The sequence below is a fragment of the Novosphingobium sp. genome, assembly GCF_036733805.1.
Classification (GTDB): domain Bacteria; phylum Pseudomonadota; class Alphaproteobacteria; order Sphingomonadales; family Sphingomonadaceae; genus Novosphingobium.
Genome location: NZ_DAIMZT010000018.1, coordinates 1 through 50,092 on the forward strand (window position 1 = coordinate 1; position 50,092 = coordinate 50,092).

Here is a 50,092-nt window from a genome sequence, read left to right on the forward strand (position 1 = left end):
CCGTGCGGGATCAGCGGCCACATCTTGTCGAGATCGGCGCCCAACAGCTCGCTTTCCATGGTGCGGCGGCGCGCGTTCATCCAGTTCACGTTGCCGCGAACCGTGTTGATCTCGCCATTATGGGCCATGAAGCGATAGGGATGCGCCAGCTTCCAGCTCGGGAAGGTATTCGTCGAGAAACGCTGATGCACAAGGCCAAGCGCGGAGACGAACTCAGGATTGCGCAAATCGTCGTAGAACGAGCCGACTTGCGTTGCCAACAGCAGGCCCTTGTAAACGATCGTGCGGCTGGAGAAGCTTGGCATGTAAAGCTCGGTCAGGCCGGGCAGATTATGCTTTTTCGCCAGCGTTTCGAGCGGATTCTGCGTCTGCTTGCGGATCGCCAGCAGCTTGCGCTCGAACGCGTCCTGATCGGCACAGTTTTCACCGCGCGCGACGAAGCACTGGCGGATCACCGGCATCGACGCGATGACGGCCTTGCCCAGACCGTCCAACGTGGTCGGCACGTCGCGCCAGCCGATCAGCTTCTGACCTTCCTTGGCGATGAACTTCTCAAAGGTCGCAACGACGAAATTGCGGGCGGCCTCGTCCTGCGGCAGAAAGCACATGGCCACAGCATAATCGCCGGCCTGCGGCAGCTTGACGCCAGCGCTCTGCGCCCAAGTGCGGAACAGCTGATCGGGAAGCTGCGTCAGAATGCCTGCGCCATCGCCCAGCAGCGGGTCCGCGCCCACCGCGCCGCGATGGTCGATATTTTTCAGGATTTCCAGCGCCTGGGTAATGATTGCGTGCGTTTTTTGGCCTTTAATATGGGCAACAAAGCCCACACCGCAGGAATCGTGTTCGTTGCGCGCATCGTAAAGGCCCTGGGGCTTAGGAAATCCCATCGATAAAACCTATCCTGTCATTTACCGGGATCTACCGGGCGCGCTCGACGACATGCGCGAATCGCGCATCGTCCCCACGCGGCATAGTGACCCCAAGGTCCCCATGACGATTGCGTGGCCGTTTTGCAACCGCCAACGCTGATTGCGCGCACGGTTGCACACGCGCGCGCCCGGAAAACGGGCATTTTATTATCAGAAAGTCGGGCTGGAAGATCCGGATGAGCGCGGGTAAGAGCGCGTTTGAAGCACGAAAGCCCTCAGGCTGCGCCGCTCATGCGTTGCAGCGTTGCAAGAGCCTCGCGCAATGCCTTCTCGGCCGCTTCCGGATCGGGTTTGCCTGAACGTCCTGCGCCCGGTGCATCGAATGGACGGTCAGAGGAAGGACGTGACATGGGCATCGCTGGCCCCGGCTCGTTCACTGACATCTCGTGCGCAGGCTTCTGGCGGTCCGTGCGCGAGAGATCGAGCAGCGACGAGTAGCCCCGTTCAAGCTCGCCAGCTTCGCGCTCATCCTCGTCGCTGTCCGCTGCTTCTGCGGCAATCGCACGATCTGCCAGACCCGCCATTTTTCCGCCGATGTGCCGCGGCGGAATGTAACCGGGCAGCGCATCTTCGCCTTCGCCTTCGAAAGCGGCAGGATCGACGGGGCGGAGCGCAGCCGGAACACGCGGCGGCACGAAGGACGCATCGTCTTGGCGGACAGGGGCCGGGTCCGGGTGGCGCACGGCGTTGAAGCGCGGCATCGCGAAAGGCGGCGGCGCGGCGTCAATGGCTTGCTTGCCGCTTTCGCCGTCCGGCTCGGGGGCGCTTTCGGTTTCGGGCTCGATCGGGATAGTGAGGGTGGGCGTGGTCCGAGCTGCTTCCCGGCGTCGCTCCATCGCGAGCGCCAGGCGTTCGAGAAGTTCAATCGGCGAAAGTTCTTCGAGCGTGGCTCCGGCGATGCGGGCAGCGGCGCTGGGCCGGTCGCGTTCCGGCGCGTTGTCGCCCTCGGCTACCGGAATGAATGACGTCATATCTGCAGAAGCCGGAGCATCGTCCCGGCCCGTCTCCTTCGCCGAGGACAGGTCATTGATGGCGGAAGAAGGCGCAGTTCCGCGGGCATAGGCTTCAAACAGGCGGTTGTCCAAATGCTCAGGAGCCGAGCTGTTTGCGGGTTCGCCCGTTTCCACGAAATCGGCAAGATCGAACTCTGCGACGTTCAGAATCTGCGGTTCGCGAGGCGCGTCTTCTTCCGACACCGTGGTCTCTTCGGCGGGTGCAAGGGAGCGGCGGCGGCCCGCGGGCGGCCGATCGCGGCGGGATGCTTTTCCGCTCTCGGCGCTGGTTCCGAAAACAGTGTCGGGCTGTTCGTCCGACTGCTGGGAGGTTTCCAGGCCATCGCGCGAACGGCGCGCCAGGCGCAGCGCAACAAGCAGGCCGACAATTCCGCCAAGGCCCATCATGCCGGCAGTGACGAGAATCCGGGCCGTAGAACCGAGCGGCGGTGCGGCCATAGGAATGATCCTGGCGATATTGAGTGCCGTTACGGCCCGTTCGAGCAACAGCGCGGGAAGGGCCAGGCCGGCCAGGCCGACGAGTGCGCCGAACCAGAGCGCGACAATGACCGGAAACAAGGGATGGCGGCTGATCGGCTGGTCTCCGCCCGATATGCTGCGTTTGTGCTCGGACACTTTGTTACCCCAGTTTTTGCCCTGCCAAGCCGCGGCCCGGCAATCACGCCGCGGCGTTCAGCCCCTTTTGTACCGTCATTGGTGACAGCATTTGGTAAACGTCCTGATAACGCCGGGCGTTCAAGGCCCAGTCGTGATGGGTTTCGACCTGTTCGCGGCCCGCGCGGCGATATCCGTCCCACAAGTCGCGCCTTTCGAGCAGACCGGCCAGCGCGACGGCGCAGGCGGTGGCATCATCGGGCGCGAAGAGCGTACCTGTCTTGCCGTTTTCGATCAACTCGCGATGCCCGCCGACATCGCTGGCGGCGACGAGCTTGCCCTGCGCCAGGGCCTCCAGCGGTTTGAGCGGCGTGACGAGATCAGTCAGCCGGCTGCGCTTGCGCGGATAGGCCATGACGTCGCAGAGCGCGTAATAGCGATCCACTTCATGATGCGGCACCCGCCCTATGAAGCGGATGGCGTTCGCGACTGGAGAGGCGTCGGCCTGCCTGCGAAGTGCTGCGTCCATCGGGCCTCCGCCGACCAGCAACAGACGGGCATCCGGTCGCCGAGCCGTCAGGGCGGGCATGGCCGCGATCAGCAGGTCCAATCCTTCGTAGTCGTAAAAGCTGCCGATGAACCCGATGACCGGGCAGGATTGTCCGTCAATCTCGAAGCCCAGGGCGCGGGCCAAGGCAGCGTCGCGTTCCAGCGGCTGCCCGAACAGCGACAGGTCCACGCCATTCGGCATCACGGTGATTTTCTCCTCCGGCGTGCCGCGCGCGACAAGATCCTGCCGCAGACCGTCGCAGATCGTAACCACGGCATCGGCTTCACGCACGACGTGGCTCTCCAACTTGCGTGTGAGCCGGTATTTCAGCGAGCCTTCGTTGCCGGTCCCATTGCCGACGGCGGCGTCTTCCCAGAAAGCGCGGATCTCGTAGACTAGAGGAATGCCATATCGACGTGCCACGCGTTGCGCAGCCTGGCCGCACAGCGCGGGCGAATGCGCGTGCAACAGGTCGGGCCGCCAATCGTTCACGACGCGATCGATCGCTTGCGTGAACAATGCGATCTCCCGCCATTCCCGCCAGCCGGCAGGTCCATTGGCAGCGCCCGCGGTGCGGTGGAACAGCAGGCCGTCTGCTTCTTCCGCGGCAGGACCGTCATCTGTATGCCTGAGGCCGGTGACTCCGCGCACTTCATACCCCAGCGCCTGCTGCGCCTTCAGGATGGCGCGGGTGCGAAATGTATATCCACTATGGATTGGCAGCGAGTGGTCGAGGATGTGGAGAACGCGTGTCATGACCCGAAAAGCCTAGCGGGGAAGGCTTAACGCGGCGTCAACTCGGGACTGCTATCGCGCTGGGCATGGTCGATATTCTTGCCCTCGCCGTCAGTCACGGGCTGCTTGCGCTGACCGTATGGCGCTTGCTGTCGCGGGACGATCTCTACGATGATCTCGGCACGTCGGCGCCCAAGACCCGCCGCGGCGTCTCGCGGGGGAACGAGGGCGAGCGCAATGCTTGACTTGGGCTTCACCGGCTTTTTCCTGTTCCTGCTACTGGCCGGGTTCCGGCGCCCGTTCCTGTGGATGCTGCTTTACCTCTACGTCGATATCGTCCAGCCACAGGTCATCTCCTGGGGCGTTCTCTCGCATGTGCCCGTCTCGCTGATTGCCTTCGCGGCGGCGTTCCTCGGCTGGCTGATATTCGATCGCAAAGAGGATTCGCGCTTCACCTTCCGGCAGGGATTGCTGCTGCTGCTGCTGCTTTATTGCGGCTATACAACGCTGACCGCTGCTTATCCGTTGGATGCACCGGAAAAGTGGTCCTGGGTGTGGAAAGCGCTGCTTTTCGCGATTTTCATGCCGCTCACCTTGCGCACGCGGCTGCGGATAGAGGCGGTGGCGCTGGTCATGGTGCTGGCGGCCAGCGCGCTCATCATCGATGGCGGCATCAAGACGCTGGGCGGCGGTGGCGGCTACGGCGCATTGCGCATCTTCGTGGACAACAACACCGGCCTTTTCGAAGGGTCCATCATTTCCGCCGTCGCCATCGCGATCATTCCCATCGTGCTGTGGCTGGCCCGGCATGGCACCGTGTTTCCGACCGACTGGCGCGTCTGGACCTTCGCGGCCGCGCTGATCTTTGCCTGCGCGCTGATTCCGGTCGGCACGCAGGCGCGCACCGGCCTTGTCTGTCTGGCCATCCTTTGCGCCCTTTATCTAAGGACGGCCAGGCATCGGTTCCTGATCGCCGGAGCCATGGCGCTCTCGCTACTGATCGTGGTGCCGTTTCTGCCGCAGTCGTTCATGGCTCGCATGGGCACGATCCAGAATCACCAGGCCGACCAGTCCGCCAGCACGCGCGTGGCCATGTGGAAGTGGACTTGGGAATACGCCAAGCAGCACCCCTTCGGCGGCGGTTTCTATGCCTACGAAGGCGCCAAGGTAAAATACGATACTTACGTGGCTCAGACGGTCGGCAGCACCACGATCGTCACTTCCAACCCGGTCGAAGAACAAGGACGCGCTTATCATTCGAGTTATTTCGAGATGCTGGGCGAGCAGGGCTACCCCGGTTTGGCGCTATGGCTGATGTTGCAGATTTCCGGCCTTGCCCAGATGGAGATGATCCGGCGCCGGTGGAAGGATCGCAAGAGGCCGGAGGATGAATGGGCGGCGCCGCTCGCCAATGCGCTGCAATTGGCTCAGGTCGTATACCTGATCGGCTCGCTGTTTGTCGGGATCGCCTTCCAGCCCTTCATTCTGATGTTGATCGGCCTGCAGTGCGGATTGTGGAGCTACCTCAAGCGGATCGATCAGCGAGAGAAGGGCTCGGGCTTGGCCGATCGGCCGCGGCGCTCCCGGATCATGGCGCCCGTCGCCCCAGCTTGAGGGGTAGCGCCGCCGCCGATTGCCGTTCCTTAACCTTCCTCCTTTCCGGACGTTTTAGAATTAGCCGATGCGGCGGGTCACGGATATGCCCGGAAACTTGTGAGTGGAATTCGACGTTTACGGCAAATTAACCTTTAACCTTCATCGGTCATATGGTTAATTCACGGCAATATGCGCGGGCGAGGGTACCGTCCGCGGATATGGGGTAAAGGGGAACACCCATGCGAGTGCTGTTGATCGAGGATGAACCGACTACGGCCCGTGCCATCGAGCTTATGCTCACGGCAGAGGGCTTCAATGTGTATTCGACGGATCTGGGCGAAGAGGGCCTCGATCTGGGCAAGCTCTACGATTACGACATCATTCTTCTCGACCTCAACCTGCCGGATATGCACGGCTATGACGTCTTGAAGAAGCTGCGCGTGGCCAAGGTGCAAACGCCGGTGCTGATCCTTTCGGGCATTTCGGAAATGGACAGCAAGGTCCGCTCGTTCGGCTTCGGCGCTGACGACTACGTGACCAAGCCGTTCCACCGAGAGGAGCTGATCGCCCGCATTCACGCGGTCGTGCGCCGATCCAAGGGCCATTCGCAGTCGGTCATCCGCACCGGCAAGCTGATCGTCAATCTTGATGCCAAGACGGTCGAGGTCGATGGCGCGCGCGTGCACTTGACCGGCAAGGAATACGCGATGCTTGAGCTGCTTTCGCTGCGCAAGGGTACTACGCTGACCAAGGAAATGTTCCTCAACCACCTTTATGGCGGCATGGACGAACCCGAATTGAAGATCATCGACGTCTTCATCTGCAAACTGCGCAAGAAGCTGGCTCACGCCTGCGGGGGCGCTAACTACATCGAGACCGTCTGGGGTCGCGGCTATGTGCTGCGCGATCCGGATGAAGCGGCTGAAGCAGCCTGACCGCCGCTTTGAAATTTCAGGGGCACTCCAAGCGGCTCGCTCTTCGGGGCGGGCCGTTTTTCCGTTTCCGCGCCCATTGACCCATCATGGCATCGCTGCCAGTGCGCCGTGTCATGACCGCTTATAAATCCGGCGATCCCACCACGCTCAATCGCCTCTATGGCCGCGCCAAGGGCAAGCCTCTGCGAGCCGGCCAGCAGGCGCTGGTCGATCATTTGTTGCCGCAGATCGCGGTGCCGGTGGAAGGACCGATCACGGCCGAGCGGCTGTTCGGCCAGGCATGCCCGCTGCATTTCGAGATCGGCTTCGGCGGCGGTGAGCATATGGCGCAGCGGGCCGACATGCTGCCCGATCACGGCTTCGTGGGCTGCGAGCCTTTCATGAACGGGGTCGCGCAGGCGCTGGTGCATGTGAGCGGCGACAACGGGGCGCATCCTCCGATCGGCAATGTAAGGATCCATCACGGAGATGCGCTTGAGGTCCTGGCGCGGGTTCCTGATGGCGCCCTTTCATTCCTTTACCTGCTGCACCCCGATCCCTGGCCCAAGGCACGTCATGCCAAACGGCGTATGATGAACGACGGTCCGTTGGAGATGTTCGCGGCCAAATTGAAAGTCGGCGGTGAATTTCGCTTCGGCACTGACCACCCGGTCTACCTTCGCCATGCGCTGATGGTCATGCAACGCCATACCGAGCAGTTCGACTGGCTTTGCGACAGCCCGGCCGATTTCCAGAAACGTCCCGGCGGCTGGCCGGAAACGCGCTATGAAGCAAAGGCCCGCAAGCTTGGGCACGAGGTCTGGTACTTCCGATACCGGCGTAAATGACCGCGGGCCCCGGCACGAGGGGCCGTTGCGCGCGCAGACCCGATGGCTGGAATTTCAAAAAGGCGCAGGAGTCCTGGCGAAGATCAGCGCCAAGGAGCAGCCGCAGACGATCGCCATTCGCAGCAGGTCCGCTTGCGCAAAGCTTGCGGCGCGGTGAGCGAGAGAGGCGACACGGTCCATATAGGCAGACGATGCGCCGGATTGGTTGCGAAAGGGTTAAAACGCGCAATGCCCTGTTTGACGATTAGTCGTCTATCATTTGTGCGACCTTGGGCTAATTTCGAAGCGAACGCATCTGCCGACTCGGCAATTATGGCAAACCAGAATAGGTAATTTGCTTCCGGCCAGACAAGACCGGACCAAGGCAAGCGGGAGTCACGCAAAAAAACGGCCCCGTTGATGCCCGCGCCGCCGGCACGGGCATGGGCACGTGAACGAGGGAGAGCGAGATGGACGGTAAGCAGTGCGTGCAATCCGGGGCCGGGCCGTGTCGGCTTTTAAATGGCTTTATCCGGAGGCACCGGCGGGCGAGGTTTGGGATATGTCGCTCCCTTGCCGGGGCATCATGGGCGGAAAGGCGCGCGCGTCGCGGCTCTCGCCAGTTGTCCTCCCAGCGCAGTCGGAAGGCATAGCTCATGACAGCACAAGCACGCGCAGGGCGGACGGCGCTATGGTATCACGGCTGGAGCATCGTGGCTGTGGCGGTGCTGACGCAGACGGCCGGCAATGGCCTGACGCTAAATGCCGTTTCCATGTTTCTTCACGACTGGGAGTCGGATCTGCATGCGCCGATCAGCCAATTGCTGGTCGCGCTGTTGCCGTTCTCCGTCGTGGTGTCGATATCTTCGCCTTTCATAGGCGCATTGGCCGACAAATACCCGGCACGGTTGCTCATGTCGGTCGGGGTGGCGGGGATGGCGAGCCTATACCTGCTGATAAGCGCGGCGAACGCCGTTTGGCAGCTCTGGGTGCTTTACGGGACCCTGTTTCCCCTTTCGCTGGGCCTGTGCGCGCTGGCTACCGTCAATGCGGTCGTTTCGCGGTGGTTCGTGCGGCGCATCGGCCTCGCGCTGGGCGTTGCCGCGCTGGGCTCTGCGCTGAGCGGAGTGATCCTGCCTCCCGTCATTGCCTGGGCCATGCCGACGTTGGGCTGGCGCGGGGTATGGGGCATTGGCGGCTTGATAATCGCATTCGCGATCTTGCCGCTGGTCCTGTGGATCGTCCGCGACAGGCCGACGGAGCGCGAGGGTTTGCATTACATGAACGTGGCCGGCGAACCGGGTGGCCGCGAACCGGATGATGGCGCCGACGCCGCAACCGAGTTGCGCTGGACGGACATCCTGGGGCGACGGAACTTCTGGCTGCTGGTGTTCTGTTACACGCCTATTCTGGGCCTGTACGCCGCGGTTCAGCAGAATATGGCGCCCCTCGCCGCCACTCGCGGTTTCGGACCGGGCGCGGCGGGGGTCCTGCTCGCTGTCTTCAGCATCTCGCAGGTGTTCGCCACGCTTCTGCTGGGGCTGGCGTCGGACCGTTTCGGCAATCGTCTGCCCCTAGCGAGCCTTTCCGTGCTGACAACGACCGGCGCGGTTTTTCTGTCTTTCGGCACCGGCCTTCCGGCGTTGTTAGCCGGCGCAGCTCTCGTGGGTTTTACCGGAGGCATCTGGACATTGATGCCGACGGCTATCGCGGCGGAATTTGGCGGCGGCGGAGTGGGGCGGGCATTCGGAATGCTGATGTTTTTCCTCCCCATCAGCGCGCCGGCTCCCTCGCTCGTTGCGGCGGTTCAGGAAGCAACCGGAAGTTATGCGCCTGCTCTCATGGGTTTGAGCCTGATTTGCCTCACCGGGGGCGCCGCGGTTCTGTTCATGCGTGAACGGCGCGATACCGCGGGAGACATCATGTGCGCCGCAGAAGCGACTGCTGCATGATCGGTTGAACGCGCTGCCTTTTCCCACCAGATCGGAGTTCGAAATGAATCGGCCTACTTTGGTTTTGAGTCGTTTCCTTGGCCTGTTGCGGCCGCATCTTGCCGACGACTATCTCGTGGTGGACATAGGCGATGGCGCCGCTGCGCAAGCTCGCGCGATCGTGATGATGGGCAATGAACCGCTTCCGCCGGGCTTATTCGAAGTCTGCCCGCATCTGGGCCTCATCGCTTGCTTCACCGCCGGGTATGAACAGATCGACGTGAACATGGCGCGGGCGCGGGGTGTGCTTGTAAGCCATGCGCCCGCGATCAACCACGACGATGTCGCCGATCACGCGCTGGGCCTCCTCATAGCGGCCCGGCGGCTAATCGTGGCCGGAGACCGGCAGGTGCGGCGCGAAGGCTGGCGCACGGCGGAAACGTTCCGTCCCTCCCATTCGCTGACGGGGGCGAAAGTCGGGATTGTCGGGTTGGGGGAAATCGGCCGCGCGCTTGCGCAACGCTGCGCCGCGCTCAAGATGGAAGTCCGGTGGTGGGCGCCGCGTCCTCGCGAGGCCGAATGGCCCCGAGCGGCGACTTTGCAAGAGCTTGCCGCCTGGTCCGACGTGCTGGCCATTTGTGCGCGGGCGGATGACAGCAATCGTCGGCTGATATCGCAGGAAATCATCGAGGCTGTCGGTCCCGAGGGGCTCCTCGTCAACGTCTCGCGCGGGCAGATTGTGGATGAGGACGCCTTAATAGATTTGTTGCGCACCGGGCGGCTTGGCGGCGCCGGGCTTGATGTCTTTGATCCGGAGCCGACAACGGCGCAACGCTGGGCAGGCATAGAAAACGCCATACTGACGCCTCACACTGCCGGCGCCACGATTGAATCTATCGAGGCGCTGGCCGATCTGCTGCGCCGCAATCTTGGGCGTTTCTTTGCCGGCGAGCCGCTGGCAACGCCGGTGCCCGAGATGACCCACATCGGTCGAGGAGCGCTCTAAAGACTGCGTTTGCATCCGGTCCCGGAATTTGGCGCGTCGCCTGTCGAACTTCCCCTTTTTGCTGTATTGACGGCGTTTCTCGCCGACCTGAACACGGGGGCAATGCGCCCGACCTGGAACGGACCGTGCCCGTCGAAGAGTGCTGAAGGCTGCCCCCTTCATGCTTCCTGGTTATGACTTTGGGCAAATTAGGAAATAGATCGCCCGTGCTCGGAGCCGTATGGTCAAGGCCGGATCGGGTCGAGATGGCGCGGTTGCGTGAGCCGTGACCGCTCTGCCGAATTTCGGACGAAATAATGACGTCTTTCGCCACGCGAATGAAGTGAAGTCCGTTGGAGGGCGGGAACATGGGGCGAGCTGCACTTGCGGTGGCTAATGGTGAGATCGGCGCAGGGGCCGAGTTCGCCTCTCTTCCGAGGCGTCGGCGGCACGTTCCGATTGTCTCGACGTGAAGAGCATTTTCCAGATCAGAAAGATAAAGAATGGCAGGATACAATTCCGAGGCTGGCGACACCATGGTGAGCGACCGGGACGATGTGACCGTGCGCGATGCGGTTATCGACCTTATGCGGCGCTTGGGCATGACATCGGTCTTTGCCAACCCCGGTTCGACCGAGCTTCCGATGTTCCGGGATTTCCCGCAGGACTTCCGCTACGTCCTCGGTCTTCAGGAAGCCACCGTCGTGGGCATGGCGGATGGCTTTGCCCAGGCCACTCGCAATGCGTCTTTCGTGAACCTGCATTCGGCGGCGGGCGTCGGCAACGCCATGGGCAACATTTTCACGGCCTATCGAAACCGCACGCCGATCGTGCTTACGGCCGGTCAGCAGGCGCGGTCGGTCCTGCCTTTCGATCCCTATCTCGCCTCTACTCAGGCGACCGAACTGCCAAAGCCTTACGTCAAGTGGAGCATTGAACCTGCGCGCGCCGAAGATGTCCCGCAAGCGATCGCGCGGGCTTATTACATCGCGATGATGCCCCCGCGCGGGCCGGTTCTGGTATCCATTCCCGTGGACGACTGGGACCGGCCGGCAAAGCTGATCGCGCCGCGTTTGGTCAGCACGCAAGTGCGGCCGCAACCGTCCCTTATCGACGCGATCGGCACAGCGCTGGACGCAAGCGAGCGTCCGGCCATCATCGTCGGTGGCGCGGTGGATCGGGACGGCGCCTGGGATCAGGTGGTTGCGCTGGCTGAAAGGCACAACGCGCGCGTGTGGGTCGCGCCCATGTCGGGTCGCTGCAGCTTCCCTGAGGACCATCGGTTGTTCGCCGGCTTTCTGCCCGCGATGCGTGAAAAGATCGTCGCGCTGCTGGACGGTCATGACATGTTGCTCGCCCTGGGCGCGCCGGTTTTCACGTACCATGTGGAGGGCGCCGGTCCACATGTTCCCGAAGGGGCGTCAGTCTTCCAGATCATCGACGATCCTGACACTGCCAGTTGGACCCCGGTGGGAACGACGGCGGTGGGCAGTATCAGGCTGGGCGTGGAAGATCTGTTGGCCAGGCCGGCCCGATCATCGCGGCCCGCGCCGGCAGCGCGGCCTGCGCAAGTCCCGGTCGAGCCGTCTTCGCCGATGACCGCGGCTTTCGCCTTGCAAACCCTTGCCGAAGTGCGCAGTCCCGAAGACATTATTGTTGAGGAAGCGCCCAGTACGCGCCCCGTGATACAGCGCTATCTGCCCATCACCCGCAGCGAAACCTTCTTCACCATGGACAGCGGCGGCCTGGGCTATGGCATGCCTGCCGCGGTGGGCGTCGCGCTCGCCAAGCCTTCGGCGCGCGTTATCGGATTGATCGGGGACGGATCCAGCCTTTATTCCATCCAGGCATTGTGGACCGCCGCACAGCTTAAACTGCCCATCACTTTCGTGATCCTCAACAACCGCCGCTACGCGGCGTTGCAGGAGTTCGCGCCGGTTTTCGGATTTTCGCCGGAGGACGTGGTGCAGGGCACCGATCTGCCCGGCCTCGATTTCGTGGCGCTTGCGACAGGGATGGGTTGCGCGGCGTGTCGCGTCTCCGACGCCGGTGCTTTGAAAGAGGTTCTGGCCAAGGCGCTGGCCAGCAATGCGACCAATCTCGTGGAAATAGCAATCGCCTGAATAGAAAGCCTTTTGGAGACGGACCGATGAAGATCTCGATGCTGATAAATGGCGAGCAGGTTCAAGCCCGCGATGGAGGCACTTTTGAGCGCCGCAACCCGCTGGATGGCAGTGTTGCCACCGTCGCGCCCGCCGCGACGGTCGAGGATGCGCTGGCGGCGGTGAAAGCGGCGTCGGATGCGTTTGGCCCGTGGTCGCGCATGAGCCCCGGCGAACGTCGCGCGCTGTTGCTCAGCGCCTCGCGCGCGCTGGAGGCCAAGGCGGAAGCTTTTACGGCGGCCATGGCGCTGGAAACGGGAGCGCCCGCGAACTGGGCCGGCTTCAACGTCCATCTGGCGGCGGGCATGTTTCTGGAGGCTGCGTCCCTCACCACGCAGATCAACGGGGAAGTCATCCCTTCCGACACGCCAGGCAACCTGGCCATGGCGGTGCGCCAGCCGGCGGGCGTCGTGCTGGGCATCGCGCCGTGGAACGCGCCTGTGATCCTGGCGGTGCGCGCGATCGCGACGCCGCTTGCCTGCGGCAATACCGTGATATTGAAGGGAAGCGAGATTTGCCCGGCGACGCATGGCTTGATTATCGAAGCGCTGCAGGAGGCGGGGCTGCCCAAGGGCGTCGTCAACTTCGTTACCAATGCTCCGGCTGACGCGGCGCGTGTGGTGGAAGCGATGGTCGCGCATCCGGCGGTCAGGCGCGTCAACTTCACTGGGTCCACGCATGTGGGCAAGCTGATTGCCGCGACTTGCGCCAAATATCTGAAGCCGGTCGTGCTGGAACTGGGCGGCAAGGCGCCTTTCGTCGTCCTGGATGATGCCGATGTGGATGCGGCAGTGGATGCCGCCATTTTCGGAGCCTTCGCCAATTCGGGCCAGATCTGCATGTCGACCGAACGCTTCGTGATCGACGAGAAGGTCGCGGATGAGTTCGTGGCCAAACTCGGCGCCCGTGCGGCTTCCCTTCCCGTGGGCGATCCGCGCCAGGGGCCGGTGGTTCTTGGCTCGGTCGTGGATATGTCCACGGTTGAGCGCTGCAATGCTTTTATCGACGATGCCTTGGCGAAAGGCGCCAAGTTGGTGATCGGCGGCAAGGCCACGGACACGCTGATGCAGGCCACCTTGCTTGACCACGTCACGCCGGACATGCGCATCTTCCATGAAGAGGCGTTCGGCCCGGTGAAGGGCATCGTGCGTGTGAACGGCGTCGATGCTGCGGTGGCCTGCGCCAACGACAATGAATATGGCCTCGCCGCCGCAATATTCAGCCGCGACGTCGCGCGCGCCCTGGAAGTGGCCGGGCGCATTGACTCCGGCATCTGCCACATCAACGGTCCCACCGTGCAGGATGAAGCCCAGATGCCGTTCGGCGGGGTCAAGGGCAGCGGTATCGGCCGTTTCGGCGGAAGAGCTGGCATTGATGCCTTTACCGAACTGCGCTGGGTAACCGTGCAGAAGACGGCGCGGCATTATCCGTTCTGAATAAGGATCCGACAATGAAGATCGCAATCCTGGGCGCCGGCGCGATGGGCTCGTTTTTCGGCGGCTTGCTGGCCGAAAGCGGGCAAACCGTCACCCTGATCGATGTCAACGACGCTCACCTCCAGGCTATCCGCGAGCATGGTTTGCGGCTCGAGACCGGCATGGGCGATCGCCGCATCTCGTCGCTTGAAACGTGCAGGCCCGAACAGGTCACTGCGCAGCCCGACCTGTTGCTGGTTTTCACCAAGACCTTGCACACGGCCACCGCGCTGGAGGGCATCGCCGACATCATCGGCCCGGATACTCTGGTGCTTACGCTGCAGAACGGGTTGGGAAACGTTGAAACGGTCGCGCGCTTCGTGCCGGAGGATCGGATTGTCGTCGGCATGACGACATGGCCTGCCGATCTCGCCGGAACGGCGCATGTTCGTTCCCACGGGTTCGGGATCATCCGGATCATGGCCGCCGATGGGCAGGAACGCTCCGGCGTCGCCGGGATAGCCGAAGCCCTGTCAAAAGCGGGGCTGCGCTGCACGGTGGATCAGACGGTGTGGCAGGCAATCTGGGAAAAGGTGGCTTTCAACGCCGCGTTGAACGGCATTTGCGCCGTTACGGGGTGCACCGTGGACCAGTTGGGAGCAGTGCCCGCCGGCTTTGCCCTCGCATCTGCGGTGGTCGACGAAGTGATCGCTGTCGCGCGGGCTGAAGGCGTTGAGGCGGACGCGGATCACTGCCGCGAAACGGTGGCGCACGCCATCGCGCAACACGTCGGCCACAAGCCGTCGATGCTGCAGGACGTGCTGGCCGGCCGGGCAACGGAAATCGGCGCGATCAACGGCGCTGTGGCGGAACGCGCCGATAAGCACGGTATCGCGGTGCCCTGCACGGAAATGCTGTTGGGATTGGTGCGCCTGATCGAAGCGCGGATGAAGGCTGATCGCCAGCCGACAGCGTAGCTCAGCGCGAAACGCTACGACAATTGCGTTCAGGGGCCGGGGTCATTAGCAAGCGGTATGGCTTTTGATCTTCGCCAACTCGCCGCTTTTAACGCCGTGGTCTCATCCGGCAGCCTGGGGCGAGCGGCGGAGCAGCTGCATGTGACGCAGCCCGCCCTGAGCAGAACCATAAGAAAGCTTGAAGAGGAAGCCGGCGCCCCCCTGTTCGAGCGCCATTCCAAAGGCATGCAGCTGACGGACATCGGCCGCGCGCTGTTGCCTCATTCGATGCTGCTGGAACGGGAAGCGGAGCACGCGGCTGAGGAAATCAAGGCCATGCTGGGCATGGACAAGGGAACGATCCGTGTGGGCGCGGTGGGCAGCATCGCGTGCATGGTGTTGCCGCTCGCCATTTCCAGCACCTGCCGGAAATGGCCAAATCTCAAGGTTTACGTGATTGAAGGCGTGTGGGATCGCCTGGCGGACGCCTTGATTTCCCATGAGATTGATCTGGCCCTGGGCGTCGCCAGCGAAGAGGTGCCGGAAGAAATCATGGCGGTGAAAAGCTGCCGATGGGAAGACACGAGCTTTATCGTCGCGGGAAAGCATCATCCACTGCGCAAGGTCGGCAATCTGACGCTGGCGGATACGCTGGGTGAACCCTGGGCGATTCTGCCCAAGGGGACTGACCCGTTCACGCATGTGGCGAAGATTTTCGCACGGCGCGGCCTGGCGCTGCCGAACGCGGTGGTCGAAACTCGATCCGTCACCGTGTTGAAAAGCCTTATCTCGCAGTCGGGCTTTCTCGGCTGGATGCCTGAACCGATGTATGATGCCGAACGCCAGGCTGGGCTTATCGATGCGCTGCCGATCGCGGAAGCGCAGGACACCAGAGTGCTTACAGCGTTTCGGCGGCGGAGCGGGATCCTGCCGGGGCCGGCGGGCAAACTGCTTGAAGAACTCCGTAAGCTGACCGCTCCGGTGTAAAGCCCGGCTTGCCGTTGACCTGGTATACCAATGCCGGGAGGTTATGCCTTAGCGCCGAATAAGCAATAGATCGTGTCATAAAGCTGCGGCATGATCGTCAACACAAGGCGAAAAAGTAATACGGCCAGCACTCGGCGGCAGGGTTTCTGCGGCAGTCGAATATATCGGGTGAGATGCATCGCAGCTGCGCCAGCGTCGGGTCAGTCTACCGAAGGAGAAACGAATGTCGCTCAAGACCGTAGCTGAAGCCTGGGTCCAAGGCTGGAGCCAGCCAGACTCCGCTGCTTTCGCTAAATTGTTCGATGACGCGATCATCTACGAAGACACGGCATTTGGCGTGCGGCGGACAAGCCCGGCGGGCGTGCAGGAGCACCATCAGATTTGGCTGGCGTCCATCCCGGATTTCTCGGTCGAGCTTGAGCAGATGCATGAAGTCGGCAACACGGTGATCGTCCAGGGCGTGGGTCGGGGGACCTTCAATGGCGTAGATCTGCCCGGCGGCAAGATGAAAGCGACCGGAAAGCCATTCGAAGGCCGGTTGGCCGCGGTGATCGTTTGCGGCGAGAACGGCATCGTCGAATGCACAGAATATTATGACCGGCTATTCATGCCGGGTCTTCCGGCGGAGTGATCGGCCGGAGCGGGGCGAACAATGGCGACAAAGGAATCCGGGATGAGTGAAATTACAGGACGTTGCCTTTGCGGCGGGGTTTCCTACCAAGCTAAGGGCCCGACTGTGTTCGTGGCGTGCCATTGTCGCGATTGCCGCTACGTCTCGGGCGGCGCTCCCGCCAGCATTCTGGTCGCCCAGACAAATGGTTTCGCCCTTCTGAGCGGCGCTGATCTCATCCAAAGCTATACCGTGGCGGGCGAATCGGGCCACAAGGTCATGCGCGAGTTTTGCCGATCCTGCGGGACGCCGCTGTTCGAGCGGCTCGAAATCCTTGAGCCCGATGCGATGCTCATCAAGGTGGGAACGGTGGATAACCAGGATGATTTGAGGGTCGAAGCCACGGCTTGGACCAAATCCGCGCCGGCCTGGGCGACCGTCGATGAGCACACGGAGTTGTTCGAGAAGAATCCGGCCGACGAGTTCGTCGGCCAGCTGCTTGCATCCAAGGCCGGATAATCGCGGGAAAAGGCGAGCCTGGGCGGTCGCTATGAATACGAACTGACCTGAGCAATCGCGGGATCGTTGATGCTGTAGCCTGATGAAGGATGGCTCCGGAAATGCTGTCCGGGCCATAGCCATAACAGGAGAATTTTATGTTGTTGGGTGGAAAGACGGTTCTCGTCACGGGTGGCGGCACCGGGATCGGCGCTGCCGTTGCGCAGGAGATTGTTGCCGAAGGAGGACGCGTGGTCATCACCGGCCGGCGGCAGCATGTGCTGGCGGAAGTTGCCGACGAGTTGGGCGATGCGGCACGGTTCTTCGTCAGTGACGCCGGAAAACGGGAAGACATGGAGCGCGCGGTGGCCTTCGCGGCCGAAGTGTTCTCTCCGATCGACGCGGTTATCACTTGTGCAGGCACGATGGGCGCGAATGGCGTGGCGAGCGAGAGCGACGAGGAATGGGCCCGGATCCTGCACGATAACCTGACCACGGTTTTCGTGACCGCTCGCGCCGCGCTGCCGACGCTGATCGATCGCAAGGGCGCTCTTGTAGTCGTGTCGTCGCTGGGCGGCCTGCAGGCCGTTCCGCAATCGTGCGGATATACGGCGGCGAAGCACGGCACTTTGGGCCTCGTGCGCTCCATGGCGTTCGATTACGGCCCGCAGGGCGTTCGGGTGAACGCCGTCTGTCCGGGTTTCGTCACCACACCGATGGCGGATGGCCATATGGCACTGGTCATGAAGCGTGAGAATTGCACGCTGGAAGAAGCCTATCTGCACGTTTCGACGAACGTTCCGCTGCGGCGGGCCGCGACTCCGCCCGAAGTGGCGTCGACGTGCACTTTCCTCGTCTCCGACAAGGCGGCCGCAGTGACCGGGGCGATCTTGCCGGTGGACGGCGGGGCAACGGTGGTCAGCCCGCCGATGCTCCGGGTTATTGGTTGACGTCCTTAGCATCCTTTTGCAGCGGCGACGGGTTTTTGCCGCCGCTGCAACGACTTGAAATTTGCCCGCGCGTCTTGAAGACGCGTTGGCCGCGCTCCGGATTTCGCGCGGCACCGGAGCCGTGTTTTCAGACTATAAACGCGCGCAAAATCATACGTAAATTGTGTTACTCGTGTTAATACGACGGGATCAAGGATTGAGGGATGGCAGGGATTCCTCGGTCGCTTTGACAGGCGGATAAGATATGAGGGCATTACTATCGACCGCAGGGTCTGATAACCGGGCCACTTCGTTGTCATCCTGGCGCGATCTGGTGCGGGACACACTGATCGATCTCGACTGTGAGAGCCCCCGCGGCGGGCCTTTCACCGGTTATCTTTCGAGCCGGGACTTGCTGGAAACGCGCTTCGTGCAAGTTGCAGCCGTTGGCCATCGCGCATCGAGCCACGGCCGGCGCATCTCGAAATATGACCGGGAACATATCCATCTGAGCGTTCTGGAAGCGGGGAAGGTGAAGATCTTCCAAGGCGATCGAGAAGTGAGCCTGCAGCCGGGCGATATTGCCATTTTCGACGCCGCCAAGCCCTATCATTTCGTCATAGAAACGTCCTTTGTACAGACGGTGGTGAGGGTTCATCGGGAAGATCTCGCGAAACGTCTTCCCAACATTCATGATTTCACTGCACGGCGGATTCCCGGCGGCAAAGGGGCGGGGCGGATAGCTTCCACGCACATCCGGGAAGTCTACAATCAACTCGATGATATCAGCCCGGAGAATGCGCGCATGGTTCAGCGCAATCTTCTAGACATCGTCGCTTGTGCAGTGTCCGATCCTGAACCGAGATTGAGCCCGATGTTCCGGGAACACCAGCATCTGCTGCTCCAGCGCATCATGTGGTTCGTCGAGGAAAACCTGTTCAATGACGACCTCACATGCGAAAGCGTGGCCCGCGCGGTCGGCATATCCGAGCGTTATTTGCGCAAACTTTGTTCCACATGCGGCTATAGCCTTTCGGAGCGGATACTCAACCGCCGGCTGGAGGAAGCAAGTCAGCGCCTTTCTTATGCCAACGCGGTGAAGGCGCCGATAACCTCGATCGCTTATGACTGCGGCTTCAAGGACACCGCGCATTTCAGCCGCGCTTTCAAGGCCAAGTTCGGAATGACGCCCCGCGATTTCCGGAATTGCTCCGCATAGGCCCGGCCTTCCCGCCCTTGGCCGGCATCAGGCGGGCGCGGCGCGGGAAACGGGTATGACCGCCATGGTGATGCGCGAGATGCAGACCAGCCGGCCCAGTTCGTCGGTGATGCGGATCGACCAGACCTGGGTCTTGCGTTGCAGCGCTTCGGGGCGGGCCACGGCGCGCACGTAGCCTTCCGATACCGGACGAAGGTGGTTGGCGTTTATTTCCATGCCTACCGCGGTTTCGCGGGTCGGATCGAGCGTGCACATGGCCGCCACCGACGCGACTGTTTCGGCGAGCACCACAGATGCGCCGCCATGAAGCCGACCGAAAGGCTGGACGGTCCGCTTGTCCACGGGAAGACGTGCTGCGAGCCAGTCATCGCCGAAATCGATAAATTCGATGCCGACATAGGCATTCATCGAATTTTCGCCGAGCCTGTTCAAAGCCGCAAGTTCGACGGTCCCGTGCCAGATGGAATCCTGTTGCGTCATATTCGTCTCTTGGTCTGTTGAAGATTTCGCGCCCGTCATTGGCCAATGGCAGGATTCCCGCCGCAATGGCACCGCTTTTTCGATGTGATATTCTAAAGCTGAAATTCCGCGTTCGCTTTCGCGCGGGCGCGAAAACGCTCGGCCGCGAAATCCACGAAAGCGCGTACGCGGGCGGAGACCATGCGCCCTTCCGTATGCAGGATGTGAATCGGCACCGGATCGCGTTCGTAATCCGCGAGCACAACTTTGAGGCGCCTCGCCTGGATATGCGGCGCCACTTGATAGGACTGAAAGCGGGACAACCCCCAGCCTGCGACCGCTGCGGCGATCGCGGCATCATTGGTATTGCAGACGAGCCTTGCGTTGACCGGTACGCCGATGCCGTTGTCTTTCCCGAACAGCCATTCCTTAGGGCCTCGTCCGATAAGGCTGTGCCGCGTCAGGTCCTGTGGTTTCTCAGGCTCGCCGCAACGGGCAAGGTAATCGGGTGAGCCGCAGATCACTTGTCGGATCGACCCGATGCGGCGGGCGATGAGGCCGGAATCGGGTAGCGCTGCTATACGTATGGCGACGTCCAGCCCTTCCTCCACCAGATTGGTTACGCGATCGACGAAGACGGTCCTCACCTGCATCGCGGGATAATGTTCAAGAAATTCCAGGATGACCGGCAGCACGTGCATGCTTCCAAAGAGCGTCGGCGCGGTCACTGTCAGCAGGCCGGCCGGTCGCGTGAAGCTGCCAGCGGCGTTAGCCTCCGCCTCGGCAATATCAGCCAGAATCCGGCGGCAATCCGCGACATAGCCTTCCCCCGCAGGGGTTAGTTTCAGCGAGCGCGTCGTACGCACGAGAAGACGTGTGCCAATCAGATCCTCAAGACCGGCGACGGCTCTGGTGACGGACGGCGCGCTCAGGTGTAAAGTCCGGGCGGCAGGCGCAAAACCCCCGCAATCTACAACCTGCACGAATATGCGCATTGCCTGCCATCGGTCCATCGCAGCACTTCCTCAGGCCATTGTTGTGTATGGTGCAATAGTTCCTTGCTGATTGGCGCGCTTATAATCAATATTTTTATCAATCAGAATGACGTCTCCGCTTCTTTCACAGGAGTTATCATGAAGCTCTATCACCACCCCATCTCCGGTCACGCTCACCGGGCGCGGCTCTTCCTTTCTCTGCTGGGCCTCGATCACGAACTGATTGTCGTCGATCTGCTCCAGGGGGAGCATAAGAGCCCCGAGTTCCTGAAGCTGAACCCCTTCGGACAAATACCTGTGCTTGACGATGACGGCACCGTCGTTTCCGACTCCAACGCCATTCTCGTTTATCTCGCCAAGAAGTATGGTCGCAGCGATTGGCTGCCGGAAGACCCCAGCGGCGCCGCTGCCGTGCAGCGGTGGCTGTCGGTGGCCGCGGGCCAGATTGCGTTCGGACCAGGTGTCGCGCGTCTCATCAACCTGGTCGAAGTGCCTTTCCGCAAGGAAGAGGTGATCCCGCGCTCGCACGATATCCTGACGAAGATCGAGGCTGAACTTGAAGGTCGCGACTGGATCGCCTCCGAAGGCGCGCCGACCATCGCCGAAGTTGCCCTTTACAGCTATATCGCAAGCGCGCCTGAAGGCGATGTGAGCCTGGAACCCTATCCCCGCATTCGCGCCTGGCTGGCACGGATCGAAGCGCTTCCCGGCTTTGTCGGTTTCCAAAAGACGCCGATCGGCCTGGCGGCTTAACTTCGGTCATGGAAAGCCCGGCTTCACGCGCGTCGCCATGGCATCATGGCGAACTCGCTCTCCAGCGGCGGCTCGGTGTCGAGCAGCGCATGGAAGAAGCCGGGCGCCGGATGGTGCGGGACCATCTGATCGAGCAGCACCGGGAGTTCTTTCCGCTGCTGCCCATGGTGGTCCTGGGGTCGGTGGACTCAGGCGGAGATGCGTGGGCCACGCTGCGCGATGGGCAGCCAGGCTTTCTGCACGCGCCGGATCCCGCCCGGCTCTCGGTCGAGCTGGAACCGGATTTCGCGGATCCGGCCGAAGCCGGCATGGAAGATGGGTCTGCCATCGGCCTTCTCGGCATCGACCTGGGCACCCGCCGCCGCAACCGGTTGAACGGCACACTACGCCGGCGCGCCGGCGGTTTCGACCTCGCCGTCGGCCACAGTTTCGGCAATTGCCCGAAATATATTCAGCTTCGGCGAGTCCGTTTTCTGCGTGATCCTCGGACGCCGTCCCTGGCGCCCCCAGAGGAAAGCGCCGCTCTTCACGGCGCGGCGCGCGTTCTGGTGGAACAGGCGGATACCTTCTTCGTGGCGTCCTTCATCGACCGCGAGGGAGAACGGCAAGTCGACGTGTCTCATCGCGGCGGCCGGGCCGGCTTCGTTCGCGTCGATGGGGACGGTCGACTGGTGATTCCCGATTTCGTCGGCAACCGCTTTTTCAACACTCTTGGCAATATCATGCTCAATCCGCGGGCGGGTCTTACCTTCCCCGATTTTGCCACAGGGGGCCTGCTGCAGATGACCGGCGATGCGGAGTTGCTGTTCGATCCCCCTGAGGGCCGTCCGGTCGAAGGGGCTGAACGCTATTGGCGTTTTCGTCCCCGCCGCATGGTCTGGCGGCCGGACGCTCTGGCCCTCCGTTACGATCTGGAGGAATGGTCGCCTCACGCGCTGATGACTGGCATCTGAAGTGATCGCCAGCCAATTTACGAGCTTTGCGGCATGCGGCGGCGGCTGCGTTCGGGAGGGATTTTCCGTGCGATTTCTGAAAATGGTTCCTAGGTACGGTCCCTAATACGACTTTAGCCGTATCGGAAATGCGATCGACTATCCGGGCTCCGAACAAAAGGAGGGGTTTGGATATGACATTTCGTGTTTCCTCGATTCTGCTTGCCGGCGCCGCGACGGTCGCGCTGAGCACGCCCGCATTCGCTGAAGAGAATGGCGAGGGCAAGCGCATCACCGCTTGGGAAGCCAGCCGCACGCACAATGACGACACCATGATCGTCACTGGCGTTGCCAAGGCACGCGACCGGCTGGACAGCGCAACGTCGACAAGCTCGATGACGGACAACGAAATCGCCAAGATCTCTCCCAGGTCCCTGAGCGATCTGTTCCGTAACATTCCCGGCATCCGTTCCGAGGCGAGTGCTGGCGAAGCCAACAACAATTACACGATACGCGGCCTTCCGCTGGTGTCGACCGGCGCCAAGTATCTTCAATTTCAGGAAGACGGGTTGCCGGTCCTTGAATTCGGCGACATCCTTGGGTTGGGATCGGACGTTTTCCTGCGTCCCGATTTTAATGTGGCGCAGATCGAATCCATCCGTGGCGGCTCCGCATCGACTTTCGCGTCGAATGCGCCTGGCGCCGTGGTCAATCTGATCTCGCAGACTGGAGAGGTCGAAGGCGGCTCCATCCAGGCCAGTGCCGGGCTTAATTACGACAACTACCGCACGGATTTCGATTACGGCGGTCATCTCAGCGACACAGTGCGCTTTCACGTTGGCGGCTTTTATCGCGAGGGCAACGGGCCTCGTCACGTCGGCTACACTGCCGATCGCGGGGGCCAGGTGAAATTCAACATCACCAAGGAGTTCAATGGCGGCTATGTACGCCTTTACGGCAAGGTTCTGGACGATCGCGGTGCGCAGTACACCGGCATGCCGATCGCGGTAACGGGTACGGATTCCAATCCCAAGTACGAAAGCCTGCCGAACTTCTCGGTCACGCATGACAGTGTCCTGTCACGCAATATCTCGGCATTTCCGGTACTGGATCCCAACAATAACCTCTCGGAGTTCGACGTTCACAACGGCGGTCACGCCAGGGCGAAGTCGCTTGGCCTGGAAACCCGCTTTTCGGTGGGCGAATGGTCCATCACGGAACGGATGAGATATAGCGACCAGTCCGGCGACATATCGTTCCTCTATCCGCTCGCGGCCATTCCCGCAGTGGCCGTGCCGGCCGCTTTCGGCGCTCCTGGCGGCAGCTTGGTCTACGCTGGCGGGCCGCTGAAAGGGCAGACCATTACCAATCCCCTGACGCTTAACGGAAACGGTCTCGTGCTGTTCTCCTCCGCGATCAGCACGCCCATCATCAGCCTCAACAATTTCACGAATGATCTGCGGACCAGCCGCGTCTGGAACGTTGGGGGTGGCGATTTCACCGGGACTGCCGGTGTATATCTTGCGCACCAGGACACCAAGTTCAGCCGTGCACTGGTTGACGTCCTGCAGGACGTCAACGGCAATGGAAACTCCGCGCTGATCGACATAATCGATGCGAACGGAAATCCGGTGACGCAGAACGGCGCGGTTGACTTTGTCGGGCCGGCTCCGGCGCTCCACAGTGCGTGGAATATGGAATATCGCGTCCTGGCGCCTTACGGCTCTTTCAACTTTCACAAGGGCAAGGTTTCGGTGGGCGCTTCGGTTCGCGTGGATACCGGCAAGGTCAACGGGAACATCCGCACCAACAGCCCTGGCGATGTGACGACGATCGATGTGAATAACGACAGCGTCATCACAAACGCCGAACGGAGCTTTGCCTTCGTGCCGCTCGCGAACAATATGCCGGTCAACTACCGCTACCACTACGTCTCCTACTCGGGCAGCGTGAATTATCGCGCCTCGCAAAATTTCTCCACTTTTGCGCGGTATAGCCGCGGTGCGCGCGCGGCAGCCGATCGCATCCTCTTTACGCCGGCGGTCAACCCTGTGGACGGCAGCCTGGTTCAGAAGAGCGCGGCCTACGATCCGGTGAAGCAGGCGGAAGTGGGGTTGAAATATCGTGCCAACGGGCTCTTCCTCAACCTGACCGGTTTCTGGGCCAAGGTGCGTGAGACCAACACTCAATTGAAGCCCGGAGCTAACGGAGTCACGGTTCTCCAGCTCGTAAACCGCTCGTATCGCGCTTACGGCGCCGAGTTCGAGGGCGGTGTGCGGCATGGACCCTTTAGCCTGACCGCGGGGGCGACGCTGACCAACGCGAAGATCACGGCCGCCGATGATCCGGCTCTGGTGGGCAACACGCCGCGCCACCAGGCCGGGCTGATCTTCCAGGTCATGCCGCAGTATGAGACGGAGCTGTTCACCATCGGTGCTGACGTCATCGGCACCACGCGCAGCTACGCCCAGGACGAGAACAAGCTGCGGATGCCCGGCTACGCCACGGTGAACGCATTTGTTCAGATCCGACCCATGGAACGGGTGGAGCTTTCGCTCAACGCGTCCAATTTGTTCAACGTGACGGCGCTCACCGATGTCATGTCAAGCTCGATGCCGGCATCGGGCGTCACGATTGCTCAGGCGCTCTATGGTCGCACGATCTCCAGCAGCGTGCGGTTCTTCTTCTGACGCGGCGATCACCCCGCTCTTGAAGTCTTGTGGCCCGGCACCGTCGCGGTGTCGGGCCACAATGCTTTTCCGTTTGCAAAAAGTCGTCAGACGGCAATTCCCAGGCCGCGCCGAAGCGCATCTTTCTTAACGGCCGTGAACCAGCGTGCCACCCGTGCATTCGGATCGGCCGCCGCTATCCCGTCGAACCCATGAAACGCGCCTGGGACGACAAGCAGTTCCGTAGGGACGGCGGCGTCGTTCAGGCGCCTGGCATATTCCACGTCCTCATCGTGAAACAAATCGATGGAGCCGACGCCGATGAACGCCGGGGGGAGCCCGGCCAGATTGGCGACCCGTGCCGGCACCGCCGCGAAAGGAACCCTGCGCCCTCCCGGCTCCTGCCCCAGAAAGCTCTCCCAGCCGAAGCGATTGGCCTGGGCATTCCAGACCAGCTTGCCCATGTGAGCTGGCGCTGCCCGCGTGCTGCCGGTGCGGTCGTCCAGCATGGGGTAGACCAGACATTGGAAGACCAAAGGCACTTCGCCGCGATTGCGCGCCGTGATCGCCAGAAGCGCGGCGTGGCCGCCCCCGGCGCTTTCACCCATAACCGCGATCCGGGCCCGATCGGCGCCGAGGGCCAAGGCATTGGCGTGGAGCCATTTGAGACCGGCGTAATTGTCCTCAATCGATCCTGCATAGCTGGTCTCGGGCGCCAGACGGTATTCCACGGAAATGGCCAGGCAACCCAGCTCGCTGGAAAGGTCTTGCAAGTCGGCCACGCTTTGCGCTGCGGAACCAAGGACAAAGCCGCCGCCATGCAAATGCAAGATGGCAGGACGCATCAGGCCCGGCCGGGCATTGACGACATAAATCGGCACGTCCGGCTGGCCCTTGCGGCCGGGAATGACTTTGCGCTCGACAGGTACGTCCTTGCGGAAAGGGCGATTCCACCGCCCCATTCCCATACGCACCGCCTTCAGGTTCGCGAGGGAAAGCGGTGGACCGGGAGTCCTTTGAAGCATTTTCGCCGCCACGCCTCGCAGTTCGGGGTTAACGAAGCTTAAGTACGGATCGTCCGCTGCAATCAGGTCCCCAGGCCGGAAGAAGGACAAGCCCGCCGCCCCGGCAAGCAGGTTCTGCAACATACTGCGGCGGTCGATCATGCGCACTCCTCCGGCTTTTCAGCGACGGCGCTCGATGCTTTCCGCTATCCGACTGCACCGGATTGCGGTTGCGGCTGCAATGTTGCTGCGTCGATCGAACCGGTCAAGCAGCTCTTGAGCGATAGTTGACACGTAACGTCCATAATGACATTATCGGTCCAATATGAACGCGGGCTGACGGCGAGACCAAGCGGGAGCCAACTCCAGCCGTCCCCAGCGTCAAGCGTTGCAAAAAAGGACGGCGGCGCACTTCGCGCGTCCAGTCCCAGAATAGAATTGCGGCGCGTCAAGATATGCACGGCTGAATGGGCTGTGCGTGGGTCAGGAGAGGGAGGCTATCATGTTGAAGGGCTTGCATACCAGGCGTCTTATCCTGTGCGGGGTGTCGGTTCTGGCGACTGTCGGATTCGCACAAGCGCCCCGCGCGCGAAGCGTCGAAGCTGCGCAATCCGGGGACAATGCGGGGATCGGCGATATCGTTGTGACCGCTCAGAAGCGGTCCGAGCGCATTAGCGACGTGCCGCTGTCGATCACCGCTGTCAGCGGCGATCAGATGGCCAAGCAGGGCATTTCTACGACAGCGGATCTCGTCAAGGTCACGCCCGGCCTTACTTATACGGAAAGCCCCTCGGGCCTGCCCATATATTCGATCCGGGGAATCGGCTTTTACGAGGACACCACCGCGGTGGCACCGGCGGTGAGCATTTACACGGACCAGGTCCCTCTCCCCTTTGCCGTGATGGCGGCAGGCGCCTCGCTCGACCTGGAGCGGGTGGAGGTTCTGAAAGGTCCACAAGGCACGCTCTTCGGTCAGAACAGCACTGGCGGCGCCATCAATTACATTGCCGCCAAACCCCAGAAAACCTTCGGTGCCGGCGCAGATCTGACATATCAGCGATATAATGAGATCGATGCGCAGGGATATGTCACAGGCCCGCTTGCCCCTGGTCTGACGATGCGCCTTTCCGGCAGGACCGAGCAGCGCATGGACGGATGGCAGCGCACTTATGTTCCGGGAGACGACCGACGGTTGGGCAAGCGGAACTTCATGACGGGCCGGCTGCTTCTCGACTATGAGCCGAGCGATCGCGTGAAGTTCGAACTTAATGTCAACGGTTGGAAGAACAAATCAGACACCCAGGCTGCGAAGTTCATCGCTTACGCGCCGATCATCCCGGCAACCAGCATCAATGCCAACCCGGCGCAGCTTGCGGTGTTGCCGACCTATCCCGTCGCCCCCAGCGATCCTCGCGCCGCGGAATGGGACCCCAATGTCCGGCTGAAAAGGAACGACGGCTTCTACCAGGTTTCGCTTCGCGGCGATTTCACGGTGGCGGACGACGTCGTCGTCACCTCGATCAGCGCTTTCGGCAAGCTCGATTTCGATGAGCCGGTGGACTCTGACGGAACGGCGTTCAGCGACATTTATGGCGACACCCTGGTGAAGGCCAAAACCTTCACTCAGGAACTGCGTATCGCCGGTTCCAATATCGAGCGCGTCAAGTGGATGATCGGCGGCAGTTACGAGCATGACAAGGCTAACGAGGACCGTGTCTTCACCAATTTCAATGGTTCCAACGCCTTCATCAACATCGGTATTCCGGGTTTGAATCCGACCTTTCAGAATTTCATTGAATCAAATCATCAGAAGATCACGACAAAGGCGGTGTTCGGCAGTCTGGACTATGAATTGACCAGCAAGCTGACGGCGCAGGGATCGGTCCGCTATACGAAGCAAGACCGCACTTTTCACGGCTGCTTGTTCGACACGGGGGCGGGTGACCTTTCCGGTCTCTTCTCTTTCTTGTCGAATCTCGCCCATGGCGCTTCGGGGCCGGCGCTTTTCAACCCTGTCATCGCCCCCGGCCAGTGCGTGACTCTTGATGATAATTTCAACGCCGTCAGTGACGTTCCGTCCAAGCTGAACCAGGACAACCTGTCGTGGCGCGTCAGTCTGAACTGGAAGCCGGACCGCGACACTCTCATCTACGGCAATGTCACCAAGGGGTACAAAGCGGGTAGCTACAGCACTCTGCCGGCGTCCCGCGTTTCGCAGCTGCTGCCCGTGCCGCAGGAATCGGTGCTGGCCTATGAAGCTGGCTTCAAGCTTTCCCTCATTGATCGCACGCTGCAATTGAACGGCGCTGCTTTCTATTACGATTACAAGGACAAGCAGATTCTCGGCACGGTCGACACCGGTTTTCCCTTCGGCGGGCTGCCGGCTCTTGTGACCATTCCGAAGTCGAAGGTGCAGGGCCTTGAAGTCGACATGACCTGGCGCCCGATCTCGGCGCTGCGTTTCTCGGGCGCGGCGACTTACGTGGACAGCAAGATCAAGTCTCACGGTCCCCGCGTCGGCCTGCCCTTCGATCCGTTCTCCAACGTGGTCGATTTCCAGGGCGAAGCCTTCCCCAACACGCCCAAATGGACGCTGCTTGGCGACGTTGAATATGATTTCAGCGTCGGCGGCGATTTGAACGCTTACGTCGGTGGGAGCGCCAACTATCGCAGCAAGACCAACGCATTGCTTGGTGATGCGCCATTGCTGGACATCAAGGCATATACGCTCGTGGATTTGCGAGCGGGCGTGGAAACCGCTGACGGGAAATGGCGTTTCCAGGTGTTTGGCCGCAACGTCTTCAACAAATCCTACCCGATCAACGTCACGCACGGTGTGGACACGGTTACATCCTTTTCCGGCATGGGCGCGGTTTATGGAGCCACCATCAGCTTGCGCATGTAGCTGATGCCGCCGCTTTTCTCCAGCTCCGGCTGGCGACCGACGTAGCCGGCAAGAATACGGTCGTCCCGCTTGGTGATCGCTCCAGGCTCATAAAAGTGGGCCGGAGCGGCTGGCTCCGGCCCATCGAGGTTGTGTTCGCAGGAGGAACACCGGGTGGCCGGGGCGGGAGAGCAGCTAAGCGCTCGCCCCGGCCAAACTCATATGACTTAGTAATTGTAGGCGCGCTCGCCGTGCTCGTTGATGTCGAGACCCTCGCGCTCCGCCTCTTCGGTCGGGCGCAGGCCGACGGTCTTGTCGAGGAGGAACAGCAGGATCGCAGAGACCACGCCCGACCAGACCAGGGTCGTCCCGATTGCCCAGAACTGCGAGATCAGCTGCGTGCCCGTGTCCCATGCACCGGGAACGGCCGGGAACTTCGTGTAGTCGATCCAGCCCTGGCCGCCGAGCGCCGGGTTAGCGACGATACCGGTGGCGATGGCGCCGGTGATGCCGCCGATGCAGTGCACGCCGAACACGTCCAGCGTATCGTCGTACTTCAGCTTGTTCTTCACGGTCGACACGAAGAAGAAGCAGATCGGCGAAACGACCAGACCAAGGACGATCGAGGTCATCGGCGCGCCATAGCCCGAAGCGGGCGTGATGGCGACCAGACCAGCCACCGCACCGGAAGCCGCACCAAGCATGGAAGGCTTGCCGTGGATGATCTGCTCAACAACGGACCAGCTTACCGCCGCAGCGCAAGTAGCGAGCATCGTGTTGACGAAGGCGACTGCGGTGACGCCGTTCGATTCAAGGTTCGAGCCGGCATTGAAACCGAACCAGCCCACCCACAGCAGAGAGGCGCCGATCATCGTCATGGTCAGCGAGTGCGGCGGAGTGGCCTCCTTGCCGAAACCCACGCGCTTGCCGACCACAAGGCAACCGACCAGACCGGCGATACCGGCATTGATGTGCACCACGGTGCCGCCGGCGAAGTCCAGCGCGCCCTTGCTGTAAAGGAAACCGGCGTCGCCCGGATTGCCCGACAGGAAGTCCGGACCGGCCCAGTACCACACCATATGCGCGATCGGGTAGTAGACCAACAGCGACCACAGCACCGTGAAGATCATCAGCGGCGTGAACTTGATGCGTTCCGCGAACGAACCGATGAACAGCGCGGGGGTAATCATCGCGAAGGTCATCTGGAACACGAAGTAGGTCAGTTCGGGGATATAGACGTTGTTGGAGAACGTCGCGGCGAAGGTGCCGCTCGTGACGCCGTTCATCAGGGCCTTCGAAAGGCCGCCGATGAAGGGCGAGCCACCAGTAAAGGCCAGCGAATAGCCGACGGTGGCCCAGAGGAGGCCGGTTACCGAAACGATCATGAAGACCTGCATCAGCACTGACAGCATGTTCTTGGTGCGGACGAGGCCGCCGTAGAACAGCGCCAGGCCGGGGACTGACATCATCAGCACCAGGGCGGAGCTGATGAGCATCCAGGTGGTGTCGCCCTTGTTGACCATGTTGGCCATCTGGGCGGCGGTGGGAGCCTTGACCAAGGCAGCCGTCTGAGCCCAGGCGGGCGAAGATGCGAGCATCGACGCCGTCAAGGCGCCGGCGCCGCAAAGAATTTTGCGGTTCATCGTGGAAACCCTCCTCAAAGCGCGGTGTCGCCGGATTCGCCGGTGCGGATGCGCACGGCCGAAGCGAGATCGAGAACGAAGATCTTGCCGTCGCCAATGGCTTCGGTGCTGGCGACCTGCTGGATCGTCTCGATGATCTTGGGCGCCATATCATCCGGCGCTGCGACCTCGATCTTCACCTTCGGCAACATGTTGGTCGAATACTCGGCCCCGCGATAGATTTCCGTCTGGCCTTTCTGCCTGCCGAAACCCTTCACTTCGGACACGGTCATGCCGGCAACGCCGATCGCGCCCAGCGCCTCACGCACCTCGTCCAGCTTGAAGGGCTTGATGATGGCTATGATGAACTTCATGCCTATCCCCTGTTAGCCACCGGCCCCGCGCCGGCTAAAGCAGGGAAAAGCAAAAGCTATGCCAATCCATCCATCAGCGGGGTTTCAAGGCGTTGCCGGAGAATTGCCGCTGATAAGGCGCGTTCGATCGCCCGTTTCCTGAGCAGTTGCCTAAATTTTGGGCAAAGCCAGAGAGGCGAATACCGGCAAGTGATCGGATCCTGCCGCTGAAAGCGGGCTGTGGTGAACGTGAGCGCCTATCACTTCCCAATCCGACGAGGCGATGATGCGATCGAGCTGTGCGACCGGGCGCAGCGACGGAAAACTGCGGCCTGGCGCCAGAACTTGCCAGGACTCCGCGGAAAATTCGCGCAGGCAGCCGCCACGCTGCGACCATTCGTTGAAATCCCCCATCAGCACGGTGGGGACATGCCGATCGCACGCGGCGCAATGCGCCAGCACGCTGCGTGCCTGATGGCGGCGGCGCAGGCCGGACAGGTCGAGGTGCATGCCGATCACGCGTATGGCCCTGCCGTCTACAGCGAGGTCAGCCCGGATGGCTCCGCGCGGTTCCAACACCGGCAGGGGCACCGGGGCCGCTTCGATCAGTTCGATGCCTTTGCGCACAAGAAGAGCGTTGCCATGCCAGCCCAAACTATCCGGCTTCATGAAAAGCGGCACCGGCACATAACCGGTCGCCGCGTGAATCGCGTCCAGCGGCAGGACCGCCATGCGTCGACCGAAACGGCGATCGACTTCCTGCAGAGCTACGACGTCCGCATCGACTTCCAGCAGAATGCGCAGGATTCGTTCGTGATCCCGCCGCCGGTCGAGGCCAACGGCCTTGTGGATGTTGTAACTGGCGAACTTGATCTGCAACCTGGCCCCCGGCCGAACTGCTGGCGGCGCGACCTTACGCGTGCCCACCCCGGATTGCCAAGGCTGGCCCCAAAGCCAATCCGCAAAGCCCGGCCAGGTTCCCTTCGGCCCTATCGTTCCTTGGTCGCGCTGAAGGTGAGGTCGGGATTGCGCTCCTGCTGGTAGCCAACGTCCCATGCGGAGCGGGCCATGAACACCGGATCGCCGTCGCGGTCCCTGGCGAGGTTCATCTTGTTGAACTCGGCAAAGTCCTTCAACGCCTGATCGCCGCCCTTGAGCCAGCGCGCGGTGTCGAAGGGCGAGGCTTCGAGCACTGCTTCCACTTTGTATTCCGCTTCCAGCCGCGAAATCAGCACGTCCAGCTGCAGCTGGCCGACCACGCCGACGATCCATTGCGAGCCGATCTCCGGGTAGAACACCTGGATCACCCCTTCTTCCGAAAGATCGTCCAGCGCCTTTCGCAGCTGCTTGGTCTTGGTCGGGTCTTTCAACGCGACGCGCCGGAGAATTTCCGGTGCGAAATTGGGCAGACCGGTGAAACGGATCTGGTTCTTCTCTGACAGGGTATCCCCCACGCGCAGCGTGCCGTGATTGGGAATGCCGATGATGTCGCCTGGCTCCGCGCTGTCCGCGATCTCGCGATCCTGCGCGAAGAACAGGATCGGCGAATGCACAGCGATCGGCTTACCCAGGCCCGACGGGGTCAGCTTCATGCCGCGCCGGAAAGTGCCGGAGACCAGCCGCATGAAGGCAATGCGGTCGCGGTGCATCGGATCCATATTGGCCTGGACCTTGAAGATGAAGCCAGTGACTTCCTTGACTTGCGGTTCCACCGGCCCGGCTTCGCTCGGCTGCGGACGCGGCGGCGGCGCGAATTTCGCAATCGCCTCGATCAGTTCCGCGACTCCGAAGTTCTTGAGGGCGGAGCCGAAATAGACCGGCGTCAGATCGCCACCGCGATAAGCGTCGATATCAAATTCGGGATAGCCGGCCTGGGCCAGCTCAAGCTCTTCCGCCACCTCGTCCGGGAGGACAGCCTCTTCCTCGACCTTGCCTAGAAATTCCCGGCTGGGGCCTTCCGGGCGACTGACCTTGCCGCTGGTCAGATCGAGAATGCCTTCGAACAGCCCGCCCATGCCGACCGGCCAGGACATCGGGCAGACATCGAGCGCCAGCACGTCCGCCACTTCGTCAAGCAGATCGAAGCAGGCGCGGCCTTCGCGGTCCACTTTGTTGATGAATGTGATGATCGGCACCGAACGCAAGCGGCAGACCTCGAACAGCTTGCGCGTCTGCGGCTCTATACCTTTGGCCGCGTCAATCACCATGATCGCGGAATCCACCGCAGTGAGCGTGCGGTACGTGTCTTCCGAAAAGTCCTCGTGACCCGGCGTGTCCAGCAGATTGAACGTGATGACGCTTCCGTCGGGGTTGGTTTTCTCGAAGGTCATCACCGAGCTGGTCACCGAGATGCCGCGTTGCTGCTCGATCTTCATCCAGTCCGACCGCGCGCGCCGGGCCTGCCCGCGCGCTTTCACCTCGCCGGCAAGGTGAATGGCGCCGCCTTGTAGCAGCAGCTTCTCGGTCAGCGTGGTCTTGCCCGCGTCCGGGTGCGAGATGATAGCGAAAGTACGGCGCGAATTGGTCATCTGCGCGCCTTTAAGGCGACGCGGGTTTCATCGCAACGGCTACCCGTTTCGCGCCACCTGGAAACCCGCGAAGGACTGGTTGACTGGCATTATCTCTATCGCGTTGATGTTCATATGCGGAGGCAGTGAGGCAATCCAGAGCACGGTTTCGGCGATATCGGCGCCGGTCAACGGGTTCACGCCCGCATAAAGCCTGTCCGAAGCCTCCTGATCTCCGCCGGTGCGCACGAACGTAAATTCGGTTTCGACCATGCCGGGCTCGATGGAAGTTACGCGCACGCCGGTGCCTGACAGGTCCGAACGCAGTCCTAGCGAGAATTGCCGCACGAACGCTTTGGTGCCTCCATAGACGTTCCCACCCGTATAGGGATAGGTTGCGGCCACTGAGGACAAGTTCACGATCAGCCCCTTGCGTGCGATCAGCGCGGGCAGAAGCTTGTGCGTTAGCGAGACGAGCGCTGTCACGTTCGTTTCGATCGTCGTCTTCCAATCGTCCAGCCTGGCCTGCTGCGCCAGCGATGTGCCCGCCGCGAGGCCGGCATTATTCACCAGGCAGTCGATCCCCGCAAATGCCGCGGGCACGGCGGCGAGGGCTGCATCCCGCGCGGCTTCATCCCGCACATCGAAAACGCAGGGATGGACGCGGTCTGCGCCCAGTTCACCGACCAGCGCCTCCAGCCGGTCCGCCCGCCGTCCCGTCGCGATGACGCGCCATCCCGATCGGACGAAAGCACGGGCGCAGGCTTCACCGATGCCGGCGGTGGCGCCGGTGACGAGGACGGTCTTCATCGCAAATTCCCTTCAATCGGCGGCCAGGACGGCCACGCTCATGCGGAACGAACGGCTTGCTCCGGATGCCAGTTGCAGTATCCCCGGCTTGTTGCGCAAGTCGTCGGCAAAGCCCACGGGGTCGGCATGGCCTTGCCAGGGTTCGATGCAGAGGAAAGGGGCGTCCGGCTTCTGCCAGATGGCGAGCATCGGCGTGTCTGGGAAGGCGATCGAGAGCTGCGCGCCGCCGGGTGTGCCGAACGTAAGACGGCGGCTGGCCAGATGGTCCCAGATCACGGCATCATCGCGGAACAGTGAGGAATCGAGCGCAAGGCAATGCCCGTCGACCGGTGTGGGCGAAACGGCGGGCAGGAGAAGGCCGCTTTGCGGGTCAACCCGGCGGATCGGCTGCGGTTCCGGCTCATCGAACGCGATCACATGATCGACTTTCTCCGCGCCGCCGGGCAAGGGCCAGGCAAAGGCCGGATGATAGCCGAAGCTGAACGGCAGCGGCTCTTTGCCCGGATTGCGGATCGTGGCGTCCATGTGCAGCACCGCACCTTCAAGCAGGAAGGCCATCTCGAGCACGAACGCGAAAGGATAGACGGCACGGGTCTCGTCGCTGTCGCGCAGGCCGAGGGACACCTGGCTCGGGCCTTTTTCAATCACCTCGAACCGCGCACGACGCGCGAACCCATGCTTGGGCAAATGATACTCGCGGCCATCAAACCGGTAGCGATCACCGTTCAAAGCCCCAACGATCGGAAACAGCAGCGGCGCGTGCCCGGTCCAGAAAGCCGGATCGCCGTCAGTCATGAACTCGCGGCCGCCGCAGTCGGTCAGCGACCACAGTTCCGCGCCGAGGGGATTGATCCGGGCGGTGAGATCGCCGGATCTAATCGCGATAAGTTCAGCAGCTGCAAACATGCGCTCCCCAAGGTAAAGCCGTCACCCTGTACTTGCTTCAAGGCCCATCTCTCGTCCTGAGATGGCGAGCATGGGGCACAACGGATGCTGAAACAAGTTCAGCATGACGGCTGTTGCGCAACTGACCTTAGCTGCGCAGGACGGCCCCGAGCTTGGCGGCGGCGACAGTCACCTTCTCGGTGATCGCCTTCAAATCTTCCTCCTTGTAGCTTTTTTCAAGCGGCTGCAGCGTGATTTCAAGCGCCAGGGACTTCTGCCCTTCCGGCACGCCATGCCCCCGGAAATCATCGAAGAGACGGGCAGCAACGATGTTCGCCTTGTCAGCACCCTGAACCACGCGTACCAGGTCGCCCGCGGGCAAATCCAGAGGGACGAGAAAGGCATAGTCGCGAGTTATCGCCTGGAGAGCCGGTGGTGCATAATGGCTGCGTGCGAACGTAACAGCGCCTTTCCTGCCGGAAATCGCGTCGAGATAAATCTCCGCCATGGCGACCGGGCCATCGATGTCGAATCTCTTTGCCATCGCCGGATGCAGCATGCCGAAGCGGGCCAGCACGTTCTTGGGGCCAAGCCTCAGTGTGGCCGATTGGCCGGGATGGAATTGCGAACCGGCCTCTCCCATTACCTGCAGCTTCTCGACCGGCGCTCCCGCTTCGGCCAACAGCGCCGCTGCCTCGGCCTTGGCATCATAGGCATCGAACAGCGCGGCTTTGCCTGTCGCCCAACCGCGCGACACCTTCTCGCCGGCCAGCACCACGCCCAGGGTCAGGCGCTCGTCGCTCGCACCGCCTTCACCACGCAGATAGCGGCGGCCCAACTCGAACAGCCGCAGCGAGGACGCGCCGCGATCGAGATTGCGCTTCGCCGCCATAAGCAACCCCGGCAACAGCGAGGGGCGCATGGCCTTCATGTCCTCGCTGATCGGATTTGACAGCATCCATAGTCCGCCGTTTCCATCAGCGAACGCGTCTGCCTCGGCCTCAGGCAAAAACGACCAGGTCACCGCCTCATGCAGCCCGCGCGCGGCAGCGGCGCGGCGCATCCGGCGCTCCAGCTTTTGAACCGGCGTGGCAGTGGGGCGGGCCACGCCTTCCGCGCGGGGCAGGGCCACGCTTGCCACCTTGTCCAAGCCATGGATGCGCACGACTTCCTCGACGATGTCGGGCGCCGCGTCCACATCCGGGCGCCAGCCGGGAACGGTCACCGCCCAGCTTTCCTCCCAGTTCGTCGCTTCGCCGACGACCGAGAAGCCGAGGCTTTCGAGAATGCGTTTCTGCTCGCCCGGTTCGACGCGGACACCGCCCAGCTTCTTTACCAGCGCGGGTGCGAAATGGACCGTCTTCGGGGTAGTCGGTGCTGTGCCTGCGCGCACGACGTCTGAAGCTTCGCCCCCGCACAGTGTCTGGATCAGCTGCGTCAAATGCGCCAGGCCCTGATCGAGAAAGTTCGGGTCGATCCCACGTTCAAAGCGGCTGCGCGCGTCGGAAGTAAGATTGAGCTTGCGGCCGGTCCGGGCGATCCGCTCGGGATCGAAATAGGCGATCTCAAGCAGGATGTCGGTCGTCTCGCCCGAGCAGCCCGAATGCTCGCCGCCCATGATGCCGGCGATGTCGTGAACGCCGCTGTCGTCGGCAATCACGGTCATTTCCGCGTCGAGCGTGTACGTTTTCTCGTTCAGCGCCAGCACCGTCTCCCCATCGCGAGCGCGACGGGCGACCACCGCGCCGTTCAGGTTGGCAAGGTCATAAGCGTGTGCCGGGCGGCCATGAACCAGCATCAGATAATTGGTCGCGTCCACCAGGGCCGAGATCGGCCGCTGCCCCGCCGCCTTCAGCCGGTCTTGCAGCCATTGCGGCGAGGGGCCGTTCTTCACGCCCTTGATGACACGCCCGTAAAAGGCCGGGCAACCTTCAGGATCGTCAGTGCGGATCTCGACCGGGCATGCGAAAGTGCCAGGCAGTTCCAGCCGCTCGACCGGCTTCAGGGTTCCAAGCCCAGCCGCCGCGAGATCGCGGGCAATGCCGTAGACGCCCATACAGTCCGGCCGGTTCGGCGTGATCGCCACTTCGATTACCGGATCGGCGCCGTGATATTGTGCAAACGGGACGCCGATCGGCGCGTCCGACGGCAGCTCGATAATGCCCTCGTGATCTTCGCCCAGTTCCAACTCACGCGTTGAGCACATCATCCCGTTCGATTCGACGCCGCGCACCGCGGCGACCTTCAGCGCCATGCCGTTGGCCGGAACCACCGCGCCCGGCAGGCCAAGCACGCCGACCAGCCCGGCGCGCGCATTGGGCGCGCCGCATACCACCTGCAGCGTTGCGCCTTCACCCGTATCGACCGTCAGCACTTGAAGCTTGTCGGCCTGCGGGTGCTTTGCCGCGGTGAGGACACGCGCCACTCGGAAGCCGGAGAGTTTGACGGCCGGATCTTCAACGCCTTCGACCTCCAGACCGATGGCGTTCAGCTTGGCCGCGATCTGTTCGACCGTTGCGTCCGTTTCGAGGTATTCCCTGAGCCAGGAAAGCGGGAACTTCATCTGTCTGTCCTTTCCGCTCAGACCGGAGTGCCGACGCCGCCCGAAAGGGTGGGCACGTCCAGTGCGGAGAAACCATAGTGAGATAGCCAGCGCACATCGCCATCGAAGAAAGCGCGCAAGTCATCCATCCCGTATTTCAGCATGGCGAGTCGGTCGACGCCGATCCCGAAGGCAAAGCCCTGCCATTTGTCGGGATCGAGGCCGCCGAAGGCGATGACGCGGTGATTGACCATGCCGCTGCCCAGCACTTCCATCCAGGCATGGCCCGGTGCGTCGCCTGATCCGCCCACCACGCGGCGCCCGCCCTCGCTGGCATAGCCCACATCCACTTCCACGGAAGGTTCGGTGAAGGGGAAGTAACTGGGGCGCAAACGCAGGACGATGTCGTCTCGCTCAAAGAAAGCCTTCAGGAACGTCTCCAGCGTCCATTTGAGATGACCCAGATGGATGTCCCGATCGATCACCAGTGCTTCGATCTGGTGGAACATCGGCGTATGCGTGGCGTCGCTGTCCGAGCGGTAGACCCGGCCCGGCGCGATAATCCGCAGCGGGGCGCCCCCCGGATTTTCCTTCACACATGCCAACATCGTGCGAATCTGCACCGGCGAGGTATGTGTGCGCAGCACGATCTCGCGCCCTTGCGCCGAACGATCAGGGAAATAGAACGTATCGTGCATGGCGCGCGCGGGGTGCGTTTCCGGCATGTTGAGCGCCGTGAAATTGTGCCAGTCGTCCTCGATCTCCGGTCCGGTGGCGACGGCGAAGCCCAGGTCGGCGAAGATCTCGGCCAGTTCGTCCATGACCTGCGAGATGGGATGGACCGAGCCTCTCGGCGCTTCGGGCGCCGGCAAGGAGAGGTCGAGGGTTTCGGCGGCCAGACGCGCATTTTGCGCTTCAGAATCGAGTACAGCCTTCTGAGCTGCTATCGTGCCGCTAAGAGCAGCCTTCCACTCGTTGATCCGCTTGCCTTCGCTCACCCTTTCTTCAGGCGACATGGAGCCCAGCGTCTTGAGCAAGGCCGTCAGCTCGCCATTTTTGCCAAGCGCAGCAACACGCGCCGCTTCCAACTCCTCAGTGGTAGAAGCTGCTTCGACCGTGGCCATCAATCGTTTGCCAATCGCTTCGATTTCCATCTCAACCTCGTCATTCCCGCGAAGCGGGAACCTATCTCCTGACCTATCCTTTGACGATCCGGTGCGGTGGCAGCGGCTCGACACCAAAGTCCACCGCAAGATCGCGCCAATCGGGATTGGCCTGTTCAATCAGCGTAATCTTCCACGCCCTGTCCCACTTCTTGATCCGCTTCTCACGCGTGATCGCGTGTTCCATCGTCACGTGCTGCTCGAACCAGACAAGGCGATGGCCGCCGTAGTCGCTGGTGAACCCTGCGATCAACCCCTCCCGGTGCTGATGCAACCTTTGCATCAAGTTGGACGGGACACCAACGTAGAGCGTGCCCTGGCGGTGCGAGGCCAAGAGGTACACTGCCGGCTGGAATGTGTCGCGCATCTGCCAGGTCCGGAAATGGGTTCCCGCCTTCGCGGGAATGACGAAGGAAGAGGGAGAAGTGGCAATATGCGAAAAGGGCGCGGCCGGCACCCGCCGACCACGCCCTTTCAATCGCGCTGTGAAGCGAAATCGAACTGCTGGCTTACGCAGCCGGCAGCGCTGCCTTCGCCTGCGCGATGACGGCGGTAAAGATCGCGCCCTCGTTCATGGCGAGGTCGGCCATGGCTTTGCGGTCCAACTCGATCCCCGCAAGCTTGGCGCCGTGAATGAACTGCGAGTAAGTCAGACCCTCAGCACGGACGGCAGCGTTGATGCGCTGGATCCACAAGGCGCGGAAGTTCCGCTTTTTGATCTTGCGGTCGCGATAGGCGTACTGGCCGGCCTTCTCCACGGCCTGGCGAGCGACGCGAATCGTGTTCTTGCGGCGGCCGCGATAGCCTTTGGCCTGGTCCAGAATCCGCTTGTGCTTGGCGCGGGTGGTGACACCCCTCTTGATACGGCTCATGTGTCAGCGCTCCTCAGTTCAGCCCGTAGGGCGCCCACTTCTTGATGACCTTCGCATCAGCGTCGGAAATCACTTCAGTGCCGCGGTTCTGGCGGATGTATTTGCCGTTATGGCTAATCAGGCGGTGGCGCTTGCCGGCGACGCCGTGCTTCACCTTGCCGGTAGCGGTGAGCTTGAAGCGCTTCTTCACACCGCTCTTGGTCTTCAACTTGGGCATTTTCGTCTCCTGTTCAGGGACACGTCCGGTCAGCCCTGGCAGCCCTTTTCGCCAGGCCGACCCGCGAATCTCTTGCTCGAAATTCAATCGTGTCGATCGAAGGGCGGGCCTTTAGTGCGATAGACGCGCAAAGGCAAGGCCCCTGCGGACACATCCGATCCCGAGCCGACTCCCATAAGGCTCGCCCCGCGCGGCGCGCATCCAATCGAGGAAGTGACCGTCGGCAATCAGTATCCGGGATGGCGGCAAGGCCACGCGCCACGAGTAAAGTTGAGCATTCATCCCGCGTCCGTCGCAGGTTCGCACCGGCTGGGATATCCGGCGATATTCCTGCCCTTCATAAAGGTCGAGCCGCGCGAGTTCGCCAGGGGCAAGCACAAGTTCGCACAGCATGCCCGAAACCGCTAAGCCCCGATGCGCTGGAATCAGGGCCGGATACCAACCCTCCTTCGCCCGCAGCGCAAAAAGACGCCCGGCCGCGCTGGCGGGCTGAGCCCGCAGGGTGCGGGCCGCGATCCAACGCGCCATCGGGGTGCCCGCTTGCGGCTGCAGCGTGCCGTATACGAACAGGCGCAGCCTTCTCACGCGGTCAATGATCGCAAGCCAACGCCTCGATCACGTCCTCCAGCCGGGCCGGATCGCCGATCGCCAGCACATGACCGTCCGCTTCGGCATGCAGGGGGCCGCCATTCCAATCGCACATCAGACCGCCCGCACCCTCGACAACGGGAACCAGCGCGGCCCAGTCGTGCAGCTTGAGCCCCGCTTCGCAGACAACGTCGATGTGCCCGCTGGCGAGCAGGCCGTAATTATAGCAGTCGCCCCCCATCATCATCCGCCGATGATCGGTGCGCGCGGCCAACGCCATGAAATGCGCGCCCTGATGATCGTCGAAATATTGGGGACCGGTAGTGGCCAGCGCTGCCTCCGCGAGCTCGCCGCACAGCCTGGTGCGCACTTCCCTGCCGTTGAACGTGGTTGGCTGGCCGCGGGCACCCAGCCAACGCTCCTTCAGGATCGGCTGGTCAATGATTCCCAGAACCGGCCAGCCATCAACCAGCAGCGAAACCAGGGTGCCGAAAATCGGCCGTCCCGCCACGAAGGAGACAGTGCCGTCGATCGGATCGAGCACCCAGGTCCGGCCCGACGATCCTTCCTCCGCGCCAAACTCCTCACCGATGATCGCATCGCGCGGCGCTTCCGCTTTCAGGATGCGGCGCATGATTTCTTCCGCCTCGCGATCGGCCAGCGTCACCGGCGTGGCGTCTTCCTTGCGGACGGAATCGAGGCCGCTGCGGAAATGCGGGCGAATGGCGGCGCCGGCGGCATCCGCCAGCCTCATCGCGAGGGCGATGTCATGTTCGATCTTCATCCCCGCCCTGTGCCCATGCGGCGCATCCTTGGTCAAGGTCTCTCGCGGGACCGCTGCCGGCCTGTAAGAAAATGGTAGCCAACACCATCCGTTAGACGGATTTTCGAATATTGCGCGGTGCCACCCGGATGACGTACTGCTGTCATCCAGGGTTCGCAACAAGAGTGGGGGCATGAACCATAGCAAGCGCCCGGCTGTCGATCCATCAATCGCGCCGGAACAGGGGTTTACAAGGGACGGGCAACCGCTGTCCTACAACCGCGCCCCCGCGCCTGACCTGGCGCCCTGGATCGCGCGCCTTTACGTAACCAAAGTCATAGTTCCGGCGGACTACACATTGTCATGCGGGCTGTTCAACGACACCGCCTGCATACGCATCCAGCTCGCCGGCGACTGGACCGCCGAAACCGCGACCGGGCCCGAGGCGTTCAGCCGCGCCGCGCTGTTCTTCGGGCCGCAGTCGAGACGGATGCCGGTGACCGTCACCGGCAGCTTCATCAGTGTGGGCATTGCCATCCGTCCGGGCGCCTGCACGGCGCTGGACGGGCCGCGGGTGGCCGATTTTGTCGACCGTCTGGTGCCGGCTCCGATGGTGGCCATGCCATCTGAGGAGCTGCTGATGCTCCCGGCCGACGCGTCGCCGGAGGAATGGCTGCTCATGCTTGAAGGGCTGGTCCGCAAGCGGGTTGAACAGATGGACGGCGCGCTGCCCGATCCGGTGGCGGTGCGCTTTGAAGAGATCATGCTGGCCAATCCCGGCATGACCGTGAGCGAGGCGGCGCGGCTATGCGGGGTGGAGCGCCGCAGGCTGGAACGCGTGGTGAGCCGGGATTTCGGCATGGCGCCCAAGCAGGTCCTGCGCCGGGCGCGGGCGCTGGACATGGCGAGCCACCTGCGCGGCGTGGCCGATTCGGAAGAAGGTGAAGAGATTGCGCTTCGCTATTACGATGAAAGCCACTTGATTCACGAGTTCACCGAACTGTTCGGCATGTCGCCGCGCCAATTCGTGGGAAAGCCGCAGCCGATCCTTACTCTGGCGCTTGAATCGCGGCAGGCGCGGCGGCTGGAGGCGCTCCACCGGATCGCGCCGGGCGAGGCCCGCCCCTGGGAATAGGGCGGGGCCGGCCAGCTTCAATCGAACAGGCTGGAGACCGAGCTTTCGTCGGCAATGCGGCGAATCGCTTCGCCGATCAACGGGGCAATGGTCAGGATGCGGATACGATCGGACTGCTTGGCCGCCTCGGTCGCCTGAATCGAATCGGTGATGACCAGTTCCTTCAACGCCGAATTGCTGACGCGGGAGACCGCCGCACCGGAAAGAACGCCGTGCGTGATATAAGCGGTGACGCTGACCGCGCCTGCATCCATCAACGCCTGCGCCGCATTGCAGAGGGTGCCGCCCGAATCGATGATATCGTCGATAAGAATGCAGGCGCGGCCCTTCACGTCGCCGATGATGTTCATTACTTCTGACTGGCCGGGACGGTCGCGGCGCTTGTCGACGATGGCGAGCGGCGCATTGTCGAGCCGTTTGGCGAGAGCGCGGGCACGCACCACGCCGCCCACGTCAGGCGAGACCACCATGAGCGACTGATCGCCGTAACGCGCCTGGATATCGGCGGCCATGACGGGCGCGGCGAAAAGATTGTCAGTTGGGATATCGAAAAAGCCCTGGATCTGTCCGGCATGCAGATCGACGGACAGCACCCGGTCGGCCCCGGCTTCGGTAATCAGGTTGGCGACCAGCTTGGCCGAGATGGGCGTGCGCGGGCCCGGTTTGCGGTCCTGCCGGGCATAGCCGAAATACGGCACCACTGCCGTGATCCGCTTGGCCGAAGCGCGCCGTAGCGCGTCGATGCAGATCAGCAGCTCCATCAGGTTATCGTTCGCGGGATAGCTGGTGGGCTGCACCACGAACACATCCTCGCCGCGCACGTTTTCGTGAATCTCGACGAAGATCTCTTCGTCAGCGAAGCGGCGCACGCTGGCATCGGTCAGCGGCAGTTCCAGATATCCCGCGATTGCTCGAGCGAGCGGGAGGTTGCTGTTGCCGGACATGATCTTCATCGCGAATCCCCGTGACACCCCTAACGGCTGTTCGCGCCGCCTCTAGCCATGCGTCATGCGATTGCAATAGAGCGCACGCGTTTTCACCGGAGCGCCGCGATCCGCCCGCTTACGGAACGAGACGGACAGAAGGGGCTCTCCGCCGGAAAGCCCCATATAATGCTTCGGATCGCCACTCCCACCGGGCAGGGGCGGATGGGATCACACCCGATGTTCGGCCTTGACCCAGCGCACCGTGCCCGAACTTGCGCGCATGACGACACTTTCGGTCGTCATCTTGCCGCCCTTCAAGTGCTTGACCCCTTCGAGCAGCGAGCCGCTGGTCACTCCGGTGGCGGCGAAGATGCAGTCGCCCTTCGCCAGCTCTTCAAGCTTGTAGACCTTGTTGAGGTCCTCGATCCCCCATTTGCGGGCACGGGCGCGCTCATCATCGTTGCGGAATAGCAACCGGCCATTGAACTGCCCGCCAACGCAGCGCAGGGCCGCGGCGGCCAGCACGCCTTCGGGAGCACCTCCGGAACCCATGTACATGTCGATGGTGGTGTTCTCGTCCGTCACCGCGATCACCCCGGCCACGTCGCCGTCACCGATCAGCACCACCCCGCAACCCAGGCCGCGCAGTTCCGCGATCAGCACCTCGTGGCGCGGCCGGTCGAGCACGCAAACGATGATCTCTTCCGGCTTGACACCCTTGGCCGCGGCGACGGCCTTGACGTTTTCGGTCGGCGTCCTGTTGAGATCGATCACGCCTTCGGGATAGCCCGGCCCCACCGCGATCTTGTCCATATAGACGTCCGGTGCGTTGAGCAGGCAGCCTTCCTCCGCGGCGGCCAGAACGGCCAATGCATTGGGGCCCGCCTTCGCGGTGATGGTCGTGCCTTCAAGCGGATCGAGCGCGATATCGATTCGGGGCCCTTTCGCGGGCGCGCCGCCCACCTTTTCGCCGATGAAAAGCATCGGGGCTTCGTCCCGCTCTCCCTCGCCGATGACGACGGTGCCGTCTATATAGAGGTCGTCAAAAGCCTTGCGCATGGCTTCAACGGCGGCATGATCGGCGGCCTTCTCATCGCCGCGTCCGATAAGGTGCGATGCCGCAATGGCGGCAGCTTCAGTGACGCGGACCATTTCGAGAACGAGAACGCGATCGAGTACTTTACTTGCAGGGGTCGGCTTTTTCGACATGTTCACTCCGGAGTAATCCAGGGAGGGAAAGGTCTGGACCGCTTAGACAGAGGAAACCGAATTGTCGAGAAGCTGGAAAATCCTTTTCGCGATCGCAGCAATGACACCGGCGCCAGTGGTCGCGCAGACCGTGCAGCAGTCGGACGAAGCGGACCGTGCTATCGCCGAAAGGATGATGTCGGCCAGCGGCCGGATCACTCCGGACAAATCGCGCAGCAGTTGCTTCAGGACGGTCAAAAAGGGCGAAATCGTCGTCTGCGCGCCCGAAGACCGCGATCAACACGTTCCCTCCACGGCTGACAGCGACCCCAGCGGCGCGGGCACTCGAGACGGGCGGCTGCATCCGCCGAACGTCAGCGGCCTGGCCGATTGCAGCCGCGGGTGCATTGGCCTCGGCAAGGCGCCGCGGCGGGTCTACATGATTGACCTATCCTCGATCCCACTCGCGCCGGCCGGGTCGGACGCCGACAAGATCGCCAAGGGCGAAATGCGCGCGCCCTGAACTCTGGGAAAGCGCCATCGTCCCGTAGGCGATCCGGGACGATGCGTGCTCAATCCCCGAGGATCTGCATGACCAGCGGCTGCGCGGTCAGGCTTTCCGACCCTTCCAGAATGCGCAGCGCCTGGCTGACTGCGCTTTCCGGCCCCTCATGCGTGACCATGGCGAGAATCACCTCGCCGTCCTGATCGGGATCACCCTTCTGGATCAGGCTTTCGATAGAGACATTGGCATCGCGCATGGCGGCGGTGATATCGGCCAGCACGCCAGGGCGATCGGGCACGGTGAAGCGGACGTAGGATCGGCCGAGGCGATGGCCGGTCGGCGCAGGTTCCATCATTTCAAGCTCGGCGGCGGGCATGGAGAAGGTCGCCCCTTTCTCGCCCCGCGCGATATCGATCAAGTCGGCCACGACGGCGCTGGCGGTGGGGCCGTCACCCGCGCCGGCGCCCTGAAACAGCAGGCGACCCATGAAGTTGCCCTCCGCCACGACTGCGTTGGTTGCCCCGTCAACATGAGCCAGCGGATGATCGAGCGGCACCAGATGCGGGCGAACGCGCTGGAACAGCCGGTCGCCGCCCTGGGTGCGATCGACCTCGGCCATGCCGATCAGGCGGATGACATAGCCGAGGGCGCGCGCCTGCTCGATATCAGCGGCCTTCAGGCGGGAGATGCCCATGGTATCCACCGCATCGAAGCGCAGGCGCGAGCCGAAGGCGATCGCCGCCAGGATCGAAAGCTTGTGCGCGGCGTCGATGCCCTCGATGTCGAATGTCGGATCGGCCTCGGCATATCCTAGCCGCTGCGCATCGGCGAGCACGTCGTCGAAATCGCGCCCGGTATCCTCCATGGTGGAGAGGATGTAATTGCAGGTGCCATTGAGGATGCCGTAGACGCGCTCGATCGCATTGGCGGCGGCACCTTCGCTCAATCCCTTGATGACCGGAATGCCGCCCGCGACGGCTGCTTCGAACTTCAGCGCCACGCCTGCCGCCTCGGCAGCCGTGGCCAGTTCCAGGCCGTGATGCGCGATCATCGCCTTGTTCGCCGTGACCAGGGACTTGCCCGCCTCGAACGTGGTGCGCGCCAGCGCCAGCGCCGGACCGTCGGACCCGCCGACCAGCTCGACCACCACGTCCACATCCTCGCGCTCGCCCAGAATCACCATGTCATCGACCCAGGCATAGCCAGAAATATCGACGCCCCGCGTCTTGGTGCGATCGCGCGCGCTGACTGCGGCGATGCGGATCGGGCGGCCCGCCCGGCGCGCGATCAGTTCGGCGTTCGCTTCCACCAGCCGGATGACACCGGCGCCGACAGTACCCAGACCAGCAAGCGCGATATTGAGCGGTTCAGCCATTATGCTCCCTTTCGGGAGCGCGCCCTAGGCCACGCGCGGGCGAATTGCCAGCGCCTTCAGGCGGCCAAGCGACCTCCTTTTACGGCAGCCGGCGCTCGCAGGGTCCTAAGTCGTTCAGGACCGCTCGATAATCCGCATCGGCTTGTTCCTGCGCGGCGGAGCCTTCGGACACGTTGGCGCCCGCGGGCGGTGTTTGAGGCAGGAAGCAGGCGAGGCGATACCATTCCAGCGTGTCGCGGCGTGGCGGGTGCCCCACTTCCGCGACCAGTTCGGAGAAAGATGCTCCCCAGGCCGGGGCCGCGCCGGGCCCGTGACGCACTGTGATCGAGGCGGCCGAACCGTCCTTTGTCGTCAGGAATATCTGGGTCTCCCCTTGCCCTGCTAGGTTCCCCGGCACGTAGAGCAGCTCGCGTACACCGGTCACTTTTGCGGGCGCACTGAGCGAGACCAGGGCCTGAAGCACATCGCGCAAATGCGCTTCGACGGCTTCGTCCCATAGGATTTGCGCGCCGGGCGTCACCAGCTGCAACTCGCCGGCCCGACCCGGCACGGCATGCGCAAAGACCAGCACGTCGCGTTTTTTCAGCTTGGGCGGTTTACCGCGCGAATCCAACGGCAGGTCGACTAGGTATTTCACCGATTCGCCGATCGGCGCGCGACCGGACAGGAGCGATTTGACCTTCGCCTCTACGTAAAAACGGCCCTGGCCGGCCTGCAATCCTGGCGCCCGCGCGCTTTCCACCGGCACAATTTTCGCCACCTGCACGCGCACGACCATCCCGGCCGAATCAGCAAGGCCGGCAAGGTCGGCATAAGTGGGCTCCGCGAGGCTTGCGGGGGTAGACTCAGCGTATGACGGAACTACTTGAAACACAACGATTGTCCCAACCAATGCTGCCAACAAGTGATGCGAGCGCGTAAGCATGAACGCAAAGCCTCCAGGGAAATATCGGCGGTTATAGCCGGGCCGGAACAGGCACAAAATCGTGCCGGTGAAGTTTGTTACCACTTCTCCTTAATTGCCCGTTAACTCCTGCCGCGCCGATAAGGCGTTGCGCAGGGGGGGCATCGCCGCTAAGGAAACTCGCGAAACGGGGCAAAAACATAAAAATGCCCTGCGGTTCGCCTGCCTGTCGCTTGTTTACGGTTGGTGGACTGTCAGCCGTCAGGGTGGACATTATAGAGTTTCGTCATGGATCTGCCGTCAGGTGGTCCGTGGGCGCCCTTGGACTTGTCCGTCGTGGACTAGCCGGGGCTTGGCAATGGAGTGAAGGGTCTGAATGGCTTACGCTGACCAGCAAATGAGCGGTAACAAGATTACCGCGCTTGTCATTGTTGCTCTGATCCATGTCTTCGCCGGTTACGCGCTCGTTACGGGCCTGGCCTATGAGGCGGCGAAGAAGGTCATGGAGAAAGTGACAACGGTAGACATCAAGGAAGAAAAAAAGAAGGAGGAGCCACCGCCGCCTCCGAAGAAGGACGAGGCGCCGCCGCCGCCCATCGTGGCGCCGCCGCCGCCGATCAATATCGCCGCGGCCCCGCCGCCGGTGCAGACCGTGATTACGCCGCCGCCTCCGCCGCCGGTGGTAATCCAAACGGCCGCCCCGCCACCCCCGCCGCCGCCGCCGGCCGCTTCAAAGGCGCGTGGCGCTTCGCCCAAGGGCCAGGGAAGCTGGGCCGCCCGCATCCAGGCGAACTATCCGACCCGTGCCGCGCGTGAAGAACGCGAAGGCCGCGTCGGCGTGCGCGTCTCGATCGGACCCGACGGCAGGGTCACGTCCTGCACCGTCTCCAGCTCCAGCGGCAGTCCCGACCTCGATGAGGCGGCGTGCAGCGGCATGTCCAGCTACGCCCGCTTCAACCCGGCGCTGGACGATGCGGGCAACCCGACCACGGGGTCCTATTCGACGGCGATCGTGTACAAGCTTAACTAACTTGACGGCTCGGCCGGGCCACTGGCCCCGGCCACATCCTGCATTCTTCTTGAGAGGTAAATCGCATGCTTATTGTTGATATCCTTGCCGCTGCCGGTGAAGCCGCGCCGCAGAACAAGTTCGGCTTCATGGAAGCCATGAAGACCGGCGGTGCCATTTCGATCACCACCGTGACGATCCTGGGCATCATGTCCTTCGGCTCGTTCTACATTCTGTTCACCAAGTGGTTCGAACAGTCGAAGATCATGCGTCAGCACCGCGACATGCGCGCGAACTTCTGGAAGGCTCCGACTCTGCGCGAAGGTGCCGCCAAGCTTGAAAAGAACAGCGCATGGCGCCAGCTCGTCGACGACGGCATCTCGGCCGAAGACCAGCACAGCAAGATGACGGACAGCATGGAAGCCCATGACTGGCTGCACGGATCGCTGGCCCGTTCGGAAGCCTCGATCAACGCCCGCCTCGCTTCGGGCCTGCCGTTCCTCGCCACTGTCGGCGCGACCGCGCCGTTCGTTGGTCTGTTCGGCACCGTGGTCGGCATTTACCGCGCGCTGATCGCCATCGGCATCGCCGGTTCGGCCTCGATCGACAAGGTCGCCGGTCCGGTCGGTGAAGCGCTTATCATGACCGCGCTCGGCCTGCTCGTCGCGGTTCCGGCCGTGCTTGCCTACAACTACCTGCAGAGCCGCAACAAGCGCATCGCCGAGCTGCTTCAGGGCTTCTCGACCGATGTTCTGGCGAACATCAACTCGAAGGGCGCGGTGAAACCGGCCATGGCCGCGGCTCAGGCCAAGCCGGCTGCCGCTCCTGCCAAGCCGGCGTCCGCTCCGGTCAAGCCGTAAGGAGCGCGGGCTGACGGGATCCGGCAAGGCTGGTCCCGTTCCCGCAGGGGCCCCAAAGCGGCGGCACGGCGCCATGCGCAAGCCGCCGCCGGCCCCCAGGCAATGCAAGGATTAGGATAAGACTATGGCGATATCCACGGGCGGAGGCGGTGACGAGACACCGATGTCCGACATCAACACGACGCCGCTCGTCGACGTCATGCTGGTGCTTCTGATTATCTTCCTCATCGCAGTCCCTGTCGCGATCCAGACCATCGAGAAGCTGCGCATCCCCGTCGTCAGAGCGGTCGAATCGAAGGACAAGGTGGAAAACCTCCTTCTCACCGTTTCGACCACTGACGAGGGCGGCCGCAGCGCCGGTGAACCTGGCTTCCAGGGCGCGTCGCGGGGCGGCGAATGCCGCATCTACTTCAACAACATCACGCCAGTCACCTCGAAGCAACTGCGCGACTTGGCCTTCAAGCGCCTGGACGCGATCGTGAAGCGTGCGGGCGGTCCCCAGGCCCTTCTGGCCAACCCGGACCAGATCCCGCAGGTTCATATCCGCGGTGACGTCAATGCGCCCTGGCGGTGCATTGCCGGTGCGATCTACAACGTCCAGATTTCGGGCTATCCGACGGTTGGCTTCATCACCAACCCGGTCGATCCGAACGCGTGACGTCACGGCAGGAACAGGAGTAACTTTCCATGGCAATGTCAGGCGGCAAGGATGATGGCTCGCCGATGATGGAGATGAACACGACGCCGTTGATCGACGTCATGCTCGTTCTCCTCATCATGTTCATCATCACCATCCCGGTTGCGACGCACTCGATCGATATCGACCTGCCGGTCGCCACCCCTCCGACGAACACGCCTCCGCCGATTGATCCGGTCAAGAACAAGGTCGTCCTTACGTTCAACAACCAGATCCTGTGGAACGGCACGCAGATCGACGGTCCTCGACTGATGAGTTCGTTGGAAGCGACCACGAAGATGAACCCGGAGCCGGAACTGCAGTTCCAGCCCGAACCCAACGCCAGCTATGAACTGTCGGCCCAGGTGCTGCAGATTATCAAGGCGTCGAAGGTGACCAAGTTCGGCTTCGTCGGCAACGAGCAGTTCTCGGAATTCGGCAAGTAAGTCGGAAAAACCTGAACACAGAGCCCGCAAGGGCTAAGGGAAAGGGGTGGAGCAATTCGCCCCTTTTTCCTGTTCCGACACGGCTCTTTCCCTTCCACAATCCCGCGGATGGTCCCCGCCCCAAGCAAGCGCGGGGAGGGCGGGTCGCAAGCTCTGTGCCTGGAGCAACATCCGTTTTATCTGCGCCAACATCCGTTCGT

Annotated in this window: 46 protein-coding genes and 1 pseudogene; 24 read left to right on the forward strand and 23 right to left on the reverse strand. The window is 62.4% G+C overall.

What is annotated here, in order from left to right; all coding sequences use genetic code 11:
* The 3 genes and pseudogenes from V7D69_RS06380 to V7D69_RS06390 form a co-directional block, all read right to left on the reverse strand.
* Positions 1-887: pseudogene (locus V7D69_RS06380) on the reverse strand (glutamate synthase subunit alpha); the annotation flags it as partial.
* A gap of 257 nt (positions 888-1,144) precedes the next feature.
* Positions 1,145-2,557, reverse strand: coding sequence for a hypothetical protein (locus V7D69_RS06385; protein ID WP_324061306.1), 1,413 nt, complete (start codon positions 2,555-2,557; stop codon positions 1,145-1,147).
* Between the two features lie 43 nt (positions 2,558-2,600).
* Positions 2,601-3,842 (reverse strand): TIGR04063 family PEP-CTERM/XrtA system glycosyltransferase, encoded by a 1,242-nt coding sequence (locus V7D69_RS06390; protein ID WP_333605365.1) that lies wholly within the window; start codon positions 3,840-3,842, stop codon positions 2,601-2,603.
* 65 nt (positions 3,843-3,907) lie between these two features.
* Between V7D69_RS06390 and V7D69_RS06395 the strand changes: the two genes are divergently transcribed.
* The 14 genes from V7D69_RS06395 to V7D69_RS06460 all read left to right on the forward strand — a co-directional run bounded on the left by V7D69_RS06395 (position 3,908) and on the right by V7D69_RS06460 (position 18,850).
* The gene (locus tag V7D69_RS06395; protein WP_324061308.1) at positions 3,908-4,066 is read left to right on the forward strand and encodes a hypothetical protein; all 159 of its coding nucleotides are present in this window, start codon (positions 3,908-3,910) and stop codon (positions 4,064-4,066) included.
* Positions 4,059-5,435 carry a putative O-glycosylation ligase, exosortase A system-associated gene (locus tag V7D69_RS06400; protein ID WP_324061309.1) on the forward strand — a complete coding sequence of 459 codons (1,377 nt, stop codon included), beginning with the start codon at positions 4,059-4,061 and terminating at the stop codon, positions 5,433-5,435. The genes V7D69_RS06395 and V7D69_RS06400 overlap by 8 nt, the downstream gene beginning before the upstream one ends.
* A 221-nt stretch (positions 5,436-5,656) precedes the next feature.
* The gene (ctrA, locus tag V7D69_RS06405; protein WP_091144199.1) at positions 5,657-6,352 is read left to right on the forward strand and encodes a response regulator transcription factor CtrA; all 696 of its coding nucleotides are present in this window, start codon (positions 5,657-5,659) and stop codon (positions 6,350-6,352) included.
* A 113-nt stretch (positions 6,353-6,465) separates the two neighbouring features.
* The gene (gene trmB / locus V7D69_RS06410) at positions 6,466-7,179 is read left to right on the forward strand and encodes a tRNA (guanine(46)-N(7))-methyltransferase TrmB (protein WP_333605387.1); all 714 of its coding nucleotides are present in this window, start codon (positions 6,466-6,468) and stop codon (positions 7,177-7,179) included.
* A gap of 635 nt (positions 7,180-7,814) precedes the next feature.
* A complete protein-coding gene (locus tag V7D69_RS06415; protein ID WP_333605366.1) occupies positions 7,815-9,110 on the forward strand; it encodes an MFS transporter in 1,296 nt (431 codons plus the stop codon).
* A gap of 43 nt (positions 9,111-9,153) precedes the next feature.
* Entirely contained in the window at positions 9,154-10,095 is a 942-nt protein-coding gene (locus V7D69_RS06420) for a 2-hydroxyacid dehydrogenase (RefSeq protein WP_333605367.1), read from the forward strand.
* 482 nt (positions 10,096-10,577) lie between these two features.
* Positions 10,578-12,197 carry a benzoylformate decarboxylase gene (gene mdlC / locus V7D69_RS06425; protein ID WP_333605368.1) on the forward strand — a complete coding sequence of 540 codons (1,620 nt, stop codon included), beginning with the start codon at positions 10,578-10,580 and terminating at the stop codon, positions 12,195-12,197.
* Positions 12,198-12,223: 26 nt separating this feature from the next.
* The gene (locus V7D69_RS06430; protein ID WP_333605369.1) at positions 12,224-13,672 is read left to right on the forward strand and encodes an aldehyde dehydrogenase; all 1,449 of its coding nucleotides are present in this window, start codon (positions 12,224-12,226) and stop codon (positions 13,670-13,672) included.
* Between the two features lie 14 nt (positions 13,673-13,686).
* A complete protein-coding gene (locus V7D69_RS06435) occupies positions 13,687-14,628 on the forward strand; it encodes a ketopantoate reductase family protein (RefSeq protein ID WP_333605370.1) in 942 nt (313 codons plus the stop codon).
* Between the two features lie 57 nt (positions 14,629-14,685).
* Positions 14,686-15,594 carry a LysR family transcriptional regulator gene (locus tag V7D69_RS06440; RefSeq protein WP_333605371.1) on the forward strand — a complete coding sequence of 303 codons (909 nt, stop codon included), beginning with the start codon at positions 14,686-14,688 and terminating at the stop codon, positions 15,592-15,594.
* A gap of 223 nt (positions 15,595-15,817) precedes the next feature.
* Positions 15,818-16,225 carry a nuclear transport factor 2 family protein gene (locus V7D69_RS06445; protein ID WP_333605372.1) on the forward strand — a complete coding sequence of 136 codons (408 nt, stop codon included), beginning with the start codon at positions 15,818-15,820 and terminating at the stop codon, positions 16,223-16,225.
* Between the two features lie 42 nt (positions 16,226-16,267).
* Positions 16,268-16,723, forward strand: coding sequence for a GFA family protein (locus V7D69_RS06450; RefSeq protein ID WP_333605373.1), 456 nt, complete (start codon positions 16,268-16,270; stop codon positions 16,721-16,723).
* A 137-nt stretch (positions 16,724-16,860) separates the two neighbouring features.
* Entirely contained in the window at positions 16,861-17,652 is a 792-nt protein-coding gene (locus tag V7D69_RS06455) for an SDR family NAD(P)-dependent oxidoreductase (RefSeq protein ID WP_333605374.1), read from the forward strand.
* Positions 17,653-17,965: 313 nt separating this feature from the next.
* Positions 17,966-18,850 (forward strand): helix-turn-helix domain-containing protein, encoded by an 885-nt coding sequence (locus V7D69_RS06460; protein WP_333605375.1) that lies wholly within the window; start codon positions 17,966-17,968, stop codon positions 18,848-18,850.
* Positions 18,851-18,877: 27 nt separating this feature from the next.
* Here V7D69_RS06460 and V7D69_RS06465 read toward each other — a convergent pair whose 3' ends face one another.
* A complete protein-coding gene (locus V7D69_RS06465; protein ID WP_333605376.1) occupies positions 18,878-19,330 on the reverse strand; it encodes a hotdog fold thioesterase in 453 nt (150 codons plus the stop codon).
* Positions 19,331-19,422: 92 nt separating this feature from the next.
* Positions 19,423-20,322, reverse strand: a complete 900-nt coding sequence (locus V7D69_RS06470; protein ID WP_333605377.1) for a LysR family transcriptional regulator — start codon at positions 20,320-20,322, stop codon at positions 19,423-19,425.
* Between the two features lie 120 nt (positions 20,323-20,442).
* Here V7D69_RS06470 and V7D69_RS06475 point away from each other — a divergent pair, with 120 nt between their 5' ends.
* The 3 genes from V7D69_RS06475 to V7D69_RS06485 all read left to right on the forward strand — a co-directional run bounded on the left by V7D69_RS06475 (position 20,443) and on the right by V7D69_RS06485 (position 24,679).
* Positions 20,443-21,057, forward strand: coding sequence for a glutathione S-transferase family protein (locus V7D69_RS06475; RefSeq protein WP_333605378.1), 615 nt, complete (start codon positions 20,443-20,445; stop codon positions 21,055-21,057).
* Positions 21,058-21,065: 8 nt separating this feature from the next.
* Entirely contained in the window at positions 21,066-22,010 is a 945-nt protein-coding gene (locus tag V7D69_RS06480; protein ID WP_333605379.1) for a pyridoxamine 5'-phosphate oxidase family protein, read from the forward strand.
* Positions 22,011-22,183: 173 nt separating this feature from the next.
* Positions 22,184-24,679, forward strand: coding sequence for a TonB-dependent receptor domain-containing protein (locus V7D69_RS06485; RefSeq protein WP_333605380.1), 2,496 nt, complete (start codon positions 22,184-22,186; stop codon positions 24,677-24,679).
* An 86-nt stretch (positions 24,680-24,765) separates the two neighbouring features.
* Here the strand turns inward: V7D69_RS06485 and V7D69_RS06490 are convergent, their stop codons facing one another.
* A complete protein-coding gene (locus V7D69_RS06490) occupies positions 24,766-25,824 on the reverse strand; it encodes an alpha/beta hydrolase (protein ID WP_333605381.1) in 1,059 nt (352 codons plus the stop codon).
* Between the two features lie 340 nt (positions 25,825-26,164).
* On the opposite strand from V7D69_RS06490, the gene V7D69_RS06495 reads away from it, so the two are divergent.
* On the forward strand, positions 26,165-28,567 hold the full coding sequence (locus V7D69_RS06495) for a TonB-dependent receptor (protein ID WP_333605382.1): 2,403 nt from the start codon (positions 26,165-26,167) through the stop codon (positions 28,565-28,567).
* Positions 28,568-28,773: 206 nt separating this feature from the next.
* Here the strand turns inward: V7D69_RS06495 and V7D69_RS06500 are convergent, their stop codons facing one another.
* The 13 genes from V7D69_RS06500 to V7D69_RS06560 form a co-directional block, all read right to left on the reverse strand.
* Positions 28,774-30,189 carry an ammonium transporter gene (locus tag V7D69_RS06500; RefSeq protein ID WP_333605383.1) on the reverse strand — a complete coding sequence of 472 codons (1,416 nt, stop codon included), beginning with the start codon at positions 30,187-30,189 and terminating at the stop codon, positions 28,774-28,776.
* Between the two features lie 14 nt (positions 30,190-30,203).
* Positions 30,204-30,542, reverse strand: a complete 339-nt coding sequence (locus tag V7D69_RS06505; RefSeq protein WP_324063884.1) for a P-II family nitrogen regulator — start codon at positions 30,540-30,542, stop codon at positions 30,204-30,206.
* Between the two features lie 150 nt (positions 30,543-30,692).
* Positions 30,693-31,400 (reverse strand): endonuclease/exonuclease/phosphatase family protein, encoded by a 708-nt coding sequence (locus tag V7D69_RS06510; RefSeq protein WP_324063895.1) that lies wholly within the window; start codon positions 31,398-31,400, stop codon positions 30,693-30,695.
* A 110-nt stretch (positions 31,401-31,510) separates the two neighbouring features.
* Positions 31,511-33,049 (reverse strand): peptide chain release factor 3, encoded by a 1,539-nt coding sequence (locus tag V7D69_RS06515; protein ID WP_324063885.1) that lies wholly within the window; start codon positions 33,047-33,049, stop codon positions 31,511-31,513.
* Between the two features lie 39 nt (positions 33,050-33,088).
* Positions 33,089-33,838: an SDR family NAD(P)-dependent oxidoreductase gene (locus tag V7D69_RS06520; protein WP_324063886.1), complete on the reverse strand. Its 750-nt coding sequence runs from the start codon at positions 33,836-33,838 to the stop codon at positions 33,089-33,091.
* 12 nt (positions 33,839-33,850) lie between these two features.
* Entirely contained in the window at positions 33,851-34,744 is an 894-nt protein-coding gene (locus V7D69_RS06525) for an aldose 1-epimerase family protein (protein WP_324063887.1), read from the reverse strand.
* Between the two features lie 127 nt (positions 34,745-34,871).
* Positions 34,872-37,286: a phenylalanine--tRNA ligase subunit beta gene (gene pheT / locus V7D69_RS06530; RefSeq protein WP_333605384.1), complete on the reverse strand. Its 2,415-nt coding sequence runs from the start codon at positions 37,284-37,286 to the stop codon at positions 34,872-34,874.
* Positions 37,287-37,303: 17 nt separating this feature from the next.
* Complete coding sequence (gene pheS, locus V7D69_RS06535; RefSeq protein WP_324063889.1) at positions 37,304-38,419, reverse strand: phenylalanine--tRNA ligase subunit alpha; 1,116 nt, start codon at positions 38,417-38,419, stop codon at positions 37,304-37,306.
* 43 nt (positions 38,420-38,462) lie between these two features.
* Entirely contained in the window at positions 38,463-38,795 is a 333-nt protein-coding gene (locus tag V7D69_RS06540; RefSeq protein WP_324063890.1) for a GIY-YIG nuclease family protein, read from the reverse strand.
* A gap of 142 nt (positions 38,796-38,937) precedes the next feature.
* Positions 38,938-39,300 carry a 50S ribosomal protein L20 gene (gene rplT / locus V7D69_RS06545; protein ID WP_324063891.1) on the reverse strand — a complete coding sequence of 121 codons (363 nt, stop codon included), beginning with the start codon at positions 39,298-39,300 and terminating at the stop codon, positions 38,938-38,940.
* 13 nt (positions 39,301-39,313) lie between these two features.
* Positions 39,314-39,517, reverse strand: a complete 204-nt coding sequence (gene rpmI / locus V7D69_RS06550; RefSeq protein WP_091142070.1) for a 50S ribosomal protein L35 — start codon at positions 39,515-39,517, stop codon at positions 39,314-39,316.
* 111 nt (positions 39,518-39,628) lie between these two features.
* Positions 39,629-40,102, reverse strand: a complete 474-nt coding sequence (locus tag V7D69_RS06555; RefSeq protein WP_324063892.1) for a gamma-glutamylcyclotransferase family protein — start codon at positions 40,100-40,102, stop codon at positions 39,629-39,631.
* A 4-nt stretch (positions 40,103-40,106) separates the two neighbouring features.
* Positions 40,107-40,889, reverse strand: coding sequence for an inositol monophosphatase family protein (locus V7D69_RS06560; RefSeq protein WP_333605385.1), 783 nt, complete (start codon positions 40,887-40,889; stop codon positions 40,107-40,109).
* 172 nt (positions 40,890-41,061) lie between these two features.
* Here V7D69_RS06560 and V7D69_RS06565 point away from each other — a divergent pair, with 172 nt between their 5' ends.
* A complete protein-coding gene (locus V7D69_RS06565) occupies positions 41,062-42,003 on the forward strand; it encodes a helix-turn-helix domain-containing protein (protein ID WP_324063982.1) in 942 nt (313 codons plus the stop codon).
* A 17-nt stretch (positions 42,004-42,020) separates the two neighbouring features.
* On the opposite strand, the gene V7D69_RS06570 is transcribed toward V7D69_RS06565, so the two are convergent.
* Positions 42,021-42,956 (reverse strand): ribose-phosphate pyrophosphokinase, encoded by a 936-nt coding sequence (locus tag V7D69_RS06570; RefSeq protein WP_324061159.1) that lies wholly within the window; start codon positions 42,954-42,956, stop codon positions 42,021-42,023.
* A 201-nt stretch (positions 42,957-43,157) separates the two neighbouring features.
* Complete coding sequence (gene glpX, locus V7D69_RS06575) at positions 43,158-44,138, reverse strand: class II fructose-bisphosphatase (RefSeq protein ID WP_324061158.1); 981 nt, start codon at positions 44,136-44,138, stop codon at positions 43,158-43,160.
* A gap of 100 nt (positions 44,139-44,238) precedes the next feature.
* On the opposite strand from glpX, the gene V7D69_RS06580 reads away from it, so the two are divergent.
* Positions 44,239-44,640 carry a hypothetical protein gene (locus V7D69_RS06580; protein ID WP_324061157.1) on the forward strand — a complete coding sequence of 134 codons (402 nt, stop codon included), beginning with the start codon at positions 44,239-44,241 and terminating at the stop codon, positions 44,638-44,640.
* Between the two features lie 49 nt (positions 44,641-44,689).
* On the opposite strand, the gene V7D69_RS06585 is transcribed toward V7D69_RS06580, so the two are convergent.
* Positions 44,690-45,997: a homoserine dehydrogenase gene (locus V7D69_RS06585; RefSeq protein WP_324061156.1), complete on the reverse strand. Its 1,308-nt coding sequence runs from the start codon at positions 45,995-45,997 to the stop codon at positions 44,690-44,692.
* Positions 45,998-46,076: 79 nt separating this feature from the next.
* Complete coding sequence (locus V7D69_RS06590; RefSeq protein ID WP_324061155.1) at positions 46,077-47,006, reverse strand: hypothetical protein; 930 nt, start codon at positions 47,004-47,006, stop codon at positions 46,077-46,079.
* Positions 47,007-47,277: 271 nt separating this feature from the next.
* Here V7D69_RS06590 and V7D69_RS06595 point away from each other — a divergent pair, with 271 nt between their 5' ends.
* The 4 genes from V7D69_RS06595 to V7D69_RS06610 all read left to right on the forward strand — a co-directional run bounded on the left by V7D69_RS06595 (position 47,278) and on the right by V7D69_RS06610 (position 49,892).
* On the forward strand, positions 47,278-47,931 hold the full coding sequence (locus V7D69_RS06595) for an energy transducer TonB (protein WP_324061154.1): 654 nt from the start codon (positions 47,278-47,280) through the stop codon (positions 47,929-47,931).
* 65 nt (positions 47,932-47,996) lie between these two features.
* Positions 47,997-48,770, forward strand: coding sequence for a MotA/TolQ/ExbB proton channel family protein (locus V7D69_RS06600; protein ID WP_333605386.1), 774 nt, complete (start codon positions 47,997-47,999; stop codon positions 48,768-48,770).
* A 124-nt stretch (positions 48,771-48,894) separates the two neighbouring features.
* Complete coding sequence (locus V7D69_RS06605) at positions 48,895-49,428, forward strand: ExbD/TolR family protein (protein ID WP_324061152.1); 534 nt, start codon at positions 48,895-48,897, stop codon at positions 49,426-49,428.
* Between the two features lie 29 nt (positions 49,429-49,457).
* Entirely contained in the window at positions 49,458-49,892 is a 435-nt protein-coding gene (locus V7D69_RS06610; RefSeq protein ID WP_324061151.1) for an ExbD/TolR family protein, read from the forward strand.
* The last annotated feature ends 200 nt before the right edge of the window (positions 49,893-50,092 follow it).

Excerpts from the sequence above, each read along its gene's own strand:
- pheT (WP_333605384.1), bottom strand. The coding sequence starts at position 37,286 with ATGAAGTTCCCGCTTTCCTGGCTCAGGGAATACCTCGAAACGGACGCA.
- V7D69_RS06500 (WP_333605383.1), bottom strand. The coding sequence starts at position 30,189 with ATGAACCGCAAAATTCTTTGCGGCGCCGGCGCCTTGACGGCGTCGATG.
- V7D69_RS06475 (WP_333605378.1), top strand. The coding sequence starts at position 20,443 with ATGAAGCTCTATCACCACCCCATCTCCGGTCACGCTCACCGGGCGCGG.
- V7D69_RS06485 (WP_333605380.1), top strand. The coding sequence starts at position 22,184 with ATGACATTTCGTGTTTCCTCGATTCTGCTTGCCGGCGCCGCGACGGTC.
- V7D69_RS06420 (WP_333605367.1), top strand. The coding sequence starts at position 9,154 with ATGAATCGGCCTACTTTGGTTTTGAGTCGTTTCCTTGGCCTGTTGCGG.
- V7D69_RS06415 (WP_333605366.1), top strand. The coding sequence starts at position 7,815 with ATGACAGCACAAGCACGCGCAGGGCGGACGGCGCTATGGTATCACGGC.
- V7D69_RS06520 (WP_324063886.1), bottom strand. The coding sequence starts at position 33,838 with ATGAAGACCGTCCTCGTCACCGGCGCCACCGCCGGCATCGGTGAAGCC.
- glpX (WP_324061158.1), bottom strand. The coding sequence starts at position 44,138 with ATGTCGAAAAAGCCGACCCCTGCAAGTAAAGTACTCGATCGCGTTCTC.
- V7D69_RS06580 (WP_324061157.1), top strand. The coding sequence starts at position 44,239 with ATGACACCGGCGCCAGTGGTCGCGCAGACCGTGCAGCAGTCGGACGAA.
- V7D69_RS06560 (WP_333605385.1), bottom strand. The coding sequence starts at position 40,889 with ATGAAGATCGAACATGACATCGCCCTCGCGATGAGGCTGGCGGATGCC.
- V7D69_RS06605 (WP_324061152.1), top strand. The coding sequence starts at position 48,895 with ATGGCGATATCCACGGGCGGAGGCGGTGACGAGACACCGATGTCCGAC.
- V7D69_RS06585 (WP_324061156.1), bottom strand. The coding sequence starts at position 45,997 with ATGGCTGAACCGCTCAATATCGCGCTTGCTGGTCTGGGTACTGTCGGC.
- V7D69_RS06570 (WP_324061159.1), bottom strand. The coding sequence starts at position 42,956 with ATGAAGATCATGTCCGGCAACAGCAACCTCCCGCTCGCTCGAGCAATC.
- V7D69_RS06595 (WP_324061154.1), top strand. The coding sequence starts at position 47,278 with ATGGCTTACGCTGACCAGCAAATGAGCGGTAACAAGATTACCGCGCTT.
- V7D69_RS06495 (WP_333605382.1), top strand. The coding sequence starts at position 26,165 with ATGTTGAAGGGCTTGCATACCAGGCGTCTTATCCTGTGCGGGGTGTCG.
- trmB (WP_333605387.1), top strand. The coding sequence starts at position 6,466 with ATGACCGCTTATAAATCCGGCGATCCCACCACGCTCAATCGCCTCTAT.
- mdlC (WP_333605368.1), top strand. The coding sequence starts at position 10,578 with ATGGCAGGATACAATTCCGAGGCTGGCGACACCATGGTGAGCGACCGG.
- V7D69_RS06445 (WP_333605372.1), top strand. The coding sequence starts at position 15,818 with ATGTCGCTCAAGACCGTAGCTGAAGCCTGGGTCCAAGGCTGGAGCCAG.
- rpmI (WP_091142070.1), bottom strand. The coding sequence starts at position 39,517 with ATGCCCAAGTTGAAGACCAAGAGCGGTGTGAAGAAGCGCTTCAAGCTC.
- V7D69_RS06435 (WP_333605370.1), top strand. The coding sequence starts at position 13,687 with ATGAAGATCGCAATCCTGGGCGCCGGCGCGATGGGCTCGTTTTTCGGC.
- V7D69_RS06465 (WP_333605376.1), bottom strand. The coding sequence starts at position 19,330 with ATGACGCAACAGGATTCCATCTGGCACGGGACCGTCGAACTTGCGGCT.
- V7D69_RS06490 (WP_333605381.1), bottom strand. The coding sequence starts at position 25,824 with ATGATCGACCGCCGCAGTATGTTGCAGAACCTGCTTGCCGGGGCGGCG.
- V7D69_RS06400 (WP_324061309.1), top strand. The coding sequence starts at position 4,059 with ATGCTTGACTTGGGCTTCACCGGCTTTTTCCTGTTCCTGCTACTGGCC.
- V7D69_RS06395 (WP_324061308.1), top strand. The coding sequence starts at position 3,908 with ATGGTCGATATTCTTGCCCTCGCCGTCAGTCACGGGCTGCTTGCGCTG.
- V7D69_RS06600 (WP_333605386.1), top strand. The coding sequence starts at position 47,997 with ATGCTTATTGTTGATATCCTTGCCGCTGCCGGTGAAGCCGCGCCGCAG.
- V7D69_RS06470 (WP_333605377.1), bottom strand. The coding sequence starts at position 20,322 with ATGGACCGATGGCAGGCAATGCGCATATTCGTGCAGGTTGTAGATTGC.
- V7D69_RS06610 (WP_324061151.1), top strand. The coding sequence starts at position 49,458 with ATGGCAATGTCAGGCGGCAAGGATGATGGCTCGCCGATGATGGAGATG.
- V7D69_RS06390 (WP_333605365.1), bottom strand. The coding sequence starts at position 3,842 with ATGACACGCGTTCTCCACATCCTCGACCACTCGCTGCCAATCCATAGT.
- rplT (WP_324063891.1), bottom strand. The coding sequence starts at position 39,300 with ATGAGCCGTATCAAGAGGGGTGTCACCACCCGCGCCAAGCACAAGCGG.
- V7D69_RS06480 (WP_333605379.1), top strand. The coding sequence starts at position 21,066 with ATGGAAAGCCCGGCTTCACGCGCGTCGCCATGGCATCATGGCGAACTC.
- V7D69_RS06540 (WP_324063890.1), bottom strand. The coding sequence starts at position 38,795 with ATGCGCGACACATTCCAGCCGGCAGTGTACCTCTTGGCCTCGCACCGC.
- V7D69_RS06450 (WP_333605373.1), top strand. The coding sequence starts at position 16,268 with ATGAGTGAAATTACAGGACGTTGCCTTTGCGGCGGGGTTTCCTACCAA.
- V7D69_RS06565 (WP_324063982.1), top strand. The coding sequence starts at position 41,062 with ATGAACCATAGCAAGCGCCCGGCTGTCGATCCATCAATCGCGCCGGAA.
- pheS (WP_324063889.1), bottom strand. The coding sequence starts at position 38,419 with ATGGAAATCGAAGCGATTGGCAAACGATTGATGGCCACGGTCGAAGCA.
- ctrA (WP_091144199.1), top strand. The coding sequence starts at position 5,657 with ATGCGAGTGCTGTTGATCGAGGATGAACCGACTACGGCCCGTGCCATC.
- V7D69_RS06515 (WP_324063885.1), bottom strand. The coding sequence starts at position 33,049 with ATGACCAATTCGCGCCGTACTTTCGCTATCATCTCGCACCCGGACGCG.
- V7D69_RS06440 (WP_333605371.1), top strand. The coding sequence starts at position 14,686 with ATGGCTTTTGATCTTCGCCAACTCGCCGCTTTTAACGCCGTGGTCTCA.
- V7D69_RS06505 (WP_324063884.1), bottom strand. The coding sequence starts at position 30,542 with ATGAAGTTCATCATAGCCATCATCAAGCCCTTCAAGCTGGACGAGGTG.
- V7D69_RS06525 (WP_324063887.1), bottom strand. The coding sequence starts at position 34,744 with ATGTTTGCAGCTGCTGAACTTATCGCGATTAGATCCGGCGATCTCACC.
- V7D69_RS06430 (WP_333605369.1), top strand. The coding sequence starts at position 12,224 with ATGAAGATCTCGATGCTGATAAATGGCGAGCAGGTTCAAGCCCGCGAT.
- V7D69_RS06455 (WP_333605374.1), top strand. The coding sequence starts at position 16,861 with ATGTTGTTGGGTGGAAAGACGGTTCTCGTCACGGGTGGCGGCACCGGG.